Source organism: Variovorax sp. Varisp36, assembly GCF_047304235.1.
GTDB lineage: Bacteria > Pseudomonadota > Gammaproteobacteria > Burkholderiales > Burkholderiaceae_C > Variovorax.
This window is the reverse complement of record NZ_JBGLYU010000055.1, coordinates 1-43764: the sequence shown is the minus strand read 5'-3', so window position 1 is coordinate 43764 and position 43764 is coordinate 1. Positions and strand designations below refer to the sequence as shown.

Genomic DNA, 43764 nt, shown 5'->3' with positions numbered 1-43764 from the left:
TTTTTATCCCCCCCCCCCCCCCCGCGGGGGGTGGTGGCCCCGGCGCCCCCACCCGGGGGCGCCCCCCCCCCCCCCCCGCCGGGGGGGGGCCTCCGCCCCCCCCCCCCCCCCGCCGAGCTGGAGCTTCCAGCTCATGTCGATGTCCTCGGTGAGTACGTCGGGGCTCCAGAAGCCGACCTCGATCACGGCGCGGCGCCGGAACATGGCGAGCACGCCCGAGACGGTGAAGAGCGTGCCCACCAGCTGCTGCGAGCGCTTGATGAGCCCGATGATCGAAGAGAACTCGCCCACCTGCATGCGTCCGAGCAGCGTGGTGCGCGTACGGATGCGCGGATTGCCGGTGACCGCGCCGATGCGTTCGGAGCGCAGCATCGGCCGCAGCATCCATGCGATGGCGTCGACGTCCACCAGCGCATCGCCGTCGATGCCCAGGATGTATTCGCCGCGCGCGAGCTGGCAGGCGGTGTTGAGCCCGACCGCCTTGCCCTGGTTGCTGGCGTTGTGGATCACGCGCAGGCGGCTGTATTCCTGCGTCATCTGGTCGAGCAGCTCGCCGGTGCCGTCGGTGCTGCCGTCGTTCACGGCGATGACCTCGTAGTGCGGGTAGCGCGTGCGCATCAGCTGCTCGATCACCTCGCGCAGGTGCGGCGCTTCGTTGAAGCAGGGCACCACCACTGTGACCAGCGGGTGCGAGGGCAGCGAGTCGAGCGGATTGGCGTCGGCGTCGCGCCTGCGCTCGAACACCCATGCATGCGAGAGGCCGCCCGCCATCCACACGTAGGCCATGAAGAAGGGGTAGTAGAAGACGAAGCCGAACAGCAGCGTGGGCAACGAGTGCGCGAGGATCTGGACGGTGCTCATGGCGCGGGCTGTGCAGGGGGCGTCGCGGCGGCCGGGGCACGCAGCGCGCGCGGCAGCAGCGTGCGCATCGAGATCGCGCGGCGCACGGTTTCCAGCGAGGGTTGGTCGTTCAGGAAGTCATCGGGGTAGTAGCCCAGGTGGCGCACGCCGGCGCGCCGCAGCAGCGTCCATTGGCGGGTGAGCTCGGCGTCGGGCACGGGCTTGCCGGTGTGCCAGTCGCGCGCCTGCAGTTCGAACACGGTGCCGTCGAGGCCGCGCGGCGTGCCGGCCGCGCGCTGCGCGAGCCGCGAGAGCCAGGCATCGCTGTCGGCGTCGGTTCGGGCCTCGCGCTCCATGCGCGGCATCGCCATGAGCCCGACGTAGTCGTAGGCCGCGAGCGAGGCCTCGTAGTTCTGCGCGAACCATTGCTCGGCCTGGGGGTCGAGAACCGGCCGCGCATAAAGGTTGCGCGCGGTTTCCAGCGCGGGCCGCCAGGCGCCCACGCGCGCGGCCAGTTCGTGCGTGAAGTCGATCAGGTAGCGCGTCTTGGCGGCGGTCCAGCGCGCCGTCAGTTCCGGCTTCGCGCGGATCGCGGCCACGTCGGCCGGCAGGCCCCAGCGGGCGTAGGTGGCGAGGGCGGCGGGGCTCGCATCCTCGTCGTCGGACAGCGTCGCGTCGTCGTGGAACAGCAGGCCGCCGAAGAAGGCGTGGCGGCCGAGGTCTTCGTAGATGTCGCCGACCAGCGCGCGCACCGCGGGGTCGAAAGGCGTGAGCCGGTGGTAGCGGCCGGCCGGCATCGCGCCGCCCTGCGCCATCACCGTGTGGGTGGCGAGCGGATTCGAGGCCGGCAGGCGGAAGGCCGTCACCGGCATCCATGCATAGACCTTCACGCCGGCGCGACTGCGCAGCTGCCAGGCCGCGCGGCTGAACAGGTCGGCGCGCATCGGCAGGTGCCGGTTGGGAAAGTACAGCGCGTCGGCCACGCCGTCGCCGTCGGGGTCGGCGTAGGCCTGCAGGAACACCGAGCGCGGGCGCACGGCGGCCACGCGGTCGATCAGCTTCGAGAGGTTGCGCTCCTGCTGGGCCGGGTCGAGGTCGTACACGTAGTCGAGGTCCACGTGCATCACGCGGTTGACGGGCCAGACCTCGCCGCCTGCGGGGCTGCGCAGCAGCCGGGCGTATTCGGGCGCCTCGTTGTCGTACTCCGCAAGCGCGCGGCGGACGCGCGCGAGCGGAACCGTCGGCGTGTTCGAGCCGTCGTCCAGCGTGAGGGTGATGGGCATGCCCGCGCGCTCGGAGGCTTTGAGCGCTGCCGCGTTGTAGGCGCCATAGGGCCACACCATCGAGCGCACCTTCGCGCCGGTGCGCTTTTCGATGAGTTCGCGGCTGCGGCGCAGGTCGGACTCGATGCGCTGCGTGTAGGCGGCATCGTCCTCGTAGCGCCCGGTCTTGGGGTCGTAGCGGTGCGTGGCAGCGGCCGGCAGCATGTTGCCCTGCGGGTTGGCGAGGATGCCGGTGTGCATGGCGTCGCTGTGGCTCGCGAATTCGACGAGGCCCGAGCGGGCCATCTCGGCGGCCTCGCTCCACAGCAGGAAGTTCTCACGCGGCGCGGGCTTGTCGCCCCAGTGCACCGGTTGACCCTCGGGCACCTCGAGCCAGCTCGTCACCAGCGCGAACAGCGCCGGGTAGTTGTAGCGCTTGAGCAGCGGGAACACCTTGGTGTAGGCGCTGCGATAGCCGTCGTCGAAGGTCAGCAGCACGGGCTTGGGCGGCAGCGGCTTGCCGCCGGCGCGCGCATCGACGATCTGCTGCAGGCTCACCGGGTGATGGCCGTTGTACTGCAGCCAGGCCAAGGTCTCGGCGAAGGTGCGCTCGTCCACCGCGGTCGCCTCGGGCGAGGTTTCGAAGCTCGCGCGCACGTTGGCGCGCACGTCGTGGAAGGCGATCACGCGAAAGCTCACGCCGTCGTCGGGGTCGGCGCTCGGCAGGGGCTGCGCAAGGGCTGGCAGCGAAAGCGCCAGCAGCAGCCACGCAAGGGCCGCGCGCAGGAAGGTGAAAGGGTTGTTCGTCGTTCGCATCACTGCAGGGGCATCGAGAGGTTCAGGAAAACGCCGCGCTGTAGTTCGCGCACGCCGTCGTAGGGGTGGCTGGCAATGCGCAGGCCGTAGCGCAGCGCGAGCTTGGAACCGAGGTTCCAGCGGTGCTCGTAGCGCAGGCTCCACGTCGGGCCGCTGCCGAAGCCCGCCTGCCGATAGGTGCCCCCGCCGAGCTCGACGACGTGGAAGAACTGTCGGTCGTCGCGCTTCCAGCCAAGCCACTGCGCGCGTGCCGAGAGCTGCGCGCTGCCGTCGCTCGACGGGTTGAAGTAGGGCGCGGTGTCGATGTCGCGGCCGCGGCTCGCGTCGGCGCCGAGCGTCGTTTCGAGCTGGAACGCCGGCGTGCTCACCCAGCGTTCGCGCCAGCCGAGGCCGAGACCGCTGCGCAGGTTGCCGTCGCTGAAGTCGAGCTGCTGCCACTTCAGGTCGAAGCGGCGCGATTCGTTCACCACGTAACCCACGCTCGCGCCGGCCTCGTGCGCGCCGATGCCGGCCACGCGCGCTTTCCACGGCAGTTCCTTGCTGTCGCCGTCGTAGGTGGCCGACAGCCGCCAGGCGTCGCTTGCGCGGTAGTCGAGCCGGCCAGCCGCGCTGTTGCGGTAGGGGCCGCCGTTCGCATGCTGCAGCACGCCTTCGGCCAGCCAGCGGCCGCGCTGCCAGCCCAGGCCGAGGCCGCCGCGCGCCCAGTTCGCGCTGCCGAGGTCGGTGGTTCCGCGGCCTAGCGACTGGTCGTAGAACACGCGCCACTGGTCGTCGATGAGGCCCGAGGCGAGCCGGCTGTCGATGCGCCATTCGCGGTTGGCGATGGCCGCGCCGCCGGAGGAGGCTCCGGCGTCCACGTCGAGCCGTGGGCCGACCTGGGTGAGCCGCCTGCGTTCCATGTCGCGCACCTGCTGCGAGTCGGGCAGGTCGGCGGCGAGCGATTCCGCGCGGCGGCGGGCTTCGCCGAATTCACCGGCATCGAGCAGCGCCTCGACGTGGCCGGTGCGCGCGCCGACGTCGTAGGGCGCGTCGGTCGCGAGCGCCTCGAAGCGTGCGAGCGCGGCTTCGGGGTGCTCGCGCAGCCGCTCGGTGAGGGCGGCGCCAGAGGCGTAGCCGGCGTTGAACGGCGCTTCGCGCGCCAGGGCCGCGAAGCTTTGCTGCGCGAGCGCCGGCCGGTCGGTGTAGAGCTGCATCAGCCCGCGCATGCCGCTCACCTCGGTGTACTCGCCGTTGGGGCGGCCGGCTTCCGGCGCGAGGTGCAGCAGGGCCGGCGTGGCGGCTTCGAGTCGCTGCAGCAGTGCCTCGGCATCGCTGAAGCGGCCGACGTCTTGATAGGCGTAGATCAGCCCCAGGTGGATGTCGTTGGGCATGGGCAGGTCGGCGCCGCCGCGGGCAATGGCCGTCTCGTAGATCGGCACGGCCTCGGCCGAGCGGCGCTCCTGTGCGAGCGCGCGCGCCGCGGCGCCGAGCCCGTAGGGCGGCAGTTCCGTGCCTGTGGCGCGCACTGTGTCGTAGAGCGCGACGGCGTCGGCCGGGCGGCCGCGTTCGACCAGCGCCAGCAGGCGATCGGACAGCAGCCGCGCGCGCACGGTGCGCCATGCGCCGGCGTCTTCGGGCGCGGCTTTCGAGGCCGCGGCATCGGCCCGTGCCAAGGCGGCTTCCTGGTCGCCGAGTACACGATCGAGTGCAGTGACGCGCTCCGCGCCAATGCGCTGGTCGCGCGCCTGGATCGCCCATCGCAACCGCTGCGCCAGCGCCTCCTGCTGCAGGGTGGAAAGCGCCAGCGGCGAAAAGCTGCCCGGCGCGGCGCGCTCCGCTGCCTCGGCGTTGTCGAAGGCGCTCGATGCGGCGCCGCTGCTCGCGAGCAGGAAGTCGGCCTCGCGCCGGATGTCGCCGCGCCCGGGCCGCAGTGCGCCGGCCTCGGTATAGGCGGCGAGCGCCTGCAGCGGATCTTTTTCGGCGCGCGCCAGGGCGGCGCGCAGCTCCAGCAGCGCGACGCGGTCTTCGACCTGCGTGGGCGCCGGCTGCGACAGCGCGCGGTACAGCGCCTGCGCGCCCGCGACGTCGCCGCTGTCGAGGCGCCAGTAGGCCTCGTGGATGCGAGCCTCGCGCGCCCCGGGCTGATGCGCGCGCCAGAGGCCGATGGCCTCGCCCTGCAGGGCAAGGTCATGCGTGCGCCGCGCGGCCAGTGCGAGCGGGCCCAGGGCGTAGTCGCTCAGTCTCGACGGCTTGGCCTGGCGGCCCAGCGCGGCGGCTTCGGCAAAGCGGCCGTCGGCGGAGGCGATCGCGATCGCATCGGAGGCCACTCGCTGGCGGGCTGCGCCGTCGATCGGCGCGGCGAGCCAGTCCTTCAATTGCTGCAGCGCCTGGGCCGCGGTGATGCGGCCTTCGCGGCGCGCGACGATCAGCGCATCGTGCCGCTGGGCGTCGTAGGCTGATGCACTCCGGTCGACCGCGGGTGCCGCGGTGACCGACGGTCCTGCGAATGCCCCGGACGCGCCGAAGGCCAGCATGCAGACGAGGGACGGAAATTCTCGTGCCGCCTGCACGAGATGGCGAGGCAACGATCGGGCGGACGCCGATTTGCGTCCGTCCGTGACCGTGCCTCCAGTTATTTTCTGGATGAACACTCTGCTCCCTTGGAACCACAGCTTTCACGACTAGAGATGCCGCCGCGAAAGCCGAACCACCGATATGTGACAGGTCGGCGGTTCTAGAAAATCAAATCAAGAATCACTCTAGACAGAACTGTTAACTAACGCAAACCAAAGTGCCACGAACTGGTTGTATGTGTGAATAGCTTGGCGTTTTTGGCGTCCGCGTCGACCGCCTTGTCCGGACCGAAGCTTTCGAGGCCGGCTCGCCACCAGCCTAAGATTGCGTGATGAATGCTCCTTCGGCCCCTCCGTTGCCCCGTTTCTGGTCCCAGCTCACCACGCGCGATTTCGCGTCGCTCGATGCGGCGACCACCGTCGCGGTGCTGCCGCTGGGCGCGACCGAGCAGCACGGCCCGCACCTGCCGCTGGGCGTGGACACCGTGCTGGCCGACGGCATCGTCGCCGCCTCGCTGCCTCTGCTGCCGGCCGAACTGCCGGTGCTGTTCCTGCCGACCCAGCAGATCGGCCTGAGCCCTGAGCACGCGCGCTTCGCGGGCACGCTCACGCTGTCGGCCGAAACGCTGATCCGCATGTGGAAGGAAATCGGCGCCGGCGTTGCGCGCGCCGGGGTGAAGAAGCTGGTGCTGTTCAACGCCCACGGCGGCCACGTAGGCCCGATGGACATCGTGGCGCGCGAGCTGCGCGCCGAGCACGGCCTCATCGTCTACAGCGTGAGCTGGTTCAACCTGCCGCTGGGCGACGCGGGCGCGCAGTTCAGCGCGCAGGAACACCGCTTCGGCGTGCACGCGGGCGAGATCGAGACCTCGATGATGCTGGCGCTGTCGCCGCAGCTGGTTCGCATGGGCGAGGCACAGGATTTCGACTCCACCTCGCGCCAGCGCGCGGCCGACTACGCCATCCTGGGCAACGGCAAGAGCGCCAAGCTGGGCTGGGCCATCGAGGACTACAACCCGCACGGCGCCGCCGGCAACGCGGCTGCCGCCACGGCGGCGCATGGGCAGGCGGTGGTCGACGAGGCAGCCCGGCAGCTGGCGCTGCTGCTGGAAGAGGTGTCGAGGCTGCCGCTGGACACCGCCAATACCGGTCCGCTGCCATGAGCTGGTGACGTCCTCACGCGCGACAGCAGAGTGGCGCCTTCGCGAAGCTCAGCTCCATGGCCGAGGCGACGAGGTCAGGGCCTGATGTTCCAGCGCAAAGGTTCCTCGGCGCCGATGCCGCTCTCGCGGCGGCGCTGGCCGCAGTCGCTGTTCCATTCTTCCGGGAAGGTGGGCCAGTAGCACAGCCGCTCGGCCAGGCTGTGCAGCGGCGCCCAGATGAAGTTCACCGCGTAGCTGGTGAAGGTCGCACCTGAGGTGTCTTTGCCCAAGATGTCGTCCGGCATGGCACCGGGGACCCGATGCACACGCATGTGGTCCACGCCGACTCCAGCCGGGTCGATGTCCGGATTGAACGGCCTTCTGGCGTTGGTCGTTCCCGGCGTGCAGGCACGCGGTGGCGGTGCCGATGAGACACCGCCAACACCGGCCCGCTGCCCAGGCCCTGCTGACTCCGGATTACGAAGCGCTGTGCCCCAGCACCGCGGCAAACATGCCGGTATCGACATTGCCCCCGCTCAGGCACACGCCCACCGTCTTGCCGCGCCAGCGTTCCTGCTGCTGAAGCGCGCCCGCCAGCGCCGCGGCGCCCGCGCCCTCGGCCACGTTGTGCGTGTCGCTGAACAGGATGCGCATGGCCTCGGCGATCTCGTCGTCGGTGACGGTGATGACGTCGTCGGCTTCGCGCAGGATCACCTCGACCGACTCGGGCACCGGCACGCGGCAGGCCATGCCGTCGGCCAGCCGCGTGGTGACGGGCGACTCGACCGGCTTGCCGGCGCGGAAGGAGTCGCGGTAGGCCGTGGCGTGCGCCGACACCACGCCGATGAGCTTCGTCGACGCGCCGCAATGCGCACGCGCCGCCGCTGCCGCGGCAAAGCCGGAGCCCAGGCCGATGGGCACGAACAGCACGTCGGGCGGCGTGGCCGACAGTGCGTCGAAGAACTCCACATACGCGGTCGACACGCCGCGCACCAGTTCGCGATGGAACGATGGCACGCGGTGCAGGCCGTCGCGCTCGGCCAGCGCGGCCGCGTGCTCGGCAGCCGCCTGGAAGTCGTCGCCATGCTCCACCAGCGTGACGCCGAGCGCGCGCATCGCGGCGTTCTTCTCGGTCGAATTGCCGTGCGGTACCACGATGGTCGCGCCCAGCCCATGGCGCCGCGCCGCGAAGCCGACCGACTGGCCGTGGTTGCCGCGCGTGGCGCTGATGGCGTGGCGCACGCCCGGCTGCTCGCGCGCCAGGGTCTCGAAGTAGGTCAGCCCGCCGCGGATCTTGAAAGCGCCGGCCGGCGTGTGGTTCTCGTGCTTGGCCCACACGTTGGCGCCCAGGCGCTGCGACAGAAGCGGCCAGGCGTACTGCGGCGTGGGCGGCATGGCCGCATGCACGGTGCGCTGCGCGGCTTCGATTTCTTCGCGGGTGAACCTCATCGGGTGTCCCATCTATTTGCGTTCCGTCAGCGCGACGCGCACGGCCAGGGCAGCGAGCACGCTGCCCATGATGTAGCGCTGCGCGCGCAGCCAGCCGGCGCTTTGCGACAGCACGGCCGTGATGCTCGCGGCGCCGACGATCATCACCGTGTTGACCGCGGCGCTCGCGGTCATCTGCGCGACGCCCAGCTGCATGCTCTGCAGCAGCACCGATCCGCGTTCGGGATGGATGAACTGCGGAAAGAACGAGAGATAGAACATGGCCACCTTCGGGTTCAGCAGGTTCGTCAGAAAGCCCATGCGGAACAGCCTGGCCGGCGGATCGGCCGGCAGCACGCGCGCCTCGAAAGGTGCATTGCCGCCGGGCCTGACCGCCTGCCACGCGAGCCACAGCAGGTAGGCCGCGCCCGCGATGCGGATCGCGTCGAACGCGAGCGGCACGGCCAGCAGCAGCGCGGTGAGCCCGAGCGCAGCGGCGAACAGGTGCGCCAGGAAGGCGATCAGCACGCCGCCCAGCGAGATGAGCCCGGCGCGGCGGCCCTGGATCAGCGTGCGCGAGACGCAATAGATCATGTTCGGCCCCGGCGTGAGCGCCAGCAGCAGCGAGGCGAGGGCGAACAAGGCGATTTCAGGGAGGCTCAGCATGGTCAGAGTCCTTGGGATTCGAGGGTGACGGGGCCGCGCGGCGTGTCGAGCACGGCGATGAGGTTGGGCGCTCCGGCAGCGACGGCCATGACGGTCATGCCGATGGCCGACAGCGCGGCGGAGAGCGCGGGCGCACGCGGATGCACGGCGCGCAGCGAGCGCATCGAAAGACCCGACGCAGGCATGGCATCGGTCGGATGCACCGGCCCCCACTGGATCAGCGTGGGCAGCGCGCCGTAGAACAGCCGCTGGCCGTCGTCGCGCACGGTGATCTGCCACTCGAGCCGGCCGGCGGGCGTGTCGCGCGAGGCTTCGAGCAGCTGGCCGCGGTCGATGTGCGCGTGCTCTTCATGCGCGAGCGCACGCGTTGCCGCATGCGCATCGGGCACACGGGCGACGAAATGGATCAGCCGCGGCCCGTGCCGCGCGAGCCCGGCCTGCATCGCGGCGTCGTCGAGGTCGAACCAGCGGTGCGTCTTGGGGCGCGAGGGCCGCTTGCCCGGCTCGATCGCGATGATCTCCGCGTAGGCGGCAGGAAAGGCGTCGCTCGCGATGTTCAGCAGGCGGTTGTGCGTGCCCATCAGCGGATGCGAGCCGCCCGGTGCCGGCGTCACGCCGAGCGTCGCTTCGCACCACGCCACGCCCTCGGCGAGCGAGGCGGCGGCAATCACGAGGTGGTCGAGCTGCGCGTGCATGGTGCGATGGTTCTCGCCGAGGTTCAGAGCGTGACGTGGCCGTCGATGCAGGTCACGGCATCGCCGCCGACCCAGATCTTTCCCTCGGGGTCGCGCTCGATGTGGACGCGGCCCGCGCGGCCCAGGCACTGGCCTTGCGCGGCGAGGTAGCGCTCGGGCATGTGGCCGTCGGCGATCAGCCATTCGGCCAGGCTCGCGTTGAGGCTGCCGGTGACCGGGTCTTCCTGCACGCCGATGGGTTCGGCGAAGGCGCGCACTTCGAGGTCGATCTTCGCGCCGTCGTCGTAAGCGGCCGCCGGGCGGTTGCCGAAGGCGCGCGCCTCGCGGTTCGAGCGGCCGATCAGCGGCGAGGTGTCGAGCGCGGCGGGCACGCCGGCCACACCCGCCTTCACGCCCAGCTCCCTGAGCATGCGGTGATCGGGCGCGAGCGCCAGCACGGCGTCGGCATCGTTGACCAGCAGGCCGAACCAGACCGGGCCGTTGTCGAGCACCTGCGCCGCGATGATCTGCTGCGCCTTCAGGCCCAGCGCGCCGGCCACCTTGGCCAGCAGCGCGGGGCTCGGGGCGCTGCGCCTGAGCGGCGGCGCGGCGAAGGCCAGGCGGCTGCCTTCACGGCGCAGCGGCACGAGGCCGGCGCCGCACTGCTGCACCACGAGGCCGGCGGCCTTCGGCTTGCCGCCGGCCTGCAGCCACGCATGGCAGCTGCCGATGGTCGGGTGGCCGGCGAACGGCAGCTCGCCGCCGGGCGTGAAGATGCGCACGCGGTAGTCGGCGCCCGGGTCGGTGGGCGGCAGCAGGAAGGTGGTCTCGGACAGGTTGGTCCACTGCGCGAAGCGCTGCATCGCGGCGTCGTCGAGGTCCGTGCCGTCGATGACGACGGCGAGCGGATTGCCGCGGTAGGCCGTGGCGGTGAAGACGTCGACTTGCTTGAAGGGGCGGGATTTCATTGGAGACTCGGGAGGATCAGATCAATGGGCGATGTCAGTCGGGGAAACACCGTGGATCGGCTTTCCCGGGCCACAGGTGCTGCCCCCTGGAAGGGGGTGGCGAAGCGACACGAAGTGCGCGGAGACCGGGGGTCATTCCAGGCTCAGGTCGAGCACGCCGCGCGTGCCCGGGCGGGAAAGCAGTTCGGCATACCAGCGCTCGACGTTCGGCCACGTCGGCCGGCGGTATTCGGCGGGGGGCAGGCCGAACCAGCGGTGCGCCTCGCAGCCGATGGGGATGTCGGCCATGGTGAAGCGCTCGCCGGCCATGTACGGCTGGCGGGCGAGGTGCGCGTCGAGCATTGCGAACAGCGCCTCGCTGGCGCGCACCGAGTCGTCGATGAGCGTCAACTGTCGCTCCGACGGCGGCGTGCGCACCCATTGCACGAAGGCGTCGCGGCTCGCGCGGTTGAGCGTGGTCTGCTGCCAGTCCATCCAGCGCTCGGCGTCGAAGCGCGCGGGCAGCTCGCTCGGGTAGAGGGTGCCGTGCGAATGCTTCGCGCAGAGGTAGCGCACGATCACGTTCGACTCCCACAGCGTCACGCGCTCGGCGCCTTCGCCGTCGTCGATGGTGGGCACCATCGCATTCGGGTTGAGCGCGAGGTATTCGGGCGTCTGCACCACGCCGAACCTGCCGCCGGCCTCGGTGCGCTGGAAGTCGAGCCCGAGTTCCTGTGCGCACCACACCACCTTGCGGACGTTGATCGAACTGATGCGGCCCCAGATGTTGAGCATGGTCGGTTTCTTTGTCAGCGGGGTGAAGGACGGTCGAGGAAGAGCAGGCGCACGGCCAGCCCCAGCATCACGGCGGCCAGCAGGCTGCTCTGGAACCGTGCCGCACCGGGGCGGCTGTGCAGCCAGCGGCCGATCTGGCCGCTGCATGCGCCCAGCAGCGTGTTGAAGGCCAGCGCGGCCATCGACAGCACCACGCCGAGCTGCACCAGCTGCAGCGGCACGCTGCCGCGCGCCGGATCGACGAACTGCGGCAGGAACACCATGAAGAACAGCAGCGCCTTCGGGTTGACGAGGTTGTTCAGCAGCGCCATGCGCACGATGCGCCCGAACCCGGCCGGCTGCGCCTGCGCGCCCATGCGAAGGCCGCCGCCGCTTCGCAGCGCCTGCACTGCCAGCCACACCAGGTACAGCGCGCCCGCATAGCGCAGCACGTCGAACGAGGGCGGCCACGCCGCCACCAGCGCGGTGACGCCTGTGGCGGCGAACAGCGTGTGCACGAGGTCGGCCGCCGAGATGCCGAGGGCCGCCGCAAAGCCGCCGCGCGGACCGTGGGCCACGCCGTGCGAGAGCACGAAGGCCATGTTCGGGCCGGGCGACAGGAACAGCGCCAGTACCGCGAGCAGGAAGAGCGAGAGCGTTGCGAGGCCGATCAAGGGAGGCTCCCGGGTCAGACCTGCGCGGCGGCCAGTTGCCTGTCGCCGAGCAGCACCAGCTCTTCGCGCAGCGTCTGTGCCAGCGCGGCGATGGCGATGTCGATTTCTTCCACGCTGGCCGTCACGAACGACAGGCGCAGCGTGCGCGGATCGCCTTCGCCCGCATAGAACGGCGCGCCGGGCACGAAGGCCACGTTGCGCTCCACCGCCTTGGGCAGCAGCGTGACGGTGTCGACGCCCTCGGGCAGCCGCGCCCACAGGAACATGCCGCCCTTGGGCGCGTTGAACTTCACGTCCAGGCCCTTCATCTCGCGCGTGAGCGCGGCGATCATCGCGTCGCGCTGGCGCTTGTAGAGGGCGCGGATGGTGGGCACGTGGCGGTCGAGGAACTTGTCCTTCATCACGGCAGAGACCATGCGCTGCGTGAAGATCGGCGTGTGCAGGTCGACCGCCTGCTTGGCCTGCAGCAGCTTCGGGTAGATGGACTTCGGCGCCACCAGGAAGCCCAGGCGCAGGCCGGGCGCCAGCACCTTCGAGAACGAGCCCAGGTAGATCACGCCCTCGGGGTTGCGCGCGGCCAGCGGCAGCGGCGGGGCTTCGTCGAACCAGAGTTCGCCGTAGGGGTTGTCCTCGACGATGGGCAGGTTGGCGGCCGTGGCGGCGGCGGACACGGCGGCGCGGCGCTCCTCGGTCATGGTGCGGCCGGTGGGGTTCTGGAAGTTGGGCAGCAGGTAGACGAAGCGTGCGTCCTTGGCCTTGGCCACGAGGTCTTCGACGATCACGCCGTCGTCGTCGCTGGCCACGCCCACCGGGTGCGGCTCCATCGGGCCGAAGGCCTGCAGCGCGCCGAGGTACGTGGGCGTCTCGACCAGCACCTTGCTGCCCGGGTCGATCAGCACCTTGGCCACCAGGTCGAGGCCCTGCTGCGAGCCGGTGGTGATGAGCACCTGCGAGGCATCGACGTCCCACGGCAGCATGTCGGCCACGGCCTGGCGCAGCGGCGCGTAGCCTTCGCTGGCGGCGTACTGCAGCGCGGCCTGGCCGTCGTTGTGCAGCACTTCGGCGCAGGCATCGGCAAAGGCCTGGATCGGGAAGGTCTTGGGCGAGGGCAGGCCGCCGGCCAGGCTGATGATGCCGGGGCGCTCGGTGACCTTGAGGATTTCACGCAGCACCGAAGGATTCATCTTGGCGGCGCGGGCGGCGAGTTTCCAGTTCATGGCTTTCTTCTTTCAGGCGGTGAGGTGAGATTCGGATAGGGGGCAGGCGGGCCGGAGGTCAGTCCGTTGGGATGTCGCCACGGTACACGACATGGATTTTGTTGCTGTCCGGGTCGCGCAGGTAGGCGCCGTAATAGCCATGGCCATAGCGTGGGCGGGGGCCCGGCGCGCCTTCGTCGCGGCCGCCGTGGCGCAGGGCCGCCTCGTGGGCGGCATTCACGGCTTCGGCCGAGGCCGCGGAGAACGCGACCATGCTGCCGTTGCCGGCGCTGGCGGGTTCGCCGTCCAGCGGGATGTACACGTAGAAGCGCGGCAGCACCTGCCCCGGCACGACCCAGCAGGCCGCCTCGGGCCCGCCGTCGGGCGTGACCGGGCGGCGCTTCAGGCCGAGCGGGGCGAGCAGCGCGTCGTAGAAGGCGGCGGCGCGCGGCAGGTCGGTGCAGCCGACGGTGATGTGGCTGAACATCGTCAGCTTCTCCCCGGGCCGACGGCGCCTGCGGGCAGCGATGCTGCAGCTGGCGCGGCCTGGGGTTGCGACAGGCGCTTGCCGATGACCACCGTGGCCACCACCGCGATGGCGAAGCCCAGCGTCACCACGTCGAGCGGTTCGCCCAGCAGCGGGATCGACGCGAGGATCGACAGGAAGGGCTGCAGCAGCTGCGTCTGGCTCACGCGCAGCGCGCCGCCGAGGGCGAGGCCGCGGTACCAGGCGAAGAAGCCGATCCACATCGAGAACATGCCGACGTAGACGAAGCCCACCCATGCCGACAACGCGACGGGCTGCTGCGGCCACAGCGCCAGCGCGGCCGGCAGCGTAAAGGGCAGCGCCATCACGCAGACCCAGCAGATCACGCGCTCGGCGCCCAGCGATGGTGTGACCTGTGCGCCGTAGATGTAGCCGAAGGAGGCGGCGATGACCGCGCCCACCAGCAGCAGGTCGGCCCATTCGAAACCGAAGCCATGGCCACCCTGGCTCGCGCGCAGTACCGAGAACGCCACCACCAGCAGGCTGCCCGCAATGGCGCAGAGCCAGAAGCCGAGCCGCGCGCGCTGGTGCAGCACCCGGGCCGCCACGGCGGCCGTGACCAGCGGCAGCAGCGCCGTCACCACCGCCGCGTGGCTGGCCGTGACCACGCGCAGCGCAAAGGCCAGCAGAAGCGGAAAGCCGATGGCGTTGCCCAGCACGGCCATGCCCAGCGGCTTCCACTGGTGCGCGGCGGGCCTCGGCGAGCGCGTTGCCAGCAGGAAGATGGCCGACAGAACGCCTGCCAGCGCCGCACGGCCGAGCGTGACGAACCACGGCGACAGCTGCGGCGCGTCCTGCGAGCCGGTGGCCAGGCGCGTCATGGGCAGGGTGACGGCGAACATCGCGACGCCGATGACGCCGAGCCACATGCCCAGCGTCTCGTCTTTCATGGCGAGCTTCATACGCTCACCATCCACCAGGCGGTGAGCACGAGGACGAGACCCATCGCGCGGTTGAACCACAGCAGCCGCGAACCCTTGGCAAGCCATTCGCGCAGCAGCGCGCCGACCATCGCATAGGCGAAATTGCTCGTGAAGGCATAGATGAGCATTACCGGCGCCACGATGGCGAAGCGGCCCAGGGCGTCGGGCTGGCCGGCGATCCAGCCCGCCACCAGCGTGAGCGCGAGCAGCCACGCCTTGATGTTCACGAACTGCAGCATCACGCCCTGTCCGAAGCCGACCGACAGGCTCGCCCCGTCGGCCTTGCCGAGCGTGGCGCTGCCGCTGAGCTTGTACGCGAGCCACAGCAGGTAGCCGATGCCCAGCCCCTTGATGGCCAGGCGCAGCGAGGGCATGGCCACCACCAGCGCGCCAATGCCGGCGGCGCACAGCGCCAGCAGCAGGGTCCAGCCCACGGGCACCGCGACCACGAAGCGCATGGCGCGCGGCAGGCCGCCGTTGGCCGCGAGGGCGGTGGAGAGCGTGGTGTTGGGACCGGGCGAGAAGCTCATCGCCGTGGCCAGCACCAGCAGCGCGGTGAATTCTTGCCAGTTCATGACACACACTCTAAACTTGAGACCATTACAGTTCCGGTACAGATGGTCGAACAATCAGGCAATCTGTATTGGTCAGTCCTTCGACACAGAAGCTGGCACGGCCCCGGAAAACGCATGCTGACACGCACCTCCACCCAGTCGCTGACGGGGCAGTTGGCCGACCGCCTGGCCGAGCGCATCCGCACCCGCCTGCTGCCGCCCGGCGCCCGCCTGCCCTCGGTGCGCGAATGCGCGCGGCAGCAGGGCGTGAGTCCCTATACCGTCGTCGCCGCCTACGACCAGCTGCTGGCGCAGGGCCTCGTCGAGGCCCGCCGGCAGCGCGGCTTCTATGTGCGGGATTCCGCCCCTGCGCAGGAGGGCCGTCCGCCGAATCCGGCCGCGGCCGCGCCCATGGTCATGCAGATGATGGCCTCGCGCATACCGGCGGATGCGAGCTCGCTGATCCGCAGCATGTTCCACCGCCCGAGCGACAAGCCGCAGCCGGGCATGGGCGTGTTCCCGCCGGACTGGATGGCGTCGACCTTCATGCCCACGGCCGTGCGGCGCATGACCAGTACAGCCGCCCTGCAGGAGCTGTCGCTCCAGTACGGCGAGCCGGCCGGCGACATGAGCCTGCGGCGCAGCCTCTCGCAGAAGCTGGTGGGCATCAACGTGCCGGCGTCGCCCGAGCAGATCGTGACCACCATCGGCGCCACGCATGCGCTGGACATCGTGAGCCGCACGCTGTTGCGCGCGGGCGATCCGGTGATGGTCGAGGAGCCGGGCTGGGCGCTGGAGTTCGCGCGGCTCGAGGCGCTGGGCATGCGCATCCTGCCCGTGCCGCGCCGTGCCGACGGGCCCGACCTCGACGTGATGGCGCAGTACTGCAGGCTGCACAGCCCCAAGCTGTTCGTCAGCGTGAGCGTGCTGCACAACCCGACCGGCTACAGCCTCACGCCGGGCAGCGCGCACCGCGTGCTCAAGCTGGCGAACGAGCACGACTTCCACATCGTCGAGGACGACACCTACAGCCACCTCGCACCCGAGCACGCCACCCGGCTCAGCGCGCTCGACGGGCTGCAGCGCACCATCTACGTGAGCGGCTTCGCGAAGATCCTGGCGCCCAACTGGCGCATCGGCTTCCTGGCCGCGCCGCCCGCGCTGAAGGAACGGCTGCTCGAAACCAAGCTGCTGGCCACGCTGACCTCGCCCACGCTGTTCGAGCGGGCCTTGTCGTGGTGCATCGACCAGGGGCAGCTGCGCCGGCATTCGGAGCGCGTGCGCATCCGCCTCGACGGTGCACGGGGACGGGCGGTGAAGCTGGCCATGTCGCATGGCTGCACTTTCGCCTCGGAGCCAGCGGGGCTGTTCGGCTGGGTCGATACGGGCGTGGACACAGACGCGCTCACGCAGCGCATGCTCGACCAGGGCTACCTGTTGGCGCCGGGCTCGCTGTTCCACGCGCGCCGCCCGCCGAGCACCATGATGCGGATCAACTTCGCGACCTCGCAGGACGCGGCCTTCTGGAAGGTCTTCAGCAAGGTCCGAAGCGAACTCTGACGGTGCCGAAAGGCCGAAAAAGGCCGGGGGCTTGGAGTAAGCTGGCAACACAAGAAAACCATCCCAGGAGACCTCCGCATGAGCAACGCCAGCAAGCCCTTCGACTTCAGCCAGTTCGTTCCCGGATTCGACTTCTTGAAGAACCTCGCCGGCGGCGCCGCGGCGGGCTCGGGCGCCGGCTCGGTGCCGGGGATGCCGAGCCTTGCGAGCTGGGTGGCGCCCACGCTGAGCGTGGAAGAGGTCGACAAGCGCATCCAGGAACTCAAGACCGTGCAGTACTGGCTCGAACAGAACGGCCATGCCCTCAAGGCCACCATCCAGGCGCTCGAAGTGCAGAAGATGACCTTGTCGACGCTGCGCGGCATGAATGTGCGGATGGAAGACATCGCCAACGCGTTCACCAAGCAGGCAGCCGCGATGGCACCAGCGGCATCCCCCGAGCCCGAACCCGAACCCGAACCCGAACCCGAACCCGAACCCGAAGAGGTCGAAGACGCGGACGAGATGCCCGAGGAGCAAGCTCCGGCGCCGAAGAAGCCGCGCAGCAGGCCTGCTGCGGCCAAGGCGAATGCCGGCTCGCCCGACGGCCCCGGCGTGGTCGACCCCATGCAGTGGTGGGGCTCGCTCACCGAGCAGTTCCAGCAGATCGCAAGCTCGGCGCTGCAGGACGCGGCGCAGCTGAAGGTGCCGGCCATGGCCCAGCCGTTGGCCGACGCGGTCGACACGGTCATGGGCAAGCCCGCTGCGGCTGCCCGCAAGCCCGCAGCAGCCAAGAAGACTGCAGCATCGGCCGCAAAGAAAAGGCCGTCGACCGCCGCCCGCAAGCGAACCTCCGGCCGGCGTTGACGTCATACACATTCATTCGTTGAAGAGAACGGGTTGGCACGCACCATGAAGTTGTTTCCCTCCGGCCACGCCACCCATCCGCAATGGCGTATGGCGGCCGGCCTCGTGCTGGCCCAGCTGCGCGCACAGATGGCCTTGCCCGACTACGCGTCTTCGCCGACGCTCGGGCTGCTCTACATCACCGACCACTATGCGAGCGAGGCGCAGGACATCCTCGATCACCTGAGCGCGGAGCTGCCCGAAGTGACCGACTGGTCGGGCACGGTCGGCGTCGGCGTGTCGGCCAACAATGCCGAGTATTTCGACGAGCCCGGGCTGAGCCTGATGCTCTGTGCCCTGCCCAGCGACCAATACCGCGTGTTCTCGGGCGTGGCGCCGCTGGGCAACTCCGAGATGAGCGGCTTCGAGGCCCACACGGCGCTGGTGCATGCCGACCCGGCCACCCCCGACCTTGCCGAGCTGATCGCCGAGATGGCGGGGCGCACGAACACGGGCTACCTGTTCGGCGGTTTGTCTTCGGGGCGTGGCAGCGCGCTGCAGTTCGCGGTCGGCGGCAACGGCAACATCCGCGGGCACGGGGCGGCGGGCGGGGTGTTCTCGGGCGGCCTGTCAGGCGTGGTTTTCGGCGAGGGCGTGCGGCTGGTGTCGCGCGTCACGCAGGGCTGCCAGCCGCTGCGATCGGGGGCGGCGCGCGAGCGCGAGATCACCGAGGCCGATGGCAACCTGCTGCTGAAGCTCGACGGCGAGCCAGCGCTCGACGTGCTGCTGGCCGACCTTCAGGTGTCGCTCGAGCGGCCGCAGGAGGCCATCGACGCCGTGCGTAACACGTTGGTCGGCCTGGCCGACGCGGGCAGCGACGGCATCCGCCGCACCGGTGACCTGGGGGCCGACGTGCTGGTGCGCCACATCATCGGGCTGGACCCGACGCGCCGCGGCATCGCGATCGCCGACGTGGCCGAGGCCGGCATGCGGCTGAGCTTCTGCCGCCGCAATGCGCAGGCCGCGCGTGCCGACCTGATGCGCATCTGCGCCGAAATCCGCGAGGAACTGGAGCCCGAAGAGCAGACGCTGGCCACCGCGCGCGCCGTGGCGGCAGGCGAGGCCGAGGCGGCGCCGCATCCAGCGCGGCGCATCGCGGGGGCGGTGTACGTCAGCTGTTCCGGGCGCGGCGGCCCGCACTTCGGTGCGCCGGGGGCGGAACTGCAGATCGTGCGGCACGCGCTGGGCGACGTGCCGCTGGTGGGTTTCTTCGCGGCGGGCGAGATCGCTCGCCACCATCTGTATGGCTATACCGGCGTGCTGACGGTGTTCGCCAGCAACGACTGACGGCGATCAGGCCGGCTGCAGCGCGCGCGGCGCGGGCGCGGGCATGCCGGTGAACACGAAATCGACCTCCGGCGCCAGCCCGCTCACGATGCGCGCGATCGACTTGCCCGAACCGCAGGCGTGCGTCCAGCCGAGCGTGCCGTGGCCGGTGTTGAGGAACAGGTTCGGCAATCTGGTCTTGCCGATGAGCGGCACGTTGCTCGGCGTCGCGGGACGCAGGCCGGTCCAGAACTGCGCCTGTGTGGTATCCCCGGCGCCCGGGAACAGCTCTTCCACGCGGCGCACGATGGCTTCGCAGCGCACCCGGTTCAGGTCGCGGTCGTAGCCATTGAGCTCGGCAGTGCCGGCGATGCGCAGGCGGTCGCCCGACTCGGATGTGTAGCGCGAGAACACGAGCTTGAATTCGTCGTCCGTCAGCGAGACCTGGTGCGCCTTCGAGGCGTCCTTCACGGGCAGCGTCACCGAATAGCCCTTGGCCGGGTAGATCGGCAGGCGGATGCCCAGCGGCGCGGCATACAGCGGGCTCAGCGAACCCATCGCCAGCACGAAGGCGTCGCCGCGGATGCGCTGGAAGCGGCCTTCGCTGTCGGTGGCCTCGACGTGGTCGATGCTGCCGCCGGCCTCGCGCAGCGCGGTCACGGTGTGGCTCATCAGGAACCTGACGCCCGCTGCCGTGGCCAGGCCCACCAGTTCGCGCGCGAAGCGGTTGGCGTCACCGGACTCGTCCTCGGCCGTGTAGGTGGCGCCGGCCAGCTTGGGCCGGATGTGGGCGAGGGCGGGCTCGATCTTCACGGCTTCGTCGGCCGAGATGACCTGGCGCTCGCAGCCCAGGGCGCGCATCTGCTCGGCGGGCGCGAGGGCGCCGTCGAACTCTTTCTGCGTCGTGTAGAAGTGCAGGATGCCCTGCGTGCGCTGGTCGTAGTTCAGACCGGTGTCGCGGCGCAACTGTTGCAACATCGAGCGGCTGTATGTACCAAGACGCACGATCTGCTCGATGTTGTGGCGGGTGCGCGCCGGCGTGCATTCGCGCAGGAACTGCAGGCCCCAGAGCCACTGGCGCATGTCGGCGCGGATGCGGAAGAGCAGGGGGGCGTCTTCCTTGCCCAGCCACTGCAGCACCTTCAGCGGCGCGCTGGGATTGGCCCAGGGTTCGGCATGGCTGACCGAGATCTGCCCGCCGTTGGCGAAGCTGGTTTCGGCGGCCGGGGTGGCCTGCCGGTCGATCACGGTCACTTCGTGGCCGAGTTGCTGGAGGTAGTAAGCCGAGGTCACGCCGAGCAGGCCGGCGCCAAGAACGATCACGCGCATTTCAAGTACCTTTGAGGTTGCAGCGCTTGAACGGCGGGCGTGGTGTGCTATTGAATCAATAGCGAGCAACCGGACGACCGCCGTCCAAGTTGCCGCTCCCCCTGTCCTTGGTACCTGAGAGATTCACCCGCTGCGCCCGCAGTGGGTTTGCTCCTTCGGTGCGCCACATGGCGTGGCGGCTCTCCAGACGGCGTTTCAGTTGGTGCAGTACAGACCCCTTGTTCGGGCCGACCTGAGCGTTTATGGGAGTTTGCGCCTTCGGTAGGGCCACCTGGGTGGCCCGCTCTCCTGCAGTGGGGCGATTGTAGGCGGGGTTCGTGCGACTACCGACCTGTGACTTTTGCCCATATGAGCGATGGGATAATCATTTGTTAATCTGCCGCACCGAACTTCTCACAAACATTCAGGGGACCCCATGATCCTGGTAACCGGCGGCGCCGGCTTCATCGGCGCCAATTTCGTACTCGACTGGATCGCCAACAGCGACGAGCCGGTCGTGAACCTCGACAAGCTGACCTACGCAGGCAATCTCGAGACGCTCGCATCGCTCAAGGACAACCCGAAGCACGTCTTCGTGCAGGGCGACATCGGCGACAGCGCGCTGCTCGACCGCCTGCTGGCCGAACACAAGCCTCGCGCCGTGGTGAACTTTGCGGCCGAATCGCATGTGGACCGTTCCATCCACGGCCCTGAAGACTTCGTGCAGACCAATGTCCTCGGCACCTTCCGCCTGCTCGAATCCGTACGCGGCTTCTGGAGTGCACTGCCGGCCGAGCAGAAAGCCGCCTTCCGCTTCCTGCACGTGTCGACCGACGAGGTCTACGGCTCGCTCTCCAAGACCGATCCGGCCTTCACCGAAGAAAACAAATACGAGCCCAACAGCCCGTACTCGGCCAGCAAGGCTGCCAGCGATCACCTCGTGCGCGCCTGGCACCACACCTACGGCCTGCCGGTGGTCACCACCAACTGCTCGAACAACTACGGCCCGTTCCATTTTCCCGAGAAGCTGATCCCGCTGATGATCGTCAACGCGCTGGCCGGCAAGAGCCTGCCCGTGTACGGCGACGGCATGCAGGTGCGCGACTGGCTCTACGTGAAGGATCACTGCAGCGCCATCCGACGCGTGCTCGAGGCCGGCAAGCTGGGCGAGACCTACAACGTCGGCGGCTGGAACGAGAAGCCCAACATCGAGATCGTCAACACCGTGTGTGCGCTGCTCGACGAGCTGCGCCCGCGCGCGGACGGCAAGCCGTACAAGGAGCAGATCACCTACGTCACCGACCGTCCGGGCCATGACCGCCGCTACGCCATCGACGCGCGCAAGCTGGAACGCGAACTCGGCTGGAAGCCCGCCGAAACCTTCGACACCGGCATCCGCAAGACCGTCGAGTGGTATCTCGCGAACAGCGAATGGGTGCACAACGTGCAAAGCGGCGCCTACCGCGAGTGGGTCGAAAAGCAATACGACGCGAAGGCTGCGGCATGAAGTTGCTGCTGCTTGGCAAGGGCGGGCAGGTCGGCTGGGAACTGCAGCGCAGCCTTGCGCCGCTGGGTGAACTGGTCGCGCTCGACTTCCACAGCACCGATTTCAACGCCGACTTCAGCCGCCCCGAGCAACTGGCCGAGACGGTGTTGAAGGTTCGCCCCGACGTGATCGTCAATGCCGCGGCGCACACGGCGGTCGACAAGGCCGAGAGCGAGCCCGATTTCGCACGCAAGCTCAACGCCACCTCGCCCGGCGTGGTGGCCGAGGCCGCGCAGCAGATCGGGGCGTTGATGGTGCACTACTCGACTGACTACGTCTTCGACGGCAGCGGCACCAGGCCCTGGAAAGAAGGCGACGCGACCGGCCCGCTCAGCGTGTACGGACAGACCAAGCTCGAAGGCGAGCAACTGGTGGCGCAGAACTGCCCAAACCATCTGATCTTTCGCACGAGCTGGGTGTACGCGGCGCGCGGCGGCAACTTCGCCAAGACCATGTTGCGGCTGGCGAAGGAGCGCGAGAAGCTGACCGTCATCGACGACCAGTTCGGCGCGCCGACCGGGGCCGAGTTGCTGGCCGACGTGACGGCGCATGCCATTCGAGCCACGCTGCAGGATCCGGCGAAGGCGGGTCTCTATCACGCGATTGCCGGTGGCGAGACGACGTGGCACGGCTACGCGCGTTTCGTACTCGAACTGGCGCAGCAAGCCGGCGTCGAACTCAAGGCCGGCCCGCAGGCTGTCGAGGCGGTGCCCACCAGCGCCTTCCCGACTCCGGCGAAGCGCCCGCACAACTCCCGGCTCGACACCTCCAAGCTGCAGACCATTTTCGGCTTGCGCCTGCCGCCCTGGCAGGAAGGCGTCGCGCGCATGCTGCGCGAAATCCTTTGAATCTTCACGAGAAAAAGTACATGACCAAGACGACGCAACGCAAAGGCATCATCCTGGCCGGTGGTTCGGGCACTCGCCTGCATCCGGCCACATTGGCCATGAGCAAGCAGCTCCTGCCGGTGTACGACAAGCCGATGATCTACTACCCGCTGAGCACGCTGATGCTCGGCGGTATGCGCGACATCCTGATCATCAGCACGCCGCAGGACACGCCGCGGTTCCAGCAGTTGCTGGGGGATGGGAGCCAGTGGGGGATCAATCTGCAGTATGCGGTGCAGCCGAGCCCCGATGGTCTCGCGCAGGCCTTCATCATTGGCGACAAATTCGTAGGAAATTCGCCGAGCGCGCTGGTGCTGGGCGACAACATCTTCTATGGGCACGACTTCGTGCACCTGCTGAGCGATGCTGATTCGAAACCTTCGGGCGCCACCGTGTTCGCCTATCATGTGCATGACCCCGAGCGCTATGGCGTGGTGGCTTTCGATGCGAAGGGCCGGGCCAGCAGCATCGAGGAAAAGCCGCTGCAGCCCAAGAGCAGCTATGCGGTGACGGGGCTCTACTTCTATGACAACCAGGTCGTAGACATTGCCAAGGCGGTGAAACCCAGCGCGCGTGGCGAGTTGGAGATCACGGCGGTCAATCAAGCCTACCTGGATATCGATCAGTTGAATGTGCAGATCATGCAGCGCGGCTATGCGTGGTTGGACACCGGCACGCATGAGAGCCTGCTAGAGGCCGCGCAGTTCATTCAGACCCTGGAGCATCGGCAAGGGCTCAAGATTGCCTGTCCTGAAGAGATTGCGTGGCGCAATGGATTCATCGATCGCGAGCAATTGGCAAGGCTTGCTGTGCCGCTTCAAAAGAACGGCTACGGCAAGTATCTGAATCATCTGTTGGCTGATGAGGTGCGCTCATGAAGGCAACACCCGCTGCGATTCCCGAAGTGCTGGTTATCGAGCCGAAGGTCTTCGGCGATGCGCGCGGCTTCTTCTACGAGAGCTTCAACGGCAAGGCGTTCGACGAGGCTGTCGGGCGGCATGTCGAGTTCGTCCAGGACAACCATTCGCGCTCGGCCAAGGGTGTGCTGCGGGGCCTGCACTATCAGATCCAGCAGCCGCAAGGCAAGCTGGTGCGCGTGGTGCAGGGTGCGGTGTTCGACGTGGCCGTAGACATCCGCAAGTCGTCGCCTACCTTCGGACAATGGGTGGGCGTGGAGCTGACTGCGGACAATCATAAACAGCTGTGGATACCGGCCGGGTTCGCACATGCCTTTCTTGTGCTCAGCGCGACAGCAGACTTCCTCTACAAAACCACAGACTACTATGCGCCGGCGCACGAACGCTGCATAGCGTGGGACGACCCGACAATTGGTATCGAATGGCCAGACATCGGGATGGCCCCCATGCTGTCCGCGAAAGATCAAACCGGCGCTTCGCTGAATCAAGCCGAAATCTTCAACTGAAAAGCAGCGAAGAACGGGTTGCGATGCAGTCGGTCCTGCAATTCCCTCGCGCCCCGCATGAATACTGGTTTTGCAGCGGCGCCGCCGGTGCACCGAATCCTCCCCAAATCGTTGAAAGATGAGCTAATTTTGGAGGATTTGCGTGATGAACGAACGCAGCGACGCGAGCGAGTATTCAAAGCACTTTTCATCAAATTGGCCGTATTTCTTGTTGCGGGCCGATGCGGGCGTCACTGGATCGGGTGGCACAATCTTCATTTATTCAGATATCAAGAGAGAAGTCAAATGTATAGTCACGCGGAATCCGCGCTCAGCCATTTTCAATCAAATTCTTGAATTAAGGATGCCATGAAAAGCGCTGAAAAATTCCGGATTGCGCATTTGAGCCCAGCGTATTTTTCTCCAGACTCGTATGTGGGCGGCGGGGAGAGATACGTCGACTATCTCGCGCAGTCCCTTCAAATGGTCGCAGGCTTTGAGCAGGCCATATTCTCGATTGGACCAGATGATCAGCTATTTTTGCGAAATGGCATTCCGGTTCGAGTCCTGAAAAACGAATCTTCACATCCCGGCATGACAAACGCATTGTCGACACGGCTCTGGCGCGAGCTTGAGGGGTTCGATCTCGTTCACATACACCAGTGTTTGACATTATTCGGCGCGTTCAGCACATCTATCGTTCGCTCGTTAAAAATTCCAGCTATTGGTACCGATCTCGGCGGTGGAGAGGACCCGCAAATGTTGCGTGGTCGCGGAATCGAGCTTTTAGACGGTCTGATTTCTATTTCAAAATATGCCCACAATCTGGTGGGTTCACATTTCAAAGGGCCGCACGACATTCTTATTGGGCCCGTGGATACCGATCGATTCGTGCCAGCCTCGCGAGAACCGTCTGCCAACGCAGGTCAAATTTTGTGTGTCAGCCGCATATTGCCACATAAAGGGATTGATCGCGTTATTGCGGCGCTGCCCGCCTCCCTTAGCTTGACGATCGTTGGTCGCCCTTATCATCAGGCGTACTACGAATTGCTCGTAAAAATGGCAGAAGGAAAAAAAGTTCGGTTCGTTCTAGAGGCCGACGACGACGCACTTCTTGATATCTACAATAAAAGTGCGGTGTTCGTGCAAGCATCCACGGCACGTGATATTTATGGAAACAATATTGCAAAGCCCGAATTAATGGGGTTGACTACCCTGGAGGCGATGTCATGTGGGTTGCCTGTTATTGTCTCCGATGCCGGGTCTCTGCCGGAATTGGTGACCGATGATCGATTCGGTCAAGTATTTTCCTCGCACGATGACTTGGTGGCGATTTTCGAAAAAGTGGCCGCCGGTGCTTGGCCGCCACCTGAGGCCGGAGAGCTCGCGCGTTCACACGTTATTTCTCATCACGGCCTCAATGCAATTGGGGTTCGCTTGGCTGACTTTTACCGGCGCACGATAGCGAGTAAAAAAAATTAGGGGTATGGCATTGCGAATTCTATTTCTCACCAATCTTTATCCGCCGTTCGTGATAGGCGGCTATGAAATTGCGTGCGCACAAACTGCAGAAGCGATGCGTAGTCGCGGGCATGAGGTCCAAGTCCTCACTACTTGGAGTCATGTCCCGCAAGAAACAAAAACGCCGGAGTGGGTTCGTAGGCGTCTCGATCTGCACTGGTATGTTCCTCATATGCCAAACCAGACCTTAGAAGCTCGTGATCTTCACAGCGCGGTCTGCTCGTCTTACTCCAACACACTCCACTTATTAGATGCTTTGACAAATTTCCGCCCGGACGTTGTTTCTGCGTGGAATCTGACAGGAATAGGTGGATTGGCCATGATGGACTTGTTGAATCATGTGGGTGTGCCTTGGACGCTTTATTTGGGAGATAGAGTACCGGTTGATATTGCAGCCAATGTCCCGGCTGATGTCAGAGGAATATTTAACGCTCGAGGAGGCGAAGTCTACGAGCAAGCCCGCATTTTCTCCGTAAGTCAAAATCTTCTTGATGAGATTGAGGCGGAATCGAGCATATCGTTTCCCCAAGGCGCCGATATTGTGGCTGGGTGGGCTGATCTTTCTCAATCATTGCCACATCAGCCATACCTGCAGAACGGGAAGGCGCGGTTCGTAGCGGCAAGTTCCATAGGGCCCCACAAAGGCACTGAGCTAATTGTCGAGGCCAGCGCACAGTTACAGTCAAGCGGAGTTGATTTCTCGGTCGACATCTTTGGTGAAGGCGATGTGCCGCGCTATGTAGATATGGCAAAACGGCTACGTTTGGAAGAACGTGTCCGCTTTCTCGGATCGCTGCCCTACACGGATCTCTTGAGGGCGTATTCGGCGTACGACGCATTTCTTTGTCCCACCTGGGAGCGAGACCCGTTCCCCTTTGCGCCCTTAGGGGCTGCAGGTTGCTACACCCCGCCGATATTGACTCGGAATTGCGGAACTAGCGAGCGACTTGTCGACGGGGTCCACTGTATAAAGATCGAGCGCACAACGGAAGATCTTGCAAGAGCAATGGCCGAAGTTGCCGCTGGGCGGGTGGATTTGGCCAAGATGGGCCGTGCCGGCCGACGGTTGATCGAGGGCGATCTATCTTTTGAGCGTCATCTGGACAAAATGGAACGTGCATTTGAGGAGTCCGCGCGGCCTTGGGAGATGCTTGACGATCCGAAGCTTCCACTGCTTCTGTTTCTGAAGCACAACTTGTCGGTGAGGTTGCGTTTTGGATGAATTTAAGCAATCCGCGCAGGCACAACGGCACCTGATTTTGGGTGGCGACGGGTTCATCGGTCGCCATGTGGCGTTGCTGTTGGCTCGCAAAGGCTTTAGTGTGACGATTGCCACGCGGTTGCCACAAAATTTTGCTTTCCCCGATGCCGAGGCTAGTCGCATCTCAAGAAGATCCTTCGAGTTGGCGTCGGCAGATTGGGACGAGCTTGTAAAAGATGTCGATGTGGTGCATCACTATGCTTGGAGTTCCATACCTGCCAGCGCAAATGCCAATCCGGCCGGCGATTTGCTTTTGAACGTCTCCGCGACCATCGGACTACTTGACGCGTTGAGGCGAAAAGGCCAAGGGCGCGTTGTATTTACATCATCAGGCGGAACTGTATATGGAAAGGTACACAGTACCCCGATCGATGAAGACGTCGTGCTTAGACCGATCACTGCCTACGGGGCAGGAAAAGTGTCCGCAGAAATATATCTGAGTTTATTCCGCTCCATGCATGGCATCGACTGCAGGATCGCGCGGATATCCAATCCCTATGGTGCTGGTCAAAATGTGGGGCGGGGTCTTGGGGCAATCACAACGTTCTTGCATCGCGCATTGACTGGAGAGGACATAGTTATTTGGGGCGATGGAAACGTAACGCGCGACTTCATTCACATTGCTGACTTGGCGGCTTGCTTGGCAAATCTGGCCGTAGCGCCGCCTTCGGATCAGTTCATCTTCAACGTCGGCACTGGCCTTGGGGCGAGTTTGAATCAGGCTGTCACTGAAATAGAGAAAGTTTTAGGTCGCCAACTTACCGTCAGGCGCTCTCCATCCCGGCTCATTGATGTGCCAGTGAATATTCTCGCCATCGATCGGGTATGTAAAGCGTTAAGCTGGGAGCCGCAGATTTCATTGTCGACAGGAATTGATAACACCATTAGAGATTTGAAGGCTGGTTACTTATTTTCCAGTCTGATCTAATGTAGGTGTTTTTTTTATTTTAATTTAAGCTGGAGAAATAGATGGAGCTTGGAAATTTATCCGAATTTGGGCGATCAAAGTCTTCAACCCGTTGGGCGACGAATCCAGTGCGAAGGTTTATTTGGTGGTTGATCGCCCCCTACTTCCGTGGCGCTGAGGGACGGATTGCGGCCAGGATCGATGCGATCGATTCGGGTATTCGCAGCAAAATTCCGGCCGAGCTTGAAAAGGTCGCGGTTGAAGCGGAAAAGAGGGCTTCCGCTAAGGTTGTCTCTCTAACGGGCGGGCTGCGAAAAGACGCATTTGCCGTCGCAAATCGTATTGCGGGATTGGAGGAGGAAGGTGGGGTCCTGAGTGGCAATATCTTTGCATTAGGCCAAAAAGTTGAATCGATTGCTCATGAGGTGGAGGAACGCATCAATAGGCTTGAAACTTCGCTCCAAAAATATGAACGGCTGAGTGCAAATCTGCCGCAGGAAAAAAATCCGAACGGCTTGATTATCGCCAAGGGGCAGGCGGCTGAGCGTCTGCTCGTGCGGCAAAATGATCATATCGGGAAGCGGATTATTGCGGGTGAAGAGTGGGAGCCGCATGTCCGAAGAGCAATAGAAGAGGCCGCTAGGCCAGATGGAATCGCGATTGATGCGGGCGCGTATATTGGCATACACACTCTTACGATGTCACGCTGCTTCTCCAGCGTTCATGCATTTGAGCCGCAGTTGGGGATTTTTCAGGTTCTTTGTGGCAATTTGGCCTTGAACGAGCGTTTGAATGTCATCACGCACAACGGCGCGCTATACGATCGCAGCATCGCCATGCGACTCGCGCCTCAGGACCATCAAGAAGTAGGCGTTCCGATGGTCGGCGGTGATATTGATTACAATCGAATTGAAAACGCTGCGGCTTTGTCGTTCGAGATTGCGACTCCGGGTGATCCGCATGTTAATGCAATCGCTCTCGATGATTTGTCGCTCGAAAATGTCTCGTTGATTAAGATCGATACTCAAGGTTCGGATCTTCGAGTGCTGGCCGGTGCGGAACGCACAATTGCCAAATCAAAGCCAGTCGTTCTTTTTGAATGGGAGCGGGATTTGGCAGCACTTCATGGGGCTACACTTGAAGGGTTTTTCGAGTTTTTTGAGAAGCTCGACTATGAGGTCAAGGTTTTACATGAGACATCTCCTGGGCGGCAGGCTGACTATATCGCCAAGCCTCGAAGCACTTGATCCTCGATGGTTAACGGTTTTCTGCAAATTCGACAAACGTAATGCGAATATTGATTCTGGCTCCTTGGCCGCATCGCCATCCTCGTAATGGCGGGCAACTTCGCGCTGCGTCTATAACAAGGGCCTATGAGGACGCCGGTCACGAAGTGCGGTCGGCGGGTCTATACATTCCTGGTGGATGCCGGGCTGATGACATCGGGCCGACGGACATTGCCCTGAGTGGTGGAGCCGCGGAATTCCATGCGGCACTCCCAGGCGATAAGCGACGTTCGGAGATGTCTTGGTGGGAGGCTGTGGCGGCGGCGCCAGAGAGCTTTGCCGCTTTTGTTGAGGCCGTGCGCGAATATCGACCAGATCTATTGCAGTTTGAAGAAATTGCGCTTTGGCCTGTCGTGAGGCGATTAAAACGCGAAGGATACTTGGAAGGCGTGACAATCGTGCATTCGTCATATAACTTCGAAACTATCGCATGGCGCCACAGGAGCGTTGTCGCGGGCGATGTAACGCCAGAGACGATTCGCGATATCGCTCAAATCGAGCGAGACATTGCCTCGGAGGTGGATCTTGTAGTCACTGTCTCAGACGGCGATGCTCAGGAATTTGTCAAATTGAATGCTCTGAAGGTGTGCGTTGCACCCAATGGCGTCGCCTCCGCTCAAAGGTCGAATATGGGGTCGGTTTCGTCATACCTGCCGGCCAGCGCGCCTTACGCCCTATTCGTTAGCAGTGCTCATCCGCCAAATGCACGAGGCATTGTCGATTTCGCTGCGGGAGCTTCCGGCCATCCGCTGCGCCACGGCGAGATTATGGTTTGTGGGAAAGTCGGGACGCTCATGGAGGCTGCTCCGCAATTCGGGAAGGCGACGAAGATTCTGGGAAGATGCCGCTTTCTGGGCTGGGTCGATGATGTTGCGCTGAACGCGCTCTATAGAAATGCCAGAGTAGTAATTCTTCCTAAAATGTATTCGGGAGGATCAAATTTGAAGACGGCGGAAGCTATTGTCAGTGGCCGCCCTATAGTTGCGACTAAGCTTGCCTTTGAAGGTTTTGAACAGTGGATTGACCTGCATGGCGTTGCAATAGCTGATGACCCCGACGAGTTTTGGAGGCTTGTCGATAGCTACCTGATGAACGAGCATGTCGAGCAACCCCGGCTACAGGAGACCGTCGAGGGATTGCTATGGAAAAATTGTCTTAAGCCTATGATTCGCGCAGCTGAATCAGCCTGCGCTCGCGGGGCACATATCGACTCGCTGGACGGATCAATGAAGGCCAATACGTCAGCTGTGGAAGAGCACTTGTAAGTCGTAGGCTCGTTTGGAGAAAGTGTTCATTTGCTAAGTGGTGAGCCCCGTAGTAATTCCCTCGCGCTGTGCATGAACATTGGTTTTTTGGGGGGCTGACGGCGTATCAAGTCCTTCAAGAATCGTTGGAAGTTGAATTGATTCGAGGGATTTGCGTGATAACCGAGGCCAGCGACGCGCCTGATTTTTCCGTCAGCGATTGGTCGAGATGATTGAACTGCGCTGCGCTGCGCTCGCGATGGCCGTGTCATCGAATAAGACGACCTGTTCGGTTCGAGCTTGCAGATCGCCGGCGGCGGTATTCGCTGCAGCGGGCTGGCCCACGCCTGCCACCGCGCCTGATGGTCAGCCTGCTGTCTCTGAACGTACCTATGAAAGCAGCGATGAAGGGCTCGTCATTCTTCAAATAGACAGGCTCGCTGCGTGCCCATTACGAAGATGGACGATAGGCACGAATGCTTAGACGAGAACCTGCGCGGTTGCAAGGCTGCCGTCGAGCGCTGGCAACATGCGCCGTAGCGTTTCCTCCAAAGTAGGGGCTTCAAGTTTGGCGCCATATCTTGATAGCAACGCATTCAATTTCGCCGGACTACCGCAAAGCCGATGTACCTCATTGCCTCGGACAAAGGCCGGGTTGACAGATATCTCCATTTTGTGGCCGGTTATCTGGGTGAAAGAGTCGATTACGTGCTGAAGCTCGTAAGGTTGACCTGAACACACGTTGTAGATTCCACCGGGCTCACCATACGCGAGCAACAAAAGATACGCGCTGCACACCATCCGAACGTCGTTGAACTCCCGCTCTACATGAAGGTTGCCAAGCGCAATAGAGGATGCTCGGTTGGCAAAGTGCAGGGCCAGCTTCGGAATCAGGAAGTTCACGTCTTGACCCGGCCCCGTATAGTTGAAGGGCCGGGTGATTATCAGATTCAGTCGATCCTCATATGTCCGGGCCATACATTCCATGGCGAGCTTGCTCATGGCGTAATGATTGACTGGTGCGGGCGGCTGGGCCTCACTGATTGGCGAATGCGCCGTATTGCCGTAGATGTTGGCGCTGCTGGCCAGAAGCACGCGTTGGGGCCGCACGGGCAGTCTGGCGAGCGCGTCGAGCAGGTTCGTGGTGCCCACCACGTTGACGGCATAGAACGCCTTTTCGTCCGCATGCCCGACGAAGCTGATTGCCGCCAGGTGAACCACCGCATCGGGTGATGCCTCGAGCACCTCTTGGCGAAGCGCGTCGCTGTCCGTCAGATCGGATTGCAGCGCAATGACCGAGTTTCCCTCGGCCAACGCGCGTTCGGTGAAATGCCGACCTGTGAAACCCTCGGCACCGGTTAGCAGGATCCTCAAAACGAGAAGCCCTGGCGATTGCGCCGCAGGTCTGCCTCGACCATCATCTGGCAAAGTTCCTCGAGCGTGGTCTTCGGCTCCCAGCCGAGTTTGGCCTTGGCCTTGGCTGGATTCCCGATCAGTAGTTCGACTTCCGCGGGTCGATAGAACTTCGGGTTGATGCGCATGACAGTCTTTCCGGTGGCCGTGTCCACGGCCGACTCGCCTTCGCCGCTGCCCTTGAAATCCACTGCGATGCCCGCGCCCTTGAACGCCATGTGCACGAAGTCTCGGACGGTTTCGGTGCGGTTGGTTGCCAGCACGTACGTATCGGGCGTGTCGATCTGGAGCATGCGCCACATGCCCTCGACATATTCCTTCGCAAAGCCCCAATCGCGCTTGGCGTCGAGGTTTCCGAGTTCAAGGGTGTCGAGCTTGCCGAGCTTGATCTTGGCAACGCTGTCCGTGATCTTGCGGGTCACGAACTCGCGCCCGCGCAAGGGGCTCTCGTGATTGAACAGGATGCCACTGCAGCCGAAGATGTCATAGCTCTCGCGGTAGTTGATGGTCATCCAGTGGGCATAGAGCTTGGCAACGCCGTAGGGACTGCGCGGATAGAAGGGTGTGTCTTCCACCTGCGGAATGGCCTGCACCTTGCCGAACATCTCGGAGGTGGACGCTTGATAGAAGCGAATCTTCGGGTTGACGAGGCGGATGGCCTCAAGCAGGTGCAGGGCGCCCACGCCCGTGATCTGCGCAGTCGCCGCAGGCTGGTTGAAACTCACGCCAACGAAGCTCTGGGCCGCAAGGTTGTAGACCTCGACTGGTTCGGCTAGGCGGATCAACTCTATCGAGCTTCCCAGGTCGGTCAGGTCGTACTCAACCAGATGCAGGTCAGGGTTGCTCTGAATGCCCAGTTCCTCGATGCGCCAGAAGTTGACCGAACTGGTGCGCCGATAGGTGCCATAAACGACGTATCCCTTGGCAAGCAGCAATTCGGCAAGGTAGGCGCCGTCCTGGCCCGTGATGCCCGTTACAACGGCATGTTTCTTCATGAGAACCTTCTCTGTATTGTCTAAAGAGCGCGTGACGCGGTGGCTTCTGCCATTCGTGGTGAGACACTGCGAATGGAGAAGCCGTCGAGCCCCGATTTTGCCAAATCGGGGAGTCCTGATTCAGAGCATATTTGGTTACGTAACTTGCCGACGGTTGGGTATACGGGGGTTACAGCAATCAACGGCAGGTTTTCGCCTCGCTGCAGGTCGGGGGAAGCACGTGCAGGGCCCGAAACTGCAACACCGATCCGGATTACGTGGCTGAAAGCCAACAGTCAACGGGGATAATAAATGTGAAGAGCGCGGACATATGCACCAAGCGTTGTGCCCCGACGCCGGGAGCAAGGACTGGCATCGAACGGGGTGGGCCCGCCAAATGCTCCAGATATACAAAGCAAGTATGAGTGACACAACACGAGACGCAGAAAAACTCGCCGAAGCCGAGCGGCAGATCGCCGCACTTAACTTGCGGTTGGAGTTGCAGGAGCGACTCGTATTAAGCAGCGACGCCTCCGTTGAGGCGCAGATCGAATCGGCAAATCAGCGCGCCGCACTCGCGCTGCAGCAGCATAACGAGCTGCTCCGATCGATGTCCTGGCGCCTGACTGCCCCGCTGCGGAGAGTGTCGGCTGCGATTCCCCCCTCCTGGCGTGGACATCTGCGGCGCGCGGCAAAAGCTACATGGTGGGTCGCGACGCCGTGGCACATGTCTCAGCGGCTGCAGTTTCTCAAGGATCGTCGTCAAACGGATGAGGCGAATGCGTTCCGTGTTGTGCCTGCCGCCGGCGCCGACGTTGGCTGTGACAGCCAAAGCGCCTATCGTCAATGGATCGCTGAGAACGAATCTCGCTCGGCGGCGTTGGTGGGAGGGGCCGCGAACCCGCGGTTGAGTTTTTTGCTTTGTGCAAGTGATGCGCAGCTCGAAATGCTGAGCAAGACGGTGCAATCGATCCGCGGGCAAAACTTGCTCCAGTGGCAACTTGTCGTGGCGAACACGGGTGACCATGCTGCTGACACGGTTGATGAGTTCCTTCGCGCGTTGCAGAACAAAGAGCCACGTGTCGTCGCGGTATCCGCTTACGGCAAGAGTCGCGCCGAAGCGCTGGCCGCCTGCCTTTCACGCGCCGATGGCGATTTCATTGCGGTGCTGGATGTCGGCGATGTTGTTGCACCGGGCACTGCAATCGAAATTGCGAATGCGCTCGTCAACGAACCCGCAAGCGATATTCTTTATGGCGACGAGGACGAACTGTCGGCTGAGGGCGGCCGAACTCGGCCTTACTTCAAGCCGAGCTGGTCGCCAGAACTACTCTATGTCTTCAACTATTTTGGTCGCCTGACGCTGTTGCGGCGGCAGCTCGTCGAGGCCGCGGGCGGCATCGACCCCGAAGCGGGGGACGGTTTCGAATGGGACCTGAATTTGCGCGCGAGCGACATCGCGCAAACCATCACCCGCATTCCCAAAGTGCTGTGCCATCGTGCGGCCGGCGGCCATCGAGACCGGCCGGATGCCGATTCGACGGAGGCCACAGCGCGGCGCGCAGTACTGCGCAAGTTCTGGGCGCAAAAGGGGATTGACGCTTCCGTTCAGACGCAACCCGACGGCACCCAGCACGCCACTTGGACGATCAACCAGCCGCCGCTCGTCTCGATCGTGATCCCTTCCAAGAACAAGGACCACCTGCTGCGCATGTCGGTCGGCGGGTTGCTGCGAGGAACGGCATACGCGAACAAGGAAATCATCATTGTGGATACCGGCTCTACCGAGCCGGAAACGCTGGCGTATTACGCCGAGCTCGCATCGGAGCCGAGCGTTCGCGTTGTCCATTTCAACAAGACCTTCAACTATTCTGCGGCGTGCAACTACGGCGCTGCGTTCTCGCAAGGCGAGATCCTGCTGTTCCTGAACAACGACATCGAGGTCACCTCTCCCGACTGGCTGCACGAAATGGTGCGCGTCGCGATGCGCCCGGGCGTCGGAGTGGTCGGTGCCAAGCTGGTGTTTCCCTCGGGCGAACTGCAGCATGGCGGCGTGGGCGTCGGCATTCACCTGTGTGGCCTGATGTATCGCAGCGCCGAGGGGCGCGGCTGGGGCGTGTTCGGCTCGCCGGACCATGCCCGCAACTGGCTCGCGATCATGGGCGCATGTCAGATGGTGCGGCGCGATGCCTTCGAACGCGTCGGCGGTTTCGACGAGTCGTACCTGATCGCAATGAGCGACGTCGCACTCTGCCTGAATATCTGGCGCGCCGGCTACCGGACTGCCTATGTACCGCAGGCCCGTCTCGTGCATCATGAAGGTGCGACGCGAGGCAACAGCAACCCCGGCGTCGATATGTCCCGGGTGGCTGACGACATTCGTACGCTGGGTATCGACGACGACCCTTATCTTCATCCCGAGTTGGATGCGAACTACGCAATTCCGGCCCTTCGAGTCGGCACGGCGCCGACGGTCCGCGAGAAGCTCAAGGTCAGTCTTCGCGAATTCGGCTCGCTGAGGCCGCAGGTGCAGACTCTTGATCTGTCGAATGACGGCGCATGCCTGGCCGTTGCCATGCTGCCGCGCGAGAGCGTGATCTGGGCGCCTCAGCCTGCGCATGGCGTGCGCGACGTCTGGTCTGCGGCCAGGTGGTGCCTGGATCTCTTGCGTACGCGCGCTGATGTCCGCCTGCGCTTCCCCGCTGCGCTGTCCGAAGGTCCCAATGGTGCGTTCTGCCGTTGGCTTGAAGCCGAAGGTGCAAATCGTTTTGGGCTCGACGGGGACGCGCTCGCCTCGATCCGCATGCTGTGGTCGGAAGATCTCGCAGCTCGTGCGCGACAGGTGTTTCTTTTTCATTCGGAAGTCAGGGCCGTGCTACCACACGGCTTGTTGCCCATTGGCAGGCGCGACCTGTTCTACTGGTTCATGCAGCACGGCCGGCGCGATACGGGCCTGAGGCTGGAGGAAGTCTGGTGGCTGTTTTGGACTGCCGCGGAAACGCCCGAGGCCGAACTGGTCAGGGCCTACGAATTCACGCCTGACTGGCAAAAGCTCTATCCCGACGGGCTGACGATTTTCGGCCGCCGCGCGTTTGCCTCCTGGTTCTGCGCAAATTACCGCGTGGCCGAACTGTGGGCCGACCCGGCGCGCTGGCCGGTTGACCTCCCGCCCGCCCGGCAGCTTCGATCGGCTTATCGCGCGCGCGAACAATGGCAGCGTGCGCATCCCGAAGCGCTCGACAAGATCGAGGCCGCCAGGGCGCTGATTGAATGGCTCCAGTTGCCCGAATCCATGCAGCCCGAGACGGTACGGGCATGGTGCGCCGGTCTCGACAAGGAAGGCGTGGCGGCTGAAATGACGACGCTCGGCGTCAACGTCATTGGCCATTTCTCGTATCCGTCGGGTCTTCGGGTCTCCGTGGAGGCACTGGCAAAGGGCTTGAGAGAGGTCGGCGTGCAAACCGCGCTGCGCGACCTTCGAACCGACAAGAAAGACGATCCGGTTCACGCACAGTTCCGCGATTTCGAGGATTTCGAAACGACCATCATCCACACACAACCTGAGCCCTTCTTCGACGAGGCCTATAGCCGCAGCGATCTGAACGAGCACTTGCCGCGCACTTATCGCATCGCCTACTGGTACTGGGAGTTCGACACAATTCCGGATTCGTGGCTTGATGCAGCTGCGAAGGTCGATGAAGTCTGGACGGCCACTGAATTCGTTGCCAAGGGCCTGCGTGATCGGCTGTCAATCCCGGTGCGAACCATATTCCCAGGCGTTGCGCTGGGCGCCTACCAGCAGAGAGAGCGCAAGTACTTCGGCCTGAAGGATGGAAGCTTCACGTTCCTGTTTACGTTCCACATGATGAGCGTCATGGAGCGCAAGAATCCGCTTGGCCTGATCAACGCGTTCAAGGCTGCGTTTTCGCCGACGGACGATGTGACGCTGGTGCTGAAGACGTCGTTCGGTGATCGTCACCCGGCGCAATTGAAGGAACTGCGCGCAGCCGCTGAAGGCCATAACATTGTGGTGATCGACCAGGTCTACAGTCCCGACGAAGTTCTGTCGCTGATGGACGCGTGCGACGCTTACGTGTCGCTGCATCGCAGCGAAGGGCTAGGCCTCACAATGGCGGAGGCGATGCTGATGGGCAAACCAGTCATTGCCACCAACTATTCTGGCAATGTCGATTTCATGGGTGAGGAAGATAGCCTGCTGGTGCCTTACAAGCTGGTGAAACTCGGTCGTCCGATTCCGCCTTACGACGAGAAGTTTGAGTGGGCAGAGCCCTCGACAGAGCACGCCGCGCAACTCATGCGACGACTCTACGAAGACCGCGAATGGGCGAAGCAGATCGGGGCGCGGGGCAAGGCTCGGGCAGCAATCGACTTGTCGTTGCAAACCGCCGGCCACAGGGCCGCTGCACGACTCGCCGAGATCCGAGCATCGATTCGGATGATTCCGAGGGGCTGAGCCCGCCGACAACGGGAAGGGGACGCGCCCAAGGCCAGGCGCGTGCGTCCTCCCCTGGACGTCGAGGAATCAGGCGGCCAGTTTCGCCCGCTCGGCCATCAATTCGGCCATATACGCCTCCATGTCTACCGCTTCCAGACGGCCATGGTTGAGTTTCACGACCTTGTTGCATTCCTTGACGATCAACTCGGGCGAGTGCGAAGCCAGCACCAGAATGCCGGACTTCGAAACCACGTCTCTCATCCGCTTTTCGGCTTTTTCAGTGAACTCCGCATCACCTACCGACAACCACTCGTCCATGAGCAAGATGTCGGCCTCGACACTGGTGGAGATCGAGAACGCAAGTCGCATCATCATCCCGGTCGAATAGGTGCGCACCGGCATGTTTACGTACTCGCCCAGTCCGCTGAACTCGCAGATGTCGGGCGTGAGGCGGTCGATCTCATTCATGTTCATGCCCATCACGAGTCCGCGCAACATGATGTTTTCGACCCCCGTGGCATCCATCTCGATGCCGAGCGACGGGTCAATCAGGCTGGCAACCGACCCTTGCCGCGCAAACTCGCCCGACGACGGTTCGTAGACGCCGGCCAGCGTGCGCAGCAAGGTCGATTTGCCCGCGCCGTTGTGACCCACCAGGCCGAGCCGGTCACCACTCTTGAGTTCGAGGTTGACGCCGCTGAGCGCTTGAACCACGGTCACGCCGGTTTCCTTGCCGAAGCGTCCGCCAGTCACAGAGGCTGCAAGCGTCTTCTTGAGGGAGTTGGCGCCAGCACCGTAGATCGGGAAGTTGACTGCGACGTTTTTGAGTGAAATGAATGCCATGGATCAGAGCCAGTAGACGACGCGGCGGCGGTACTTCGAGAACAGAAGAATGGCCAGGGTCAGACACATCGCCGTCCAGACCAGGATGCCGATCCAGCTGTGGATGTGTGCAACGCCGCCCATCAGCGGGGTGCGCAGAAGGTCCAGCATTTGCGCGAACGGGTTCCACAGCACGTACTTGGCGCGTCCGGGAAGGCTCTCGGGCAGCCAGAAGACGGGCGTCAGAAACATCAGCATCTGCATCACGCTGGTGACGATCTGCGTGACGTCGCGATAGCGTGTGCAAATCAGGCCCAACAGGAGGCCGAGGGCATGCGCATTGACGATCAGGATGGCAAAGGCTGGCAGGACAAGAAGCACCGACCATGACAGCGAAATGCCGGCCCAGATCGCCACCGGGATGTAGAGCACGATCTGATGGGCAAACTGGATCAGGTTGCGAGCCAAGCTGCGCCAGACGAACAGGCTGATCGGAAAGTAGCCCTGCTTGAGATAGTTGGACGACCCGACGAAGGCATTGCAGGCATCCGAAACGATGCTGGAGAAGAACCCCCAGAAGATGATGCCGAGCGCCAGGTGCGGAAAGAACCTGGAAAGCTCGGTGCCGAACAGCGAGCTGTACAGCGGACCCATGCCGCCGATCATCACGCCCATGCTCAAGGTGAGCCACATCGGGCCGAGCATCGAACGGCGATAGCGCAGAACGATGTCGAACCAGGCGAGGGTCCACCAGATGTCGGTGCGGCGGGTGCCTTGCCACCAGTCAGATAAGGCGCTTCGATGTAGATTGGAATGGACTTGGCTCATGTACGTCCGTAAGTGTCCGCAAGGCGGACGATGTCGTCTTCGCCCAGGTAGCCACCACACTGCACTTCGATGAGCACGAGCTCTTCGTCGCCGGTGTTGGTGAGGCGGTGTTTCTCTTTCAGGGGAATGTAGCGGTATTGGCCCGGCAAGGTCTGGTGCTCGACGTCTCCGATCTGCACGATGCCCTGGCCTTGTACCACTACCCAATGCTCGGCGCGTTGGTGATGATATTGGAGCGACAGTGCTTCACCGGGCCGGACCGTGATTCGCTTGACCTTGTAGCCTTCTTCTTCTTTGAGCGAGGCGTACGTGCCCCACGGGCGGTGGACTACCGGCGGCAGGTGCACAGTATCGTGCTTGCGAGCCTTGAGCACGTCGACGACCTTCTTCACCTTCTGCGCGCTGTCCTTGTGCAGAACCAGCAGCGCATCGGGCGTGTCGACGATCACGAGGTCGTGCACGCCAATGGTGGCGACGACCTTCGGGCCATAGCTTTCGACCTGCACGTGCGTGCCTGTCGTGTCGAGGGCCACGACATCGTCGGGAAGGGTGTTGCCGCTGGCGTCAGGCGTCAGCGCGTTGGACACTGCGGGCCAGGAACCCACGTCGCTCCAGCTGAACTTGGCGGGCACCACATGGACATTCGAGGCGTGCTCCAGTACCGCGTAGTCGATGCTGATGTCCGGTTGCAGGCCGAACGCATGCAGATCGAAATTGACGGCTGCACCGGAGGTCTTGGCGGTTTCGAGCGCATGCCTTGCCGCTCTGATCACATCGGGGGCGTGCTTCTCGAGTGCCGCGATGATGGTGTCCGCGGTGAATGCGAACATGCCGCTGTTCCAGTAGTACCGACCTGTGGCAAGGTACTTCTGTGCCGTCTCGAGGTCGGGCTTCTCGACGAAGCGCTTGACCTCCTGGCTCTCGCGTGAAACGTGTTCTACCTCGATGTAGCCGAAGCCGGTGTCGGGGCTCGTCGGGCTCACGCCAAACACCACGAGATTGCCTTCCTCGGCGAGCCGGAAGGCTTCCGTTGCACTGGCTACGAAAGCGTGCACATCCGGCACCAGGTGGTCTGCGGAAAGGACGAGCATCACGGTGTCGCCGCTGAACTGACGCGCACATTGAAGCGCTGCCAGCGCGATGGCTGGACCGGTGTTGCGCCCCTTGGGCTCGAGAAGAAAGGTCGTGTCCGGCGGGTCGCTCATCTGCCCGAGCACGTCCTTCGTGAGGAACAGATGGTCCTTGTTGGTCACGATCATCAGATCACCGGTCCCGCAAGCCTGCCCACGTTCGACGGCTTGTTGAAGCAGCGTGGAATCACCGATCTTCATGAATGGCTTGGGAAAAGCCTGACGCGAAGCAGGCCAGAGCCTGGATCCGGCGCCTCCCGAGAGCACCACTGAGAGTAGTCTCATTGTTTTCCTTTAGCTTTTGAACCGGTCAATTTTACGGGCAGCCCTCTGACTGCCGGCGCGCGGGGGAGAAACGCTGCCGCAGTCCTTCGTTGCGGCTCGTTGCGAAGATAATCCCCTCCCGCAAGACCGGCGATGCCAGGTTCCGGCATTGCCCTGTCTATTTCAGGTATTCCTCGACAAGCTCCGCCTCATCCGCCTCGCGGATGCGCAATCTCTATGAAATCTGTCTATCGATTCATCCTCGGCCTGGCCGGACTTTGGCAAGGCCCCGGGCTGATGGGGCGCGTGCAGCGGGCGTGGCGAATGTTCAGGAAATCGGGCTGGCCCGGCATCCGCTGGGAGCTGGGCCGGCGCTTCGGCGGCTACAACAACTATTCGACCTGGGTGCGCCGCTACGACACGCTGACGCCCGAGTTGCGCGACCGCATTGCCCAGCGCGTGGCTGCCATGAACGACCGGCCCCTGATCTCAATCGTCATGCCCACCTACAACCCGAACCCCGGCTGGCTGCGCGAGGCCATCGAATCGGTGCGGGCGCAGATCTACCCCAACTGGGAGCTCTGCATCGCCGACGACGCCTCTCCCTCGGCGGAGGTGCGCCAGATCCTCAAGACGTACAGCGAGAGCGACCCTCGAATCAAGGTCTTCTTCCGCCCCGAGAACGGCCACATTTCGGCCGCTTCCAACAGTGCGCTGGAACTGGTCTCGGCCCCTTGGGTCGCGCTGATGGACCACGACGACCTGCTGCCCGCGCATGCGCTCTTCTGGGTGGCAGATTGCATAGTGGCCCATCCCGATGTGAAGCTGATCTATTCCGACGAGGACAAGGTCGACGAGGGCGGCCACCGGTTCGGCCCGTACTTCAAGTGCGACTGGAACGTCGATCTCTTCCGCTCGCAGAACATGTTCAGCCACCTCGGTGTGCTCTCGACCGAGCTCATGCGCTCGGTCGGCGGTTTCCGCGTCGGCATGGAAGGCTCGCAGGACTGGGACCTCGTGCTGCGCTGCATGGAGCGCGTCGAACCCGGACAGATCCGGCACATTCCGCGCGTGCTGTACCACTGGCGCGTGCACAGCGAGAGCACAGCCCGTTCGATGAGCGCCAAGCCCTATGCGGCCATCGCGGGCGAGCGCGCGCTGAACGAGCACTTCGTGCGCACCGGTGTGCGCGCCACGGCCGAACACCTCGACTTCGGCTATCGGGTGCATTACGCCTTGCCCGATGTCTTACCCTTGGTTTCGGTAATCATCCCCACGCGCAACGCCCTGAAACTGACGCGCCAGTGCGTGGAGTCGATCCTCGCGAAGACCAGCTATTCGAACTACGAGATCATCATCGTCGACAACGGCTCCGACGATCCGGACACGCTGGCCTGGTTCAAGCGCACTGCTTCGGAAAAGCCGAATGTCCGCGTGCTGCGCGACGACCGCGACTTCAATTATTCGGCGCTCAACAACGGTGCGATCCCCGCAGCGAACGGCGAAATCCTCGCGCTGGTGAACAACGACATCGAGGTCATCACGCCCGACTGGCTGAGCGAGATGGTTTGCCTGGCCGTTCAGCCGGGTGTGGGAGCGGTGGGGGCCCGGCTCTGGTATCCGAACAGGACACTGCAGCACGCAGGCGTGATCCTCGGCATCGGCGGCATTGCGGCGCATGCGCATCGGGGCATGCCGGTCGGGCGTGAAGGTTATGGCGGCCGCGCTGCACTGATTCAATCGTTCTCCGCTGTCACGGCGGCCTGCCTCGTGATTCAGAAACGGCACTACCTCGCCGTGGGCGGCCTCGACGAAGTGCATCTGAAGGAGTCCTTCAACGACATCGACTTCTGCCTGCGCCTGCGCGAAGCGGGCCTGCGCAATGTCTGGACGCCGTATGCGGAACTGTTCCATTACGAGTCCGCGACCCGTTCGAAGAACATGTCCCCGAAGAGGCAGGCCCAGTTCCAGGAAGAGTCCGTCTACATGCACCAGCGCTGGGGCGATCTCATCCAGAACGACCCCGCCTACAGCCCCAACCTCATGCTGGCCCGCGAGGACTTCAGCTACGCCTGGCCGCCCCGCCTGCCCCCGGTCTGATGGCTCTCGACGTCTCCGTCGCGCTCTGCACCCGCAACGGCGCGCGCTATCTCCCCGAGCAGATCCGCAGCATCTGCACGCAGGCGCCGTTGCCGCGGGAGATCGTGCTGTCCGATGACGGTTCGACCGACGACACCCTGGCCGTCGTGCGCGACACCCTTGCGCAGTGCGGCGTGGCCGATCGGATCGAATTGCGCGTGTTCAGCAACACGCCGCCGCTGGGCGTCACGCGCAATTTCGAGCAGGCCGTGCGCGCCTGCAGCCATGACCTCATTGCCTTGTGCGACCAGGACGATGCCTGGCATCCTGGCCGGCTCGCGCGCATGGTGGCGCAGTTCGAGGCGCGTCCCGACCTGCTGCTGCTCCACACCGATGCGCGCCTGGTCGATGCCCAACTCGAACCCCTGGGCTCCACACTCTTCCACGCGCTGGAAGTGCAGCCCGCGGAACTGTCGGCCATCGCGCATGGCGAGGCCTTCGGCGTGCTGCTGCGGCGCAATCTCGTGACCGGCGCCACCACGATGTTCCGCAAGACCCTGCTCGACACGGCGTTGCCGTTCGCGCCCGAATGGGTGCACGACGAGTGGCTGGCCGCCGTGGCCGCGGCCATCGGCCGCATGGACGTGCTGCCCGAACCGACCATCGACTACCGCCAGCACGCCAGCAACCAGATCGGCGCGCGGCGGCTCACCTTGTCCGAGAAGATCGCCAAGGCATTTGTCGAGCGTGGCGACAAGCACGTGGCGCGTCTGCGCCGGGCCGAGGCGCTGCTGCGGCGCCTGCAGCAGCTCGGCACCAGGGTGCCAGCCCGTTACCTGGAGGCACAGCGCGACAAGGTTGCGCACCAGAGGTTCCGGGCCGAACTTCCGTCAGCGCGGCCGCTGCGCCTTTTGCCGATCCTGATCGAGGCGGCGCGCGGGCGCTATGCGCGCTTTGGCCGCGGTGGGCACGCCATCGTGCAGGACTTGCTCGAACGCGGCTGACTCAACCGCGAAGCCGCCAGTACCGCCAGAACGCCCCCGACAGCCACACCTTCAGCAGGCTGGTCACGTGCCAGTACAGGTATTTCTTGCTCCGGTGGCTTTCGCGTTGTGCGTCGTGTCGCGCCACCAGGTCCTCGCCCACCTGCAGCTTCCAGCCAGCGAGCCGGGTGCGTGCGCAGATGTCGAAGTCTTCCCCGTACATGAAGAAGCGCTCGTCGAAGCCTCCGACTTCCCGGTACGCCTCGCTGCGAAACAGCATGAACAGCCCGGGGATCCACGCCGGCACGCTGGGCCGCACGTAACCGGGCTTTTTGCGCCCGACGATCTCGAAGGGGGTGAGCAAGGCCCGGTGCGGCTCCGGTGTGTTCTTTCCCGGCTCCAGGATGCGCGGCGTCAGCAACCCGGTGTCAGCCGCGGCTTGCGCCAGCAGCGGCGTCAGCACGTCGCTGTCGAAGCGGATGTCCGGGTTCAGCACCAGGAACCACGGCGTGCCGCAGCGCTCGAAGGCCTGGTTGTGATTGGCGCCGAACCCCTTGGGGCTCGCGTTCCCGATCCGCTCCACCTCGCAGCCCCAGTTGCGGCCGGCGAGCACATCGGGCTCGGGGATGTTCAATGTGAGCACGACCTTGGCAATGACGGCTCGGCTGTGCCGGTCCAACTGCTCCAGCAGCGGCAGCACCAGCGGGAGCTGGCCGTGGCTCACGATTGAAATGGTGATCGGGGGGC

At 64.4% G+C, this 43764-nt stretch carries 36 protein-coding genes, 1 pseudogene and 2 riboswitches; of the genes and pseudogenes, 16 read left to right on the top strand and 21 right to left on the bottom strand.

The features are described 5' to 3' along the window. Positions 1-108: 108 nt before the first annotated feature. From ACCD11_RS24905 to pgaA, 3 genes and pseudogenes are all read right to left on the bottom strand, one after another. Positions 109-861: pseudogene (locus tag ACCD11_RS24905) on the bottom strand (glycosyltransferase family 2 protein); the annotation flags it as partial. Continuing rightward, a complete protein-coding gene (pgaB, locus tag ACCD11_RS24900) occupies positions 858-2918 on the bottom strand; it encodes a poly-beta-1,6-N-acetyl-D-glucosamine N-deacetylase PgaB (protein WP_413315860.1) in 2061 nt (686 codons plus the stop codon). The pseudogene ACCD11_RS24905 and the gene pgaB, both read right to left, overlap by 4 nt. Further along, positions 2918-5431 (bottom strand): poly-beta-1,6 N-acetyl-D-glucosamine export porin PgaA, encoded by a 2514-nt coding sequence (pgaA, locus tag ACCD11_RS24895; RefSeq protein WP_413315858.1) that lies wholly within the window; start codon positions 5429-5431, stop codon positions 2918-2920. Before pgaA ends, pgaB begins: the two co-directional genes overlap by 1 nt. Positions 5432-5802: 371 nt before the next feature. Here pgaA and ACCD11_RS24890 point away from each other — a divergent pair, with 371 nt between their 5' ends. After that, on the top strand, positions 5803-6633 hold the full coding sequence (locus ACCD11_RS24890) for a creatininase family protein (protein ID WP_413315856.1): 831 nt from the start codon (positions 5803-5805) through the stop codon (positions 6631-6633). Between the two features lie 74 nt (positions 6634-6707). On the opposite strand, the gene ACCD11_RS24885 is transcribed toward ACCD11_RS24890, so the two are convergent. From ACCD11_RS24885 to ACCD11_RS24835, 11 genes are all read right to left on the bottom strand, one after another. After that, on the bottom strand, positions 6708-6902 hold the full coding sequence (locus ACCD11_RS24885) for a hypothetical protein (protein WP_413315855.1): 195 nt from the start codon (positions 6900-6902) through the stop codon (positions 6708-6710). 187 nt (positions 6903-7089) lie between these two features. Then, complete coding sequence (locus tag ACCD11_RS24880) at positions 7090-8061, bottom strand: threonine dehydratase (RefSeq protein WP_007838927.1); 972 nt, start codon at positions 8059-8061, stop codon at positions 7090-7092. 12 nt (positions 8062-8073) lie between these two features. Beyond that, a complete protein-coding gene (locus ACCD11_RS24875; RefSeq protein ID WP_007838930.1) occupies positions 8074-8706 on the bottom strand; it encodes a LysE family translocator in 633 nt (210 codons plus the stop codon). 2 nt (positions 8707-8708) lie between these two features. Beyond that, a complete protein-coding gene (locus ACCD11_RS24870; RefSeq protein ID WP_413315854.1) occupies positions 8709-9401 on the bottom strand; it encodes a VOC family protein in 693 nt (230 codons plus the stop codon). Positions 9402-9424: 23 nt separating this feature from the next. Continuing rightward, positions 9425-10348 (bottom strand): PhzF family phenazine biosynthesis protein, encoded by a 924-nt coding sequence (locus ACCD11_RS24865; RefSeq protein ID WP_413315853.1) that lies wholly within the window; start codon positions 10346-10348, stop codon positions 9425-9427. 132 nt (positions 10349-10480) lie between these two features. Then, complete coding sequence (locus ACCD11_RS24860) at positions 10481-11122, bottom strand: glutathione S-transferase family protein (RefSeq protein ID WP_007838937.1); 642 nt, start codon at positions 11120-11122, stop codon at positions 10481-10483. A gap of 14 nt (positions 11123-11136) precedes the next feature. Continuing rightward, a complete protein-coding gene (locus tag ACCD11_RS24855) occupies positions 11137-11775 on the bottom strand; it encodes a LysE family translocator (protein ID WP_413315852.1) in 639 nt (212 codons plus the stop codon). Positions 11776-11789: 14 nt separating this feature from the next. Beyond that, positions 11790-12992 (bottom strand): PLP-dependent aminotransferase family protein, encoded by a 1203-nt coding sequence (locus ACCD11_RS24850; RefSeq protein ID WP_007838940.1) that lies wholly within the window; start codon positions 12990-12992, stop codon positions 11790-11792. Between the two features lie 58 nt (positions 12993-13050). Then, positions 13051-13458 (bottom strand): VOC family protein, encoded by a 408-nt coding sequence (locus ACCD11_RS24845; protein WP_413315850.1) that lies wholly within the window; start codon positions 13456-13458, stop codon positions 13051-13053. Positions 13459-13460: 2 nt separating this feature from the next. Continuing rightward, positions 13461-14408, bottom strand: a complete 948-nt coding sequence (locus ACCD11_RS24840) for a DMT family transporter (protein ID WP_413315848.1) — start codon at positions 14406-14408, stop codon at positions 13461-13463. Between the two features lie 8 nt (positions 14409-14416). Continuing rightward, the gene (locus ACCD11_RS24835) at positions 14417-15016 is read right to left on the bottom strand and encodes a LysE family translocator (protein WP_413315846.1); all 600 of its coding nucleotides are present in this window, start codon (positions 15014-15016) and stop codon (positions 14417-14419) included. A gap of 114 nt (positions 15017-15130) precedes the next feature. On the opposite strand from ACCD11_RS24835, the gene ACCD11_RS24830 reads away from it, so the two are divergent. The 3 genes from ACCD11_RS24830 (at position 15131) to ACCD11_RS24820 (ending at position 18727) form a co-directional block, all read left to right on the top strand. Next, the gene (locus ACCD11_RS24830) at positions 15131-16555 is read left to right on the top strand and encodes a PLP-dependent aminotransferase family protein (RefSeq protein WP_413315844.1); all 1425 of its coding nucleotides are present in this window, start codon (positions 15131-15133) and stop codon (positions 16553-16555) included. A 78-nt stretch (positions 16556-16633) separates the two neighbouring features. Beyond that, positions 16634-17401 (top strand): PhaM family polyhydroxyalkanoate granule multifunctional regulatory protein, encoded by a 768-nt coding sequence (locus ACCD11_RS24825; RefSeq protein WP_413315842.1) that lies wholly within the window; start codon positions 16634-16636, stop codon positions 17399-17401. A 45-nt stretch (positions 17402-17446) separates the two neighbouring features. Further along, positions 17447-18727, top strand: coding sequence for an FIST C-terminal domain-containing protein (locus ACCD11_RS24820; protein ID WP_007838952.1), 1281 nt, complete (start codon positions 17447-17449; stop codon positions 18725-18727). Positions 18728-18733: 6 nt separating this feature from the next. On the opposite strand, the gene ACCD11_RS24815 is transcribed toward ACCD11_RS24820, so the two are convergent. After that, positions 18734-20035 carry a D-amino acid dehydrogenase gene (locus ACCD11_RS24815; protein ID WP_413315840.1) on the bottom strand — a complete coding sequence of 434 codons (1302 nt, stop codon included), beginning with the start codon at positions 20033-20035 and terminating at the stop codon, positions 18734-18736. Positions 20036-20126: 91 nt separating this feature from the next. Beyond that, positions 20127-20232, bottom strand: a riboswitch (glycine riboswitch). Positions 20233-20239: 7 nt separating this feature from the next. After that, positions 20240-20336: riboswitch (glycine riboswitch) on the bottom strand. A 114-nt stretch (positions 20337-20450) separates the two neighbouring features. Between ACCD11_RS24815 and rfbB the strand changes: the two genes are divergently transcribed. The 9 genes from rfbB to ACCD11_RS24770 all read left to right on the top strand — a co-directional run bounded on the left by rfbB (position 20451) and on the right by ACCD11_RS24770 (position 30089). Beyond that, on the top strand, positions 20451-21521 hold the full coding sequence (rfbB, locus tag ACCD11_RS24810; protein ID WP_413315839.1) for a dTDP-glucose 4,6-dehydratase: 1071 nt from the start codon (positions 20451-20453) through the stop codon (positions 21519-21521). Next, positions 21518-22408, top strand: a complete 891-nt coding sequence (gene rfbD, locus ACCD11_RS24805; RefSeq protein WP_413315838.1) for a dTDP-4-dehydrorhamnose reductase — start codon at positions 21518-21520, stop codon at positions 22406-22408. The genes rfbB and rfbD overlap by 4 nt, the downstream gene beginning before the upstream one ends. 20 nt (positions 22409-22428) lie before the next feature. After that, positions 22429-23325, top strand: a complete 897-nt coding sequence (rfbA, locus tag ACCD11_RS24800) for a glucose-1-phosphate thymidylyltransferase RfbA (RefSeq protein ID WP_413315837.1) — start codon at positions 22429-22431, stop codon at positions 23323-23325. Beyond that, positions 23322-23870: a dTDP-4-dehydrorhamnose 3,5-epimerase gene (rfbC, locus tag ACCD11_RS24795; RefSeq protein ID WP_413315836.1), complete on the top strand. Its 549-nt coding sequence runs from the start codon at positions 23322-23324 to the stop codon at positions 23868-23870. Before rfbA ends, rfbC begins: the two co-directional genes overlap by 4 nt. 348 nt (positions 23871-24218) lie before the next feature. Next, positions 24219-25331 carry a glycosyltransferase family 4 protein gene (locus tag ACCD11_RS24790; protein ID WP_413315835.1) on the top strand — a complete coding sequence of 371 codons (1113 nt, stop codon included), beginning with the start codon at positions 24219-24221 and terminating at the stop codon, positions 25329-25331. Positions 25332-25335: 4 nt separating this feature from the next. Continuing rightward, positions 25336-26592 carry a glycosyltransferase family 4 protein gene (locus tag ACCD11_RS24785; protein WP_413315834.1) on the top strand — a complete coding sequence of 419 codons (1257 nt, stop codon included), beginning with the start codon at positions 25336-25338 and terminating at the stop codon, positions 26590-26592. Further along, positions 26585-27559: an NAD-dependent epimerase/dehydratase family protein gene (locus tag ACCD11_RS24780; RefSeq protein WP_413315833.1), complete on the top strand. Its 975-nt coding sequence runs from the start codon at positions 26585-26587 to the stop codon at positions 27557-27559. The genes ACCD11_RS24785 and ACCD11_RS24780 overlap by 8 nt, the downstream gene beginning before the upstream one ends. 128 nt (positions 27560-27687) lie before the next feature. After that, a complete protein-coding gene (locus ACCD11_RS24775; RefSeq protein WP_413315832.1) occupies positions 27688-28785 on the top strand; it encodes an FkbM family methyltransferase in 1098 nt (365 codons plus the stop codon). 41 nt (positions 28786-28826) lie between these two features. Further along, positions 28827-30089 carry a glycosyltransferase family 4 protein gene (locus ACCD11_RS24770; RefSeq protein WP_413315831.1) on the top strand — a complete coding sequence of 421 codons (1263 nt, stop codon included), beginning with the start codon at positions 28827-28829 and terminating at the stop codon, positions 30087-30089. Positions 30090-30548: 459 nt separating this feature from the next. Here the strand turns inward: ACCD11_RS24770 and ACCD11_RS24765 are convergent, their stop codons facing one another. Continuing rightward, positions 30549-31442 carry an NAD-dependent epimerase/dehydratase family protein gene (locus ACCD11_RS24765; protein WP_413315830.1) on the bottom strand — a complete coding sequence of 298 codons (894 nt, stop codon included), beginning with the start codon at positions 31440-31442 and terminating at the stop codon, positions 30549-30551. Beyond that, positions 31439-32476 carry a GDP-mannose 4,6-dehydratase gene (gene gmd, locus ACCD11_RS24760; RefSeq protein ID WP_413315829.1) on the bottom strand — a complete coding sequence of 346 codons (1038 nt, stop codon included), beginning with the start codon at positions 32474-32476 and terminating at the stop codon, positions 31439-31441. Before gmd ends, ACCD11_RS24765 begins: the two co-directional genes overlap by 4 nt. Positions 32477-32876: 400 nt before the next feature. Here gmd and ACCD11_RS24755 point away from each other — a divergent pair, with 400 nt between their 5' ends. Then, positions 32877-36929, top strand: coding sequence for a glycosyltransferase (locus ACCD11_RS24755; RefSeq protein WP_413315828.1), 4053 nt, complete (start codon positions 32877-32879; stop codon positions 36927-36929). 69 nt (positions 36930-36998) lie between these two features. Here ACCD11_RS24755 and ACCD11_RS24750 read toward each other — a convergent pair whose 3' ends face one another. From ACCD11_RS24750 to ACCD11_RS24740, 3 genes are read right to left on the bottom strand one after another with little or no spacing between them, the layout of a single operon-like run. Continuing rightward, positions 36999-37754: an ABC transporter ATP-binding protein gene (locus ACCD11_RS24750; RefSeq protein ID WP_413315827.1), complete on the bottom strand. Its 756-nt coding sequence runs from the start codon at positions 37752-37754 to the stop codon at positions 36999-37001. A 3-nt stretch (positions 37755-37757) separates the two neighbouring features. Then, the gene (locus ACCD11_RS24745; protein WP_007838976.1) at positions 37758-38561 is read right to left on the bottom strand and encodes an ABC transporter permease; all 804 of its coding nucleotides are present in this window, start codon (positions 38559-38561) and stop codon (positions 37758-37760) included. After that, the gene (locus ACCD11_RS24740; protein WP_007838978.1) at positions 38558-39976 is read right to left on the bottom strand and encodes a mannose-1-phosphate guanylyltransferase/mannose-6-phosphate isomerase; all 1419 of its coding nucleotides are present in this window, start codon (positions 39974-39976) and stop codon (positions 38558-38560) included. Before ACCD11_RS24740 ends, ACCD11_RS24745 begins: the two co-directional genes overlap by 4 nt. A gap of 216 nt (positions 39977-40192) precedes the next feature. Here ACCD11_RS24740 and ACCD11_RS24735 point away from each other — a divergent pair, with 216 nt between their 5' ends. Together ACCD11_RS24735 and ACCD11_RS24730 are read left to right on the top strand one after the other, a co-directional pair. Further along, a complete protein-coding gene (locus ACCD11_RS24735) occupies positions 40193-42055 on the top strand; it encodes a glycosyltransferase (RefSeq protein WP_413315826.1) in 1863 nt (620 codons plus the stop codon). Beyond that, a complete protein-coding gene (locus ACCD11_RS24730; RefSeq protein WP_413315825.1) occupies positions 42055-43038 on the top strand; it encodes a glycosyltransferase family 2 protein in 984 nt (327 codons plus the stop codon). Before ACCD11_RS24735 ends, ACCD11_RS24730 begins: the two co-directional genes overlap by 1 nt. 1 nt (position 43039) lies before the next feature. Here ACCD11_RS24730 and ACCD11_RS24725 read toward each other — a convergent pair. Beyond that, positions 43040-43764 (bottom strand): glycosyltransferase family 2 protein (locus ACCD11_RS24725; protein WP_413315824.1); only part of this gene is annotated, 725 nt, incomplete at its 5' end.

Excerpts from the sequence above, each read along its gene's own strand:
- ACCD11_RS24850 (WP_007838940.1), bottom strand. The coding sequence starts at position 12,992 with ATGAACTGGAAACTCGCCGCCCGCGCCGCCAAGATGAATCCTTCGGTG.
- ACCD11_RS24745 (WP_007838976.1), bottom strand. The coding sequence starts at position 38,561 with ATGAGCCAAGTCCATTCCAATCTACATCGAAGCGCCTTATCTGACTGG.
- ACCD11_RS24875 (WP_007838930.1), bottom strand. The coding sequence starts at position 8,706 with ATGCTGAGCCTCCCTGAAATCGCCTTGTTCGCCCTCGCCTCGCTGCTG.
- ACCD11_RS24790 (WP_413315835.1), top strand. The coding sequence starts at position 24,219 with ATGAAAAGCGCTGAAAAATTCCGGATTGCGCATTTGAGCCCAGCGTAT.
- ACCD11_RS24825 (WP_413315842.1), top strand. The coding sequence starts at position 16,634 with ATGAGCAACGCCAGCAAGCCCTTCGACTTCAGCCAGTTCGTTCCCGGA.
- rfbB (WP_413315839.1), top strand. The coding sequence starts at position 20,451 with ATGATCCTGGTAACCGGCGGCGCCGGCTTCATCGGCGCCAATTTCGTA.
- ACCD11_RS24730 (WP_413315825.1), top strand. The coding sequence starts at position 42,055 with ATGGCTCTCGACGTCTCCGTCGCGCTCTGCACCCGCAACGGCGCGCGC.
- ACCD11_RS24835 (WP_413315846.1), bottom strand. The coding sequence starts at position 15,016 with ATGAACTGGCAAGAATTCACCGCGCTGCTGGTGCTGGCCACGGCGATG.
- gmd (WP_413315829.1), bottom strand. The coding sequence starts at position 32,476 with ATGAAGAAACATGCCGTTGTAACGGGCATCACGGGCCAGGACGGCGCC.
- ACCD11_RS24735 (WP_413315826.1), top strand. The coding sequence starts at position 40,193 with ATGAAATCTGTCTATCGATTCATCCTCGGCCTGGCCGGACTTTGGCAA.
- ACCD11_RS24840 (WP_413315848.1), bottom strand. The coding sequence starts at position 14,408 with ATGAAAGACGAGACGCTGGGCATGTGGCTCGGCGTCATCGGCGTCGCG.
- ACCD11_RS24740 (WP_007838978.1), bottom strand. The coding sequence starts at position 39,976 with ATGAGACTACTCTCAGTGGTGCTCTCGGGAGGCGCCGGATCCAGGCTC.
- ACCD11_RS24785 (WP_413315834.1), top strand. The coding sequence starts at position 25,336 with ATGGCATTGCGAATTCTATTTCTCACCAATCTTTATCCGCCGTTCGTG.
- rfbA (WP_413315837.1), top strand. The coding sequence starts at position 22,429 with ATGACCAAGACGACGCAACGCAAAGGCATCATCCTGGCCGGTGGTTCG.
- ACCD11_RS24890 (WP_413315856.1), top strand. The coding sequence starts at position 5,803 with ATGAATGCTCCTTCGGCCCCTCCGTTGCCCCGTTTCTGGTCCCAGCTC.
- ACCD11_RS24815 (WP_413315840.1), bottom strand. The coding sequence starts at position 20,035 with ATGCGCGTGATCGTTCTTGGCGCCGGCCTGCTCGGCGTGACCTCGGCT.
- ACCD11_RS24870 (WP_413315854.1), bottom strand. The coding sequence starts at position 9,401 with ATGCACGCGCAGCTCGACCACCTCGTGATTGCCGCCGCCTCGCTCGCC.
- rfbC (WP_413315836.1), top strand. The coding sequence starts at position 23,322 with ATGAAGGCAACACCCGCTGCGATTCCCGAAGTGCTGGTTATCGAGCCG.
- ACCD11_RS24820 (WP_007838952.1), top strand. The coding sequence starts at position 17,447 with ATGAAGTTGTTTCCCTCCGGCCACGCCACCCATCCGCAATGGCGTATG.
- pgaB (WP_413315860.1), bottom strand. The coding sequence starts at position 2,918 with ATGCGAACGACGAACAACCCTTTCACCTTCCTGCGCGCGGCCCTTGCG.
- ACCD11_RS24755 (WP_413315828.1), top strand. The coding sequence starts at position 32,877 with ATGAGTGACACAACACGAGACGCAGAAAAACTCGCCGAAGCCGAGCGG.
- ACCD11_RS24880 (WP_007838927.1), bottom strand. The coding sequence starts at position 8,061 with ATGAGGTTCACCCGCGAAGAAATCGAAGCCGCGCAGCGCACCGTGCAT.
- ACCD11_RS24860 (WP_007838937.1), bottom strand. The coding sequence starts at position 11,122 with ATGCTCAACATCTGGGGCCGCATCAGTTCGATCAACGTCCGCAAGGTG.
- ACCD11_RS24750 (WP_413315827.1), bottom strand. The coding sequence starts at position 37,754 with ATGGCATTCATTTCACTCAAAAACGTCGCAGTCAACTTCCCGATCTAC.
- ACCD11_RS24830 (WP_413315844.1), top strand. The coding sequence starts at position 15,131 with ATGCTGACACGCACCTCCACCCAGTCGCTGACGGGGCAGTTGGCCGAC.
- ACCD11_RS24770 (WP_413315831.1), top strand. The coding sequence starts at position 28,827 with ATGCGAATATTGATTCTGGCTCCTTGGCCGCATCGCCATCCTCGTAAT.
- pgaA (WP_413315858.1), bottom strand. The coding sequence starts at position 5,431 with ATGCTGGCCTTCGGCGCGTCCGGGGCATTCGCAGGACCGTCGGTCACC.
- ACCD11_RS24845 (WP_413315850.1), bottom strand. The coding sequence starts at position 13,458 with ATGTTCAGCCACATCACCGTCGGCTGCACCGACCTGCCGCGCGCCGCC.
- rfbD (WP_413315838.1), top strand. The coding sequence starts at position 21,518 with ATGAAGTTGCTGCTGCTTGGCAAGGGCGGGCAGGTCGGCTGGGAACTG.
- ACCD11_RS24865 (WP_413315853.1), bottom strand. The coding sequence starts at position 10,348 with ATGAAATCCCGCCCCTTCAAGCAAGTCGACGTCTTCACCGCCACGGCC.